The organism is Phytoamicus setariae, from assembly GCF_016722925.1.
In the GTDB taxonomy this organism is placed as follows: Bacteria; Pseudomonadota; Alphaproteobacteria; order Rhizobiales; family Rhizobiaceae; genus Rhizobium_E; species Rhizobium_E setariae.
Map to the genome: position 1 here is coordinate 451776 of NZ_JAEQNC010000003.1, position 57129 is coordinate 508904.

Here is a 57129-nt window from a genome sequence, read left to right on the forward strand (position 1 = left end):
TACATAGACCGTCGCGCCTGCCGCACCGAGTTCGGCCGCTATGCCGCGCCCGGCACCGCGCGTGGCACCCGCGATGAGTGCGATTTTTCCCGACAGCGTCATTTACGGTCCTCCCGCAATTCTGTAGTCTGCCATGATTATTTATAAACAATCGTTCGGTTATATTGGATTGTCAAGATGCCACGAAAAAAGATGCTCGCAGATGACGCCGTGCTCGAAGCAGCTTATCAGCTAATCCGCATTGCCGGACCCGATCAGTTGACCTTCGCACGGATGTCGGAGATGACCGGTTTGTCGGCGTCGACGCTGGTACAACGGTTCCGAACCAAGGCCGGGTTGCTGCAAAGCGCCCTGCTCCGCGCCTGGGACCAGCTCGATGAGAGGACGGCGTTGTTGAAAGCAGCCGTACCTCAAAGTCCAGAAGGGGCGATCGCGATGCTGGTCGGACTCTCGGAGGATTACGGCGCCATCGAGCACTATGCCGACGGGCTGATGATTTTGCGGGAAGACCTGCGCGATCCCGTGCTCAGGGCGCGGGGAACTGCCTGGAAGACAGAACTTTGTGCGGCACTGGACAGGTGCTTTGCCGATGCCCCGGGCGCCGGGAAAGGAATGGGACTGATGATGGCGGCACAATGGCAGGGGTCGCTCGTCTGGTGGGGCTTTGATCCTGTGGGTCGCGTGGAAGACCATGTAAACGAGAGCCTGCAGCGCTTCATCGCCGCACTTTCGAGCCGTTGAGCATTAGCATGTTGCGTCGCAACAAAAGTCGCGATAGAGCAGCGCCAGCTCATATACGGATCCCCTCATGCCCAAAATCGGACTTTGGAACACCGCGCCCACGAAACATTCGCTGTTCGAGGATGCGCAAGGCTTGTTCACGGGCACGGTGCTGGCAGCACTTGGCATCATGCTGCTTTCCAAGGCGGGGCTGCTGACCGGCGGCGTTGCCGGCATGGCTTTCCTGCTGCACTACGCCTTCGGCTGGAGCTTCGGGCTTGGCTTCTTCGTGATCAACATCCCGTTTTACTATCTCGCCTACAAGCGGCTTGGTGTGGCGTTCACCGTCAAGACCTTCCTGTCGGTTGGCCTGCTGTCGCTGTTGACGCAATACCAGCCGCAGTTCATCGAGATCGGTTATGTCAATCCGGTCTGGGCGGCGATCCTCGGCGGATTGCTGATCGGCATGGGCATGCTGGCACTCTTTCGCCACCGCGCCAGCCTCGGCGGCGTCGGCATTCTCGCGCTTTACCTGCAGGACCGCTTCAAGTGGAAGGCCGGGCTGGTGCAGCTTGCCATCGATCTATCCATCCTCTGCATGGCCTTTTTCGTCACCAGTCCGCTGATCGCGCTGGCCTCGGTTGTCAGCGCGGTGGCGCTGAACTTCTTCATCGTCATCAACCACCGCACCGACCGCTATATCGCGATGTAGCAATCAGGCTGCCTTGGTCGCCTGATCCACCGGATGTTGTGAGCGAAAGCCGACGGCAAGCCGATTCCAGACGTTGATCGTGCCGATAGCCACAGTGAGCTTGGTCATCTCGTCTTCGGAGAAATGCGCCTTCAGCGTCTCATATGCATCGTCCGGCGCGCCGGTCTGTGCAATGTTGGTGACGGCGTCGGTCCATCCGAGCACGGCGCGTTCGCGCGCATCGTAGACCGGAGATTCCTTCCAGGCCGAGACGAGATTGATCCATTGCTCGGACAGGCCGCTATGGCGAGCTTCCTTGACATGCATGTCGACGCAATAGGCACAGCCGTTGATGATGGAGGCGCGCAGCTTGATCAGATGGATCAGGCGCTTTTCGATGCCACAGGTCTGCACGAATTCCTCGAGCGCAGCGACGGCCTTGTAGGCTTCGGGGGAGGCTTTGTAGAAATTGAAACGGGCTTGCATTCGGTTTTCCTTTCCGTGTGGGGTTCAAGCAGATTTGCGTTCATGGAGTTCGAGAAAGGCGCATCCGCGTGCGGTGATGGCGCCATCCTTGTCGGTCTCTGCCAGACCGCGGCGGATCTCGGCGATCGTGACCCGGCCCAATTCCGCGCGCCAGGCACGTTCGGCGTTCAGCATCGCGGTGGCAATGCCGCAGGGCTCCGTCGGTTTGCCAGGCAGCGGATTGGGGCCGCGCTGACGGATCTCGTTGCAGCGAAAGGCGGGAGCCTGGCCTTCGACGGCCAGCACGATATCGAGCAACGAGATGTCGCCGGCGGCCCGGGCCAAGCGATACCCACCCTTGGGACCGGGTACGGTTTCGACAACCCCGGCCCCGGACAGGGCCTGCAGATGCTTCAGGAGATAACTGGCCGAGACTCCATGAAATTCGGCAAGCGCGGCTGCCGACAGCACGCCGCCCGGCGACAATGTCGCCAGCATCGTGACACAATGGATCGCCTGTTCCACGCCATCGCCAAGTTTCATTCCGATCGCTCCATTATCATGGATATTTTTTATCCGTGATTCCTGAGCGCGTCAAGAGACTGCGTATTCGTTCTTGCCTCGCAACATGAAAGGACTATTTTCCTCTCAGCAGAACGAAGCAGGGACGGCAGCATGGATGCGAAGACCACGAACGGGGAGAGTGCCGCGCTGCCGGCGCCATTCTCCGGCTGGTTTGCTGCCAAGGGCTGGACACCACGGCCGCACCAGCTCGCGCTGATCGAGAAGACCGGCGCGGACCAATCGGCCCTGTTGATCGCCCCCACCGGCGCCGGCAAGACACTCGCCGGCTTCCTTCCCTCGCTGATCGAGCTCCATCGCCGCGGCCGGCACAAGCCAGGCACCGGATTTCACGGCATTCACACGCTCTATATCTCCCCCCTCAAGGCGCTCGCGGTCGATATCGAGCGCAACCTCGAGCGGCCGGTGAGCGAAATGGGGCTTGCCGTAAGCATCGAGACCCGCACCGGCGACACACCCCAGCACAAGCGCACCCGCCAGCGACTGAACCCACCCGATATCCTGCTGACGACCCCCGAACAGCTGGCGCTGCTGATTTCTTCGAAGGAGGCGGAGCGTTTTTTCAAGAGTTTGCGGCTCGTCATTTTCGACGAATTGCACTCGCTGGTGACCTCCAAGCGCGGCCATCTGCTGTCGCTAGGGCTTGCGCGACTGAGAAAGCTCGCACCTGATCTCCGCACCATCGGCCTTTCGGCAACGGTCGCCGAGCCGGATGACCTGCGGCGCTGGCTGGTAGCGCAACGGACGGACCAGGAGAACCTCTCCTCGCTTGTGACAATTACCGGCGGCGCCAAGCCGATCATCACCATTCTGCGCACCGAGGAACACATTCCATGGCAGGGCCATTCGGCGCGCTATGCGATGGGCGAGGTCTACGAGGCGATCAAGGAGCACCGCACGACGATCCTGTTCGTCAACACACGCTCGCAGGCCGAATTGCTGTTTCAGGAACTCTGGCGGATCAACGACGACAGCCTGCCGATCGCATTGCATCATGGCTCACTGGATGCGGGCCAACGCCGCAAGGTGGAAGCGGCGATGAGCGACAACCGGCTGCGTGCCGTTGTCGCCACATCCACCCTCGATCTCGGGCTGGACTGGGGCGATGTCGATCTCGTCATCCATGTCGGCGCACCGAAGGGCGCTTCACGACTGGCCCAGCGCATCGGCCGCTCCAACCACCGGATGGACGAGCCGAGCCGCGCCATCCTGGTGCCGGCCAACCGTTTCGAGGTGATGGAGTGCCAGGCGGCGCTGGACGCCAACTATCTCGGTGCGCAGGACACGCCGCCGGTGGGGGCCGGCGCGCTCGACGTGCTTTGCCAGCATATTATGGGCCTTGCCTGCGCCGACCCATTCGACGCGCTTGCAATCTACAAGGAAATCACTTCGGCCTCGCCCTATGCGCATCTCGCGTGGGAGACATTCGAGCGCGCGCTCGATTTTGTCGCCACCGGCGGCTATGCGCTGAAAAGCTACGAACGCTACGCCAAGATCCGCAAGAACAGTGACGGGCTCTGGCGCGTGTCGAACCCACAGTTCGTCCAGCAGTACCGCATGAACATCGGCACGATCATCGAAGAGCCGATGCTGAACATTCGCCTCGTCAAGCAGGGAAGAGGTGCGGCAGGCCGCGGCGGCCCGGTGCTCGGCCAGGTCGAGGAATATTTCGTCGAAAGCCTGGCGCCGGGCGACACGTTCCTGTTTTCCGGCAAGGTGCTGCGTTTCGAAGGCATCCGCGAAAACGAGTGCCTTACATCGGAAGCCCGCGCCGCCGATCCGCGCATCCCCGCCTATGCCGGGGGCAAGTTTCCGCTGTCGACCTATCTTGCCGAGGGCGTCCGGGCGATGCTGGCCGACAAGGGCGCCCGTCGGGAACTGCCCGACCAGGTGTGCGACTGGCTGGCGCTACAGGAGGAAAAATCCGTGCTGCCACGGCGTGACGAGCTGCTGATCGAGACGTTTCCGCGCGGCAGCCGCTATTTCATGGTCGCCTATCCGTTCGAAGGGAGACTGGCGCACCAGACGCTCGGCATGCTGCTCACCCGCCGGCTCGAACGCGCAGGCGCCAAGCCGCTCGGTTTTGTCGCGACGGACTATTCGCTGGCAATCTGGGCACTGGAAGATATCGGCGCGTTCTTTTCGCGGAAGAAAACTTCGGTTTCTGAACTCTTCAGCGAGGACATGCTGGGCGACGATCTCGAAGCCTGGCTCAACGAAACTTTCCTCCTCAAGCGCACCTTCCGCAATTGCGCCGTGATCGCCGGACTGATCGAGCGGCGGCATCCGGGCAAGGAAAAGTCCGGCCGGCAGGTGACGGTTTCATCCGACCTGATCTACGACGTTCTGCGCGCCCACGAACCGGACCATATCCTGCTGGAAGCCACCCGGCATGATGCGGCACAGGGGCTTTTGGATATTCAACGTCTTGGCGATATGCTGATGCGAATCAAGGGGCATATCAAGCTGATGCGCCTCGACCAGATCTCGCCGCTTGCGGTGCCGATCATGCTCGAAATCGGCAAGGTTTCGGTGGCCGGCTCTGCCGACGAGGCCCTGCTTTCGGAAGCGGCAGACGACCTGATCGCGGATGCGCTCGGCCCGACCGGGCAATAGGAATGGATTTGCATGTACCGGCTGGCAACGGCAACAACCGACAACGCGATGATACCGGCTCCATCCTGCGTGACAGAGATCAACGGCGTGCGGATCGTGCTGGATCCGGCGGGTGCAATGCTCTTGCCGCAGCACAGCCTGCTCTGCGTCTCCGACCTGCATCTGGAGAAGGGCGCGGCTTTTGCCCGCCGGGGGCAGCTGCTGCCGCCATGGGACACGCTTGCGACGCTGCGCATCCTTGCGGCGGTCATCGCCCGGCACGATCCCCGAATCGTCGTTTCCCTGGGCGACAATTTCCACGACCGGCTGGGTTCGGTGCACATGCCGGCCGAGTTCCGGGCGATGATCAACGAGATGGCGCATGGTCGGGAATGGATCTGGATCAACGGCAACCACGACCCCGATGGCGTGACGGATCTCGCCGGCACCGCTGCCGACACGCTGGATTATGCCGGCCTGCATTTCCGCCACGAACCGTTGAAGCAACCGCAACCGGGAGAAATCGCCGGGCATCTGCATCCGGCCGCCACGCTCTTGCGCCGGGAAAGGGCGGTGCGCCGCCCCTGTTTCGCCACCGACGGGCGGCGGATGATCATGCCGTCCTTCGGGGTCATGACCGGCGGCCTCGATATCAACAACCGCGCCTTTGCCGGCCTGTTCGACAAGGACCGACTGACCGCCCACATGTTGAGCCAGGGCCGCATCCACAGCTTTGCCCATTCCGCATTGCGGGGCTGATCAGTCGGCGTTCCGAGGCTTGTAACGGAGGATGACCGAGCCGTTCGAAAGCGGACGGGCTTCCAGCAGGTCGAAATCGAGCGGCGCGCCACCCTTGAAGAAGCGGTTGCCCTTGCCCAGCGTCACGGGCACCACGCAGAGCATGACTTCGTCGACGAGACCGGCACCCATGAGCGAATGGGAGAGCTCCGCGCTTCCGAAGACGTAGACATCCTTGCCGGGCGCCTTGCGCCTGCGGGCAATCTCCGCGTCGATATCGGCCGTCATCACTGTATTGTTCCATTCCGACATGGACTGGGTCCGCGACGCGACCAGCTTGGGAAGGGCGTTCATGTAGGTCGTGATGGTCGAAGGTTCCGCGGCAGTCCAGTAGTCGCGCATGCCCTCATAGGTCACCCTGCCGAACACCAATAGGCCCGCCTTGTCGCCGAACTCATTGGCCATTGCCTCAAGCTCCCCGCCCCAGGCACGATTGTGGAATTCGAGATCCCATTTTTTCTCGCCCTCGTAGAAACCGTCGAGCGTTACGAGATTCCAGACGATTACCTTTGCCATGCCACGTCCTCCCGGCTTTACCAGTTGCAATCTGCAATCGGTTGATACATACGGAATCTGATTGTATTACGCAAGCAGTTTTCGGAGTACATCATGAACGAAGCCCATAGATCCGGCTGCCCCATCAATCTCACGCTGGAGATCCTAGGCGATCGCTGGAGCCTGATCGTGCTGCGCGACATGATGTTCGGCAATCGCAGGCATTTTCGCGAGCTGCTTTTGAAATCGGAGGAAGGCATTGCCTCCAACATTTTGGCCGACCGGCTGAAACGGCTGGTCGACAAAGGCCTGCTAACCAGAACGGCCGACCCAAGCCACAAGCAGAAGGCGCTCTACAGCCTGAGTGAAATGGGAATTGCTCTGGTTCCGGTATTCGCCGTCATGGGAGCCTGGGGACGGAAATTCCTGCCCGTTACCGAGGAACTCAGCATACGCGCCGAACTGCTCGAAAATGGCGGACCGAGGATGTGGGAGGATTTCATGCAGGAACTGCGCAACATCCATCTGGGCGCCCCACCGCCCGCGCAATCGGTTCTGGCCGGATTGCAGAAGGCCTATGAGGATCTGGTGGCGGCAAAATCGGCCGTCGCCTGATGTCCCTCAGTCCTTGCGGAACATGATACTGGCGCCCCAGCCGGTGATCACGGCCAGAAGCACTGAAAACAGACCATAGTAAAGCGGGGTCTCCTCGGCGGCACGGGTGATTGTCTGTTCGAGCCCCGTCTTGACCACATGCAGCTTGAGTTCCTTTTCCGCGACGTAGACGCCATTCTTGAAGGCCACCGCGCGGATGGTGTGCGTTCCATTCGGAATATCGGCCGGAATGTGGATCGTTGCCTGGAAAAGGGACGAGGACGAAACGAAGGAAACGCCACCAGGATTGCTTTGGTAGAGCTTGGACTTGTGCTTTAGATTGAGGAAAGCGTCACGATACTCGATCACCTCCTCGGCCCGCCCGGAATAGGTCGAGGGCACGATCTTGGCTCGGGGCAAACCGATATTGTAGGTGTAGAGCTCCATCGGCGTCCCGATCTGGTCTATGACCCTCGTCGAGGCCATCGAGAAGGACTCCGGCATCCACTCGAACGTTACGGAATGCCTGTTGACCCAGACGCCGAACACGCGTTCTTTTTTGCGCACCGTGATGAAATCGCGCGGCCCTTCGAGCGCGACGACGACGTCATACGAACCGATGGCCAGAAGATATGGATCGATATTGTCGAGCGCCCCGAACACCGTGACATCAGTACCGGAAAAGTCCGGCGCGATCGCGATTTCACGGGAACTGACGCCGATATTGATGGCCTCCGGCAATCGCGCCGAAGCGAGCGGCAGCTTCTCGGCCGCCGCCATCTCGGCAGCCGACGCCATCAGCACCAGCGGCAATACCATGGAGAGGAGGCGTCTCATTGGAAGGCCCCCGTGCGTGCGATCGAGTAAAGATCGGCGGGCGCAAGGAAAAGGTCGATGGCGAGGCGCGCGCCGACAGCAAGGATCATCAACGCCAGCAGCGCCCGGAGTTGCTCGGCGCGAAGCCGCTGGCCGACCCTCACCCCGTACTGCGCGGCGACCACGCCGGACAGCATGAGGATGAAAGCCAGCACGATGTCGACGGAATGATTGGTGACCGCCTGAATCACGGTCGAATAGGTCGAGACGAAGATGATCTGGAAGAGCGACGTGCCAACGACGACACTGGCAGGGATGCGTAGCAGGTAGATCATCGCCGGAACCATGATGAAGCCGCCGCCGACCCCCATGATCGACGTCAGCACCCCGACGCCAAAACCGAGCGCGGCGACTGGAACGATCGACAGATAGATCTTCGACTTTTTGAACCGCATCTTGAATGGCAGCCGGTGCACCCAATTGTGCTGCCCGGTGCGCTTGAGGGTTACCGTTTCATTGCGCCGTGCGCGGCGCAGGGCATTGACGCTTTCCCACAGCATCAAGGTGCCCACCGTGCTGAGCAGCACGACATAGAGCAGCGAAATCACCAGATCCAGCTGGCCGAGCGCACGCAGCGCTGCGAAGATCCAGATGCCCAGCGTTGCCCCGAAAAGGCCGCCGACCAGCAGAACAGTTCCCAGCTTGAGATCGATGGTGCCGCGTCGGAAATGGGTAATGGCGCCAGAAATAGAGGACGCGACGACTTGATTGGCCCCCGTTGCCACAGCAATGGCAGGCGGCACGTTGTAGAAGATCAACAGCGGCGTGATCAGAAAGCCACCCCCGACGCCGAACATGCCGGACAAGAACCCCACGGCCGCGCCCATGCCCAGAATGATGAAGATGTTCACCGAGAGTTCGGCTATGGGCAGGTAGATGGTCACGCGGGGGTCCCTCGCCGACAATAGATCAGTGACAGGCCCGAAAAATTCTGGCCTGTTCCAGAGTGTTACATATTGATTTTAAAATAGTCTTGCGCCCGTCTCAGTTGGCTGTCAACCAACGCGGCGGCGCTTTGCTCGGCAAAACTGATAATCAATACAAGCGTTTCTCGAAGGCAACATCCGCGTATACTCTACAGAGTAGATCGACATCGCTACCAATCCGGCGACATGACCTTCCGGCCGACGCCGGACTATGCCTTCTTCTTGTTGCGCGACAGCAATTCGCGGACCAGCGCATCGTCCACCCTGCCCGTTGGCTCCTGGCCCACGGACTTCTGGAACGCCTTGATCGCCGTGACGGTTTTCTTGCCCAACTCGCCATCCGGCGTGCCGGCGTCGAAACCGCTGTTGTTGAGGATCGCCTGAATGTTGCGGATCGCCCGCTTCATGTCGATCGTCGCCGTGGTATTGGCCTTGGCGACCCATTCGTCGGGCGCGACGGCACTGTTGGCCGTATCGTCGAGCGGGCGCGGCTTCCAGAGCTCGAACTTCGCCTTGGCGCTCTTCAGTTGCTCTGGCTTCAAGGCGTTGGCAATCTCGTCGCGCTTCTGCGCCGCATCCTGATCGCCCTGCTTGGCTGCTACGGCGAACCACTTGTAGGACTCCTCGAGATCCTGGGGGACCCCATTGCCGCGCGCATAAAGGATCGCCAGATTGAACTGGCTGTCGCGGACATTCAGTTCGGCCGCCTCACGGAACCAGCGGACCGCCTCGTCGAAGTTGGCGGTGCCCGCTGCGCCCGTGGCATTGAGCACAGCAAGGTTGTGCATGGCACTGGCATTGCCCTTTTGCGACGCCGACAAATAGAGCGCCTTGGCCTTCTGCAAGTCGCGGCTCAGTCCGGTACCCTTCTCGTAGAAATTCGCGAGCCGGTACTCGGCGGGCGCAAGTCCCTTGTCCGCGGCAAGCTGATACCACTTGGCCGCTTCGGCCAGATCGATCTTCGTGCCGCGTCCATCGGTAAAGCGCGAGCCGATTTCGAAATAGGCGAGCGCATCGCCTTTTTTCGCCGCCTCGACCAGCGAGGCAGGCTGCAATCCGGCAGGCAGCACTGGTGGCGCCATCGGCTCAGCGGATGAGAGATCAGCCGTATCCGCAGCAACCGCCGCCTGGGCGCCATCCGCCGCATCAGCGCCTTCGCTCTCCGCCAGCTTGGGTGAGGCGATCGTTTCCGGTTCGCTATCCTCTGACTTTTCGACAACGGGCTTTTCGGCAACGGGCTTTTCGAGCACGGCAGCCTGATCGGCGTTTTCAGCCGGAGTCATCAGCTTTTCCGTGCCGGTTTCCATTGGTGTTACTGCAGGCGAAGAATCAACCACCGCCTCGTCGACGGAATTGTCGGCGCCCGCTGTTGCAGCCACGACGGGATCGGCCACGCCTTCGGCGGTCGAGTTCTCGTTGGTCGGCAGGCTGATCGCTGGCTGGACAGCATTCTGAGCCTCGGCCTGCCGGCCCTTGATCAGATTGGAGACCAGCGGGTAGGACATAACGACCAGCAGGACGGCGGCGGCGGCAAGCACTATCGGCCGGCGGGCTTCACCGGCTCCGCTGAACAGCGACTTCGACTCCTTAGCAGGCCTGGTGGCCGACATTGCGGCCGGCTGGACGAATTTCTGGGCGCCGGCTTCCTGAGCGGCGGCCTGGGCGGCACGGCGAGCAGCAGCGATGACATCGGCCTGTGCGGGCCTAGCGCCTGTTCCAGCCTGATTCTGGCCGGCACGAACCTTTTCCATGATTTTCTTGACGTCCGGTACACCCGAGCCGGGCTCAAGCAGCAAGCTGCTTTCTTCGGAAATCAGCATGTCGCCCGGATCGAGTGCAGGCGCGGGGTCGACGGACACGCGCGCGGTCTCGACGGCTTTCTCCCTCTTGGCGGGCTTAAGCCGTGCGGCAAGACCCGCGATCAGGCTCTTGGACGCCGGCTTCTGCTTTTCGAGGGGAGCGGAAATGGCATCAATTGCGTCTTCGGTGATATCGGCCTCTGCCGCCGCGTCGAGCAGATCTGGCTCATGCAGCACTTCCACCTTCGGATTTTCGGGCGCACGACGAACGGATTGGGGCTCAAGTACAGCTGTTGCTGCCGAAAAATCGGGTTGGGCCGCTCTTGGCATCGGCGACGGCTGGTAATCCGGCGCCCGATGCGACTGTACTTCCATGTGCGATCCGCCGAAATCGTCGAGGCGGCCGGCAATCTGAACCAGAGTCTCGTGCAGCGCAGAAAAAGTCTCCGCCGTGCGTTCTTCGCTCGAACGGGTATGGGCCTCCAGCGCCCGAAGGTCCTCGGCCAAACCGGCTAGCGCCGAGATTTCCGCATGATCAATTTGACCAACACCGATGCCGGTGCGCGAATAGGCTTCGACGACCGCTTCGGCGGCCTGACGGGCTGCCTCGACGATAAACTCGTCCGAGGATGCAATGTAATCCTCGATGGCCGTGCGACCCATGAAACCGTCGGGAAGCGCATTCTCGCCGGTCGGCTTGTTCATCAGGCCGGAAAGGTTGGCTATTTGTCGTTCAAGGTTTTGCAGGGCGTTGGTGTCGGCTGCGGGTGCGCCGACAGTTTCATCCAGGCGAGAGGCAATTTCAGAAAGCCGGCTTTCGAGCCTCGACATTGCTGTCAGGTCGGCCATGGCAAGCGGTGGTGTTTCGCTCGGCAATTCGAATTCGCCGATCTGCCGCGACAACGCCTCCAGGCGTGCCATCAGGGCATCGGTCTGGTTGCCGCCGAGACCGTCGATCTTGCGGGAAATGTCGGCGAGGTGGTTCGAAACGTCTGGCGCCTGCGTTTCGCGAAAGTTGCGTTCGATGAGCGTGGAAAGGTGGCCGATCCGTTCTTCGAGTTTCTGGGCAGCGTCTTCCGCCGCCAATTCCTCGATGCGCTGGGTCAGCGCCTCGATGCGTTCCGCGATGTGGCTCTCCGGCGCAGGCTGCGGCAGCGCGTTGATGTGCTCGGCAAGTTCGCCGATGCGGCCTTCAAGCCGGCGCAATGCGCTGCTGTCGACAGCAGACGCGCTCTGGCTGGCACTTGCAGCGATGGCCCGGCTGATTTCATCGAGCCGTCCATCGAGACCGGCAAACTGGTGGCTGAGATCCGACTTGTCATGGACGTCGCGGCCAATGGTCTCGATAGCGCCCGCAAGCGCCATCAACTTGTCTTCCAGTGAGCGGACGGCGGGCGCGGCGTTCAACTCGCCCAGACCGGACTTGATGCCATCTATCCGCCAGGCGAGCTGGATCAACTCCTCGCGCAGCTGCTCCGGATCGAACGCGGCCACAAGAGTAGCCTCCGTGCGGTCCCAGCGATGCTCCAGATGGCGGACGCTTTCCTCACGTGCGAGGCCAGCTGTCATCATCCTGAGTTCTTCGAGATCGGCGCGCAATTCCGGCAGGCCCTGCATGCGTGTATCGCCGAGCCGCTCGACACTGTCGCCGAGCCTGGCAATGTCGTCACGCAACGATTCCACGCCGCCGGATGCCGCGCTGCTGCGAAGGCTGCGCATGTCACTGCGAATTTCGCTGAGATCGTGGGCCAGCGCGTCGCTGGCGTCGTGGCGGATTTCGCCCCGCAACGCCTGAAGTGTCGCGGCAATATCGGCGAGCGCGCCTGAATGGTCTACGCGGGATGGTTCGTTGACGGGTGTCTGATGACGCATTTCCGGTTCGTGGCGCGGCGAACGATCCATCGCTGCCGCAACCCGTTCGCGCGCGCCGCCCAATGCCCGTTGGCGCTCCATGATTTCGCCGAGTGGATCGGCCTTGACTGGCGAGGGTCGCAGTTGCGCTTGCTTGCGCTCGCTGACCAACCCCTGGATGCGCGCTTCCAACCCTTCGATGGTCCTGTTGAGTTGGTCCAGTGAAGTCTTGCCGCCGTAGTTCGGGGTATTCGATCGTGATCCGTTCATGTCACCAGCCCGCTCGATCTGCTCTGCCGAACTGTGTTTCCGGCATGTTTACTCCGGATGGCTGTCTTCTGGCCGCACTCCGGACGTGCTGCGTCGCTTCCCATTAACAGCTCAGACTTTCGTCAGGCTGTTGTATCGATGCCACTTCCGGAGGCGCGCAAAACCTTAACCGCACCCGCTTTTCATTAACGAGTTTTTACAAATCGTGGTAAACAAGCCGTTAACCCAGCCGAAGAATCTTTTAATTTCTTCAGTTTGCGACACCATTTTTCACGCTAGAACCGACATTATGCGGCGCCCACCGGTTGCCGGGCGGCGAACCAAAGAATTCAAGTGTTTTTGACGTTTACGCAAACGTCAATATTTTGTATTATTGACCGGAACGATTTCGGCTTGGGTAAGGAGAGTCTGCATGCCCGTTTACAAGGCACCGGTTGAAGATACGCTGTTTGTTCTTAACGATGTCCTCGGCATCGAGAAATTCAACAACCTTCCCGGTTTTGCCGAAGTTATGCCCGACCTGCTTGAAGCAATTGTGGGCGAAGCAGCCAAAATCTCCGAGGAGGTGTTCTTTCCACTCAACCTTTCCGGCGATCAGCAGGGCTGCGTCCGCCGTGACGACGGCTCTGTCGACGTGCCCAACGGCTTCAAGCAAGCCTATGACCAATATTGCGCTGGCGGCTGGAGCGGGCTTTCGGTGCCGGAAGCGTTCGGCGGCCAGGGCCTGCCCTATACGCTGCACACTGCCGTGGGCGAATATATGTCCGCAGCCAACATGGCGCTGATGATGTATCCGGGCCTCACCAACGGTGCGATTGCGGCGATCCTGGTGCACGGTTCCGAGGAGCAGAAGCAAACCTACCTCCCGAACATGGTTTCGGGCCTCTGGTCGGGCACCATGAACCTCACCGAACCCCATTGCGGCACCGACCTCGGCATGCTGCGCACCAGGGCCGTGCCGCAGTCGGACGGCAGCTACAAGATCACCGGCCAGAAGATCTTCATCTCGGCTGGCGAACACGGAATGACCGAAAACATCATCCATCTGGTGCTGGCGCGCATCGAAGGCGCGCCGGAAGGCACCAAGGGCATTTCGCTGTTCATCGTACCGAAATTCCTGCTCAACGCCGATGGCACGACTGGCAAGCGCAATGGCGTCACCTGCGGCGCGATCGAGCACAAGATGGGCATTCATGGCAACGCGACCTGCGTGCTCAACCATGACGAAGCTGTCGGCTATCTCATCGGCCAGGAGAACAAGGGCCTTGCAGCCATGTTCGTGATGATGAACGAAGCGCGCCTTGGCGTCGGCCTGCAGGGGCTGGCTGTGTCGGAAGCGGCCTACCAGAACGCCGCCAACTATGCCCGCGAGCGCATCCAGGGCCGTTCGCTGACCGGCCCCAAGCAACCTGACAAACCAGCCGATCCGATCATCGTGCATGCCGACGTCCGTCGCACGCTGATGCAGATCCGCTCGATCAACGAGGCCGGCCGGGCCTTCATGCTGTATACGGCGCTGCAATCCGACATCGCCCACCGCTCGCCGGATGCGAGCGAACGCCAGAAGGCAGAGGATATCCTGTCGATCATGACGCCGATCCTCAAGGGCGTGATGACCGATCGCGGCTTCGAAAATGCAGTGCAGGCCCAACAGATGTTTGGCGGCCACGGCTATATCGAAGAAAACGGCATGAGCCAGTATGTGCGCGATGCGCGCATCGCCATGCTTTACGAAGGTGCCAACGGCGTCCAGGCAATGGATCTCGTCGGCCGCAAGCTCGCCGCCAATGGCGGCCGCGCCGCGATGGCCGTGTTCAAGGAAATCGGCGATTTTTGCGAGGAAAACCGCAATAACGAACGTCTTGCCCCCTTCACCAAGGCCATCAAGAAGGGCTTGAACGACCTGCAAGCCGCCACCATGTGGTTCATGAGCAATGCCATGGCCAAGCCCGACAATGCCGGCGCCGGCGCAACCGACTACATGCACCTGTTCGGTCTGGTCATCCTCGGCTTCATGTGGGGCAAGACCGCCAAGGCCGCTCTGGAGAAGCAGGATGCCGGCGACGCCCGCACGGAATTCCTTGTCAACAAGCTGTTGACCGCCAGGTTCTACATGGAGCGGATGATGCCGGAAACCGCCTTCCGCAAGGCCCGTATCGAAGCGGGCGCAGATAGCGTCATGGCGCTTGCGGCGGATGCGTTTTGAGATAAAGCTAATGGCAAAGAGCCTCCTCATCCGGCCCCTCGGGCCACCTTCTCCCCGTTGGGGAGAAGAGATAACCCGTTGAACCTGCCCAGCAAACCGTGCTGAGCCGAACAAGACGATGCCGGTTGGCGGCGCACGCGAAGCAACCTCCCTCTTCTCCCCAGCGGGGAGAAGTCGGCCCGAAGGGTCGGATGAGGAGGCACTCCGTGACGAGTAATTTGAATTGGGCACCCCAGTGCCAAAGGGAGAAGAAGCATGACCGAGGCCTATATCTACGACCACGTCCGCACGCCGCGCGGCCGTGGCAAGAAGGATGGATCGCTACACGAGGTGCCGCCCGTGCGCCTGGCCGCCCATACGCTCGAATGGATCCGTGATCGCAACGGTCTCGACACCAGCACTGTCGACGACATCATCTTCGGCTGCGTCGATCCGGTCATGGAAGCGGGCTCGGTGATACCGCGTGCTGCCGCCTTCGAAGCCGGCTATTCCAACCGTGCACCGGGCATGCAGATCTCCCGCTTCTGCGCCTCTGGTCTAGACGCCGTCAACCTGGCAGCCGCCAAGGTGGCGCAAGGCGCCGACGACATCATCATTGCCGGCGGCGTCGAATCCATGAGCCGTGTCGGCATGGGCATGTCGGGCGGTGCCTGGCCGGTCGATCCATCGGTCGCGGTGCCGGCCTATTTCATGCCGCAGGGCGTATCCGCCGACCTGATCGCCACTAAATACGGCTTCACCCGCGACGATGTCGATGCCTATGCCGTCGAGAGCCAGAAGCGCGCCGCCAATTCCTGGGCGAACGGCTATTTCAACAAATCGGTGGTGCCCGTGAAGGACATCAACGGCATGACCATCCTCGACCGTGACGAGCACATGCGGCCGACGACCGATATGCAGGCGCTCGCGGCGCTGCAGCCCTCCTTCACGATGATGGGCGAGATGGGCGGATTCGACGCGGTGGCGATCCAAGCGCATCCCGACGTCGAGCGGATCAACTATGTCCATCATGCCGGCAATTCCTCCGGCATCGTCGATGGCGCGGCAGCCGTGCTGATCGGCTCCAAGGCCGGCGGCGAGAGCATGGGGATCAAGCCGCGCGCCCGCATCCGGGCGATCGCCAATATCGGTTCAGAGCCGGCGCTGATGCTGACCGGCCCGGTGGACGTGACCGAAAAGCTGCTCAAGCGTGCGGGCATGCAGATGTCCGACATCGATCTGTTCGAGCTCAATGAAGCGTTCGCGGCGGTCGTACTGCGATACATGCAGGCTTTCGACATCCCGCACGACAAGATCAACGTCAATGGCGGCGCCATCGCCATGGGCCATCCGCTCGGCGCCACCGGCGCCATGATTCTCGGCACCGTGCTCGACGAGCTGGAACGTCGCGGCCTGTCCACCGCCCTGGTGACGCTGTGCATCGGCGCCGGCATGGGCACCGCCACCATCATCGAACGCGTTTGAGTTTTCTGGAGAGAGATATGACCTACACGAATTTCACTCTGGAAACGGACGCCGACGGTTTCGCCCTCCTCACCTGGGACATGCCCGGCAAATCGATGAATGTCTTCACCATGGAGGTGATGGACGAGATCGATGCGATCGTCGACCAGGTCGTCGCCGACGCCGCTGTCAAGGGCGTGGTCTTTGCGTCGGGCAAGGCTGCGTTTTCGGGCGGCGCCGACCTCACCATGCTGAAGGCAATGTTCTCGATGATCGAGAGCGAGCGCGCGAGCGATCCCGAAGGCGCGACCAAGAGGCTGTTCGATGCCGCTGGCCGCATGAGTTGGCTGTGGCGCAAGATCGAAACCTGCGGCAAGCCGTGGGTTGCCGCGATCAACGGCACCTGCATGGGTGGCGCGACCGAACTCGCCATGGCCTGCCATGCGCGCGTCGCGTCCAACGCCAAGTCGGTCAAGATCGCATTGCCTGAGGTCAAGGTCGGCATCTTCCCGGGCGCGGGCGGTACCCAGCGTATGCCCCGCCTCATCAACACGCAGGATGCGCTGCAGATCATGACCACCGGCCAGGATCTCACCCCGTCGCGCGCCAAGGCTCTCGGTCTCATCAATGAGGTCGTGGAGCCCGACCAACTGATCCCGGCTGCCAAAGCGCTGCTCAAGGCTGGCGTCGATCCGGTCGCGCCTTGGGACAAAAAAGGGTTCAAGGCACCGGGCGGGACGATCTGGTCGCCGCAGGGCGTGCAACTGTTCTCGGCGGCCAATGCCATTCTGCGCCGCGAGACCAACATGAATTACCCCGGTGCGCACACCATCCTCAAATGCGTCTATGAGGGTCTGCAGGTGCCATTCGACACGGCGCTCAGGATCGAGCAGCGCTATTTCACCGCGATCCTGCAGACCACCGAAGCCTATTCGATGATCCGCTCGCTGTTCGTGTCGATGCAGGAACTCGGCAAGGGCGCACGCCGTCCGGCCAATATTGCGCCGACCAAGTTCACCAAGGTCGGCATCATTGGCGCAGGCTTCATGGGCGCCGGCATCGCCTACGTCACTGCCAAGGCCGGCATCCCGGTGGTGCTGATCGACCGTGACCAGGCCGCCGCCGACAAGGGCAAGGCCCATTCCGAGGAACTGGTCAAGGCGGCGATTGCCAAGGGCAGATCGACCCAGGAACAGGGCGCTCAGCTGCTGTCACTGATCACAGCAACGCCGGATTACGGCCAGCTTTCCGATGCCGACCTCGTTATCGAGGCCGTGTTCGAGGATCGAGGCATCAAGAAGGTGGTGACCGAAGCCGTCGAGGCGGTGTTGCCCGCTGGCTCGATCTACGCCTCCAACACCTCTACGCTGCCGATCTCCGGCCTGGCCGAGAATTCCAAGCGGCCGGATCAGTTCGTCGGCGTACATTTCTTCTCGCCGGTCGACAGGATGGGGCTGGTTGAAGTCATTCTCGGTGAAAAAACCGGGGAGAAGGCGATTGCCGTCGCGCTCGATTATGCCGCGGCGATCAAGAAAACGCCGATCGTCGTCAACGACACGCGCGGGTTCTATGTCAACCGCTGCGTCTTCCGCTACATCGACGAAGCCTATGACATGCTCGCCGAAGGCATCCCGGCGATCATGATCGAGAATGCGGCGAAATTCGCCGGCATGCCGGTCGGCCCTCTGTCGCTCAACGACGAGGTGGCCATCGACCTGTCCTACAAGATCATGAAGGCCTCGATCAACGATCTCGGGGAAGCCTCAGTCAAAAAGCATCACATGGCGCTGATCGACAAGATGGTCAACGAGCTCGGTCGCCTGGGCCGCAAGAACCAGAAGGGCTTTTACGACTATCCGCCCAAGCCGGCGAAGAAGTCGCTGTGGCCCGGCCTGAAGGATCTCTATCCGCAGAAGAAACCGGAAGACGTGGATTTCGCCGAACTCAAGCAGCGCCTGCTGGTGACCATCGCGCTGGAGGCTGCCCGCACGGTCGAGGAAGGCATCGTCACCGATCCGCGCGAGGCCGACGTCGGCTCGATCCTCGGCTTCGGCTTTGCACCCTATACCGGCGGCACATTGAGCTACATCGACGGCATGGGCGTGAAGACTTTTGTCGCGCTCTGCGAGACGCTTGCCGGCAAATACGGCGAGCATTTCGCCCCGACGCCGCTGCTCAAGGACATGGCCGCCAAGGGCGACACGTTCTACAAGCGCTTCGACCCCTATGCGGCGAAGAAGGCCGCCTGAGCGATCGGGCGGTTCACAAATGGATCAATGATGCAATGCGGGTGCCGTTGGCGCTCCGCATTGCCGGCCTGGGTCAGGTCTTTGATGCCATCCAGTGGCGGCGTGCTTCCTGCTGTTCGGCAAGCTCGGCTTCGTCCCAATAGCCAATGAGAACGCCCGGCTCGATCAGGGGATCGAAATGGGCAAACTTCTCGTCGGAGGTCGTCACCCAATCGTCCGACACCGTAATCCGGTTGGCTGGCGTCGCCATCCAGTGCTCGAGCGCCGCCCGCAGGCGGTTGACGACATAAGCCATTGCCGGGTCGCGGCCACGATCGACCAGTTCGTCGGGATCACCAGCGAGATCGAACAGCATCGGCGGCACTTCGGGCCCGGTTACCAGTTTGAACCGGCCATCGGTGATCATGAACAACCGGCATTCCGACACCGGCAGATCCAGCGCCAGGCGTGCACGTTCACCGGCATAATCGTATTCGCTGACAGCGAAGCTGCGCCAATTTTGCGGGTTTTCGCCACGCACGAGCGGCAGCACCGAACGACCCTCCAGCACATGCGGCTTGGCTTTGCCGCCGAGATGTTCGAGGAAAGTCGGCGCCATGTCGATCATCTCGACCAGGCTATCGTTGACGGTCCCGCGCGTCGCATCCGCCTTCGGCGACGGATCGTAGACGATCATCGGCACTTTCACTGAAACATCGTGAAACATGTATTTCTCGCCAAGCCAATGGTCGCCGAGGTAATCGCCGTGGTCTGACGTGAAGACGATCAGCGTGTCTTCGAACAGGCTCCGTTCCTCGAGAAACTTGAACAGCACTCCCATCTGGTCATCGATCTGCTTGATCAGCCCCATATAGGCCGGAATGACCTTCTCACGTACCTCGTCACGGGAGAAATTCACCGAGAACCGCTCGGCCTGAAATGCCTTGAGCACCGGATGGGGATGGATGCGCTCTGCCTCGGATCGCACCGGCGGCTTGACGTCGGCGCTCGAATACATGGCGTGGTAAGGCGCGGGCACGATGTAGGGCCAGTGCGGCTTGATGTAGGAGATATGTGCGCACCAGTTTTGCCCCTTGGCTTCGGCTTCCTCGATAAACCGCATGGCGCGCCGGGTCATGTAGGGCGTTTCCGAGTGCTCTTCGGGGATCCGGGCGGCCTTGTCGGCATGGGTCAGCAGCCAGCCGTTGAAGTTTTCGCCGTCGTCGCCTTCACCGGAATTGGCCCAATACTCCCACGGATTGTCGGCATCGAAACCATGTTCGCGGAGGTAGGCGTCATAGGCGGGATCGGCATCGTAGTCGGAAGACGGGTGCAGCCCGTCGTCGCGCTCGTAGGGCTCGAAGCCGCATTGCGCCACATGCACCCCGATGATCGAATCCGGATCGATACCCAGCCGCTCCATACCCTCCTGATCGGCAACCATGTGGGTCTTGCCGATCAACGCACAGCGCACGTCGATTTCGCGCAGATGATCGCCCAGCGTCGGTTCGCCAACCCTCAGTGGAATGCCGTTCTGCGTCGAGCCATGCGAGCGCATGTAGCGACCGGTATAGGCGCTCATGCGGGACGGGCCACAGACGGTGGATTGCACATAGCAATTGGTGAACCGCACGCCGCGCGCCGCCAGGCTGTCGATATTCGGCGTCGAAAGCGTCGGGTGTCCAGCGCACGACAGGTAGTCGTAACGAAGCTGGTCGCACATGATGAAGAGAACGTTCTTGCGTTTGCCCAAGGGGTCAACCTTTGCTGCTGAGGTCTTGCGAGCGATAGTGCCAGAACAACCAGCGCTTCTCGAACTGGAAGACGAGGCTGTTGATGATCAGGCCCGCAAGCGAAATGAAGGCGATGCCGGCAAGCCCGCCGGCGATCTGGAAATTTTCCTGCTGCCGCTGGATGAACACGCCGATGCCGTTGGTGGCGAGCAGCATCTCCGAGGTCACACTGACGAGCAGCGCCGACGACACCGCCAGCCGGGCGCCGGTGGCGATCATCGGCAGCGAGGATGGCAGGTCAATATGCACCATCGCCTCGAAGCGCGTGAGGTGCAGCGCCCGCGCAACGAGGTTCGCCGATGGATGCACGGTCTTGGACGCTTCATACGTATTCATCAGCAGCGGCACGGCGGCTGCATAGGCGATAATGACGATCTTGGCACCATCGCCGGTTCCGGCAAACAGCATGACCAGCGGCACCACGGCCGGCGGCGGCAGGGTCGCCAGCATATCGATCGCCGGCTCAAGGATCTGGCCCAGAAGCTTCAGCCGGCCAAGCAGGATGCCGCACGGGATTGCCAAGGCCGCGGCGATGAGGAAACCGATGCCCGCACGGGCCAACGTATGGCCAAGCTGTCCGACAATGGCCGGATAAAGCTTGGCAATGGACATCATGACCTGCCATGGACCGGGAAACAGCGGCGTATGCGCCCGGATGGCCAGGCCCTGCCAGACCAGCAGGATGACAAGCGGCAAAACCAACGCGTTCCAGGCTATTTTCTTGTGAAGCGACGTCATACCGTGCGCTCCGTCATGCGGATGTGCCAGCCGGTGACCCGCCAGCGGGCGAAGTTGATGACGCTGTTCATGATCACACCATTCAGCGCGCAGACGAACATCAGCGCGAAGACTTCGGGAATACGGGTGGCGAAAGCCTTGCGGATCAGCATGAAGCCGAGGCCGTCGCGACCGGCGAGCATTTCCGCCACCACCACCGCAATCAGGCTGATGGTCGATGCATAGCGAATGCCGGCAAAGATCTCCGGCCAGGCGGCGGGCAACTTGATCTGGAACAGGATCTCACGGTCGGAAAGCCCGAGCATCTTGCCGGTCTTGACCTGTACATCGCTGACGGCGGAAAGGGCCGCTGCGCCATTCAGATATGGCGGCCAGATCGTCACCAGAATGATGATAAAGGCATAGAGCTTGAAGCCGAGCCCGAGCATGAACACCGCCATCGGCACCAGTGCGGCCGGCGGAATGGGCTGGACCAGCGCCGCGATCGGCCGGAAGCCGGCGCGAAAGGTGGGAGAGATCTCGGCGAGCAGCGCCAGCGCCACCCCGATCAGCGAGGCGCCAATGATTCCGATAATCGCGCGCGTCAATGTCAGCGCATCCCCCGCGAGCAACTCGCCGGAAACCAGCATCGACCAGAAGCCTTCAGCGATTTCCGGGATCGACGGGAAATATTTGTGCGGCACGATCTCCAGCATCGCCACCACCTGCCAGATCGCCATGATCAACAGCAGCGAGATGAGGGCGCGCGACCGCAAGAGCCATTTTTCAAACCACATCGCCTCAGGCCTTTTCCGCGATCGGCGCCTGGGCGCGGAACCGCCGGATCGCCGCCATCACATCGTGGCGGATCTCGAGGAAACGCGCGTCCTCGCGGGTGGTGATCTGGTCACGCTTCTTGCCGAGATCGACGACAATATCGTGATCGACACGCGTCGGTCTCCGGGTCAGCACGACGACGCGATCGGCCATGTAGACGGCCTCGTCGACATCGTGGGTGACGAGGATGCAGGTCTGCTGGAAACGTTCGGCAAGCTCGAGCAACAGATCCTGCATGTCGGCGCGCGTCTGCGCATCGACCGCGGCCAGCGGCTCGTCGAGCAGCAGCAACTCGCTTTGCGATGCCAGGCCCCGGGCAATGGCCACACGCTGCTGCATGCCGCCGGAAAGTTGCCAGGGGTAATGATCGGCAAAACCTTCGAGGCCGACGGCGGCGAGCAATTCGCGGCCACGCGCCTGCTTCTCTGCCTTGGCCTGAACCTTGTCGCGCACCATGCCGAAGACGACGTTGTCGAGATTGCTCTTCCAGGCAAACAGCGAGCGCGAGTAATCCTGGAACACGACTGAAATTCCGGGCGTAGGCCCGCTCAGCTTCCGGCCTTTGAAGCTGACATCGCCGCCGTCCAGTTTTAGCAGGCCAGCCAGCGCCATCAACAACGTGGTCTTGCCGCAACCGGAGGGGCCGACAATCGAGACGAATTCACCGCGCTTGACTGAAAAGCTGATCCCGTCGAGGATTTTCAACGCGCCGGGGCCTGAACCGTAGGCCTTGGCGAGTTCTCGCGCATCCAGCATCACATCCATCCGTTGTCTCCATAGAAAAAGGGCCGGCATGGAGGTGCCGGCCAAGTGCTCGATCACTCAATCGGCAAGATTGTCGACCATCTCGTCCGCTGTCACCGGCGCGGGGAGCATTCCGGTTTTGTGCATGGCATCGAGCAATTTCTGAACGTCGGCGGTCGAGATGGACATATCCGCCTTGACGATCGGCAGCTGGAACGTCTTGGCGGTATCCGCCGTCAGGCCGAGGAATTCGACGGCAGCCGCCTCTTCCTTGGCGCGATCGGCCTGCATCTCCTTGCGGGCCGCATCTGTCACCTCGGCAAACTTCTTCAGGACGTCACGATTGGCGACGAGATATTCGTCGGTGGCAAAGACCACGTCATTGATGACAGGCTCCTTCTCATCGGCCAGCATGCCCTCGGCAATCACCGTTGCATCGATTGCCTTGTTGGCCGAGATCGAGGAATAGAACGGATTGACCGTGCAGGCCGCATCGATGCTTGCCTGCTCGAGCGCGGCCTCCTGTTGCGGGAACGGCAACACCACGGGCTCGATATCGTCGAAGGTGACGCCGGCCTTCATAAGATGGTCGCGCCATGCCAGTTCGCAAAGACTGCCATTGGCGTTGAAGGAAATCTTCTTGCCCTTGATGTCGGCGATTTTTGCGACGCCCGATGCCTTGGAAGCAACCAGCCAGATGAATTTCTTGTCCGGATCCACTTCGTGACCGAGCGCCAGAACCATCTTGACGTTGACACCGTTGAGGCGCGCATTGATTGGCGGCACCGGCGCGGCATAGCCGATATCGGCATCGCCCGACGCGATGGCAGCGACAACGGCCGGACCTCCCTGAACCTCCGTCAGTTCGAGATCGATACCCGCCTTCTCGTAGGCGCCGGCCTTTTTTGCGGCCATGATCGGCAACATGCTGTCAGCCAGGAGATAGGCAAACCGAAGCTTGACGTTCTCTGCCTGGGCCACGGCAGTCGCGGCGGAGAGAACGAGCAAGGTGGCTGAAAGTGTGGCGGCTGTCTTCCTGAGCAAATTCATGACTGGCATTTCAGATCCCCTTTTGGTCGTGGCTTGCGATGCGGCTGCGTTCATGCGACCTAGCCATTAGGTGAAATCTGTGAGAATTGCTTGACAATGTCAAACAAAAAATTGCCGACCGTTCCCGTCGAGGTCATGGACCCCATCCCATCGCCTTGGGCAAAGCCCCGGGATATCCGCGACCTGTTTTCCTACAGGCTCGCCTATATGGTGCGGCTGAACGATCGCCACGCGCAGACCGTGCTGATCGACCAGTTCGGCCTGACACTCGGAGAATGGCGGACGCTGGCGACGATCAACTATCTCGGTCGACCCTCATTGCGACATCTGGCGCGGACAACCCAGCAGGACGAAGGGCAATTGAGCCGTTATGTCAGCGGATTGATCAAGCGCGACCTGCTTGCGAAGAAGCCGAGCGAGACGGACCAGCGCATGGTCGAATTGACGCTGACAGAGAAAGGCGAAGCCTTGCATCAGGATGTCATGACCTTCGCCTGGCGCCTCAATCAGGATATTTTCGTCGACCTCGACGAAAACGAGCAAACGCAGCTTATTTCCTTGTTGGACAAGCTCTTCCAATCGATTAGCCGGCTTTAGATATTGCTACGCCTCGGGGGGGGGGGGGGAGAGCATGACCATCACGTCGCGCTCGGCGCCACAGCGATGGCGGCACGCTCTCAAGGGGACGCGGTAACGATCCGCCTCAACCCGACAGGAAACGAACCGGCCCAATTGGCAATGTGTTCGCCAGGCGGACAAACCATTGGCCGCCCATTTGCTATCATTTCTCGAAGTCGTAGACCTTCTTCCAATCATTCTTCATATCGACCAACACCCAGCCCCGCTCTGGCGCCTCGGTCATGGCCTTGTCGAGCCGGCCGACTTTGGTGTCGCGATCATAAGCATACTCGCGCGCGCTGTCGGTGTGATGAACAATGATGCCAAGGCTTGGCCCACCGCGCGCGGTCACCCAACGCAGCATTTCATAGTCGCCATCGGAGTTGCCGGCGACGAAAATCGGGCGCCGACCGATGTGATTGTTGATTCCGACTGGCTTGCCAGGACCGTCATCGATGAAATTCACCTTGGGCTCACGCATCAAATAGGGGATGTCATCCTTCAGAACATATTTGGTGACGATACTGCTGCCGATCACCTGTTCCGGCGGGATGCCGTACATCTGATCGGTCTGTGGCCGCATGAACTCTATGCCGCCGCCCGAGACGATGTAGGTCTTGAATCCATTGGCTCGCAGAAAGTCGAGCAGCTCCCGCATCGGGACGAAAGTCAGGTCGTTGTAGGGGCGCTTGAATTTAGGATGCCGAGCTGTTGCAAACCAATCTGACACGATCTTTTGGAACGCATCCGTCGACATGCCGGCATGGGTCTCCATGCCGATTTCCATGATGCCCTTTTCGCCGCTTGCCTCCACTCCCTTCATGTCACCGGCGAGAATGGACTTGAACGGCTCGTTTTCCTTCCATTCCGGGTGCTCGGGTGCCAGGGCTTTCACCCGGTCGAGCATGAAGGCGAACTGGAAATAGATCGGATGCTCCGTCCAGAGCGTCCCATCGTTGTCGAAAACCGCTATGCGATCCTCGACAGGCACAAATTTCGGGTCACCTTGTGTCGTCACGTCCTTGACGAAATCGATGATGGCTTTGCGGGTCGGACCGTCATTCCACGTGGCCAGGTCCTCGGCCTGTGCAGCCAGAGGCATCAGCAGCGATGTACAAAATACAATCACAGTCGCAAGGATGCGAACCGGGTTGAGATGTCTCAAGATGACGTCCTCCTTTGAATTTATGCTCTGTCTACGGGCGCTTGACGCAACGAAAACCAACATGGCTGGTGGATGTGTCGTCAGGCTCGGCGTGGCGAGCCGCTGGCCGGTAGCGGCGGCAATAGTTGGGGGCACAGAGATGCGAGCCGCCCTTCAATACGCGGCGTGTAATGCGGATTTCCGGCTGCCGCGGATCGTAGCTTGCATCGGCAGGCCCGCCGCGCGGATTGCTCGGGATACAGCAGGATTTTGCGGCCGGCTCGGAATGGCGGGTAGACCAATAGTCGCTCGTCCACTCCCAGACATTGCCGATCATATCGTAGAGGCCGTAGCTGTTGGGGGGAAAGCTGCGCACGGCGGAGGTTCGTTCCGTCCCTTTCGGCTTCAAGCTCTGATGCGGGAAAATTCCGTGCCACGTGTTGGCAAGCCGCTTACCACCCGGCGTCAACTCATCGCCCCATGCATATTCCGCTTCGTCGAGGCCGGCACGCGCCGCAAGCTCCCATTCGGCCTCGGTGGCCAGATCGAGACCAGCCCAGTCCGCATAGGCCTTGGCATCCGAATAGGCGACATGCACGACTGGATGGTCGAACTTTCCGCGGATGTCGCTACGCGGCCCCAGCGGATGGCGCCAGTCGGCCCCGAATTTGAAGGTCCACCATTGGCTGAAGTCATTGGTCGAGACCGGATGCTTGGGTTGCGTGAAAACCAGAGAGCCGGCGCGCATCATTTCCGGCAGCGCACCGGGATAATCGTCCGGGTTTGGGGCTTTCTCCGCCATGGTGATGTATCCAGTCGCCTTGACGAATTCGGCGAATTGACGATTGGTCACAGGCGTTGTGTCGATCCAGAAGCCATCCACTGAAACCGGATGGACGGGCGCTTCCTCCGGGTAGTGATTGTTTGAGCCCATCAGGAAGGTCCTGCCGGGAATCCATGCCATTTCCCGCCCATCGAGAAATAGCTTATCCGAAGCGTTCGTCACAATGTTCGATTGGTTTTCTGCGAGCAAAGCCATTCTCCTTCTATGAAGGCGGTCTTAGGACGGCAACCCGTGAACCTTTTGCCATTCGCACGAGGCCGCATGAAGTACGTTACGGTAACATTTGACGTAACAGGCGTCGCCAAAAACCGGATGAATCGCTGCAGCAGGGCCAAGCATTTCGCACATATCTCCGGTGGTCCTGTTCACCTGCGCACTGCGAATTGAAAATCTGTGCCTGTAACGTTCCGTCGAACGACCGTTGCGTTACGGTAACATAGGAACCTTTTCCGATGGTTGGCTATCTGGCAGCCCTCGACCTAGCCAGGAAAGCAAGGCCCCCTTCGTGGGTTAGCCCCACGATTTACAGCGTTATGTAACCGTAACGTACTCGCTTCCTCCGTGGCATTGCGTCATATTTACGACAGGGTGCCCGTCACCAAATTTCAAAAATACTCTGCGGTGGCTGATGCTCCGAAAATCCTCGAAACACAGTTTCGTGAACGATGATGTCCAGAGAAGGCTTGTCAAAGGGACTCCTGAAACTCATGGTCCGGCTCCCCGCCCTGCGGAGCGAGCTGCAGCGCCGGCATGCCCACGAGCAGGCGCTGCGAGATCTTTGCGATGCCTATGACGAGGCAACCCACGTGCTTGCCCTGATGCGAAACAACCCCCATCCCGACCGCGAGATTATTGCCGATTACGAGAGCGTCTGCGGTGGCATCGAGGGTGAAGTCATCGAGTTGTGCTCTGCGCGGCGGTCGAGTGTCTGATAAAAAGACTACGATTCGCAACAACTTAAGGTAACATTCACCTTCTCCTCCAGATTGTGCTCGCCAATAAGCGAAGCGCACGCTATGCTTAATTAAGGAATTTCTATTGCACCAAGACAACAACCGTGGGGGTGTGTCATGGACGAAAATAGATATCCGGACATGTCACGGACCGAAGAAAAAGCTCCTGTTGAGGAGCGCGCCGCCAGAGATGAATTGGAGCGGCTATTTTCGGATCCGCGACTCCGGCTGACCGAGCGGAACTATGCGTTTCTCGGCTATATCGCTGAGAAAGCTTTCGCCGGAAATACTAAGGGCGCCAAGGCCTATTCGATTGCCGTCGACGTTTTCGGCCGGCCGCCGAGCTTCGACCCGGCTATCGACCCAATCGTACGTATTGAGGCCGCCCGGCTTCGTGCGGCGCTCGACCAATATTATGACGCCTATGGGGCGCCGAACGGGATCCGCGTAGGCTTGCCGAGGGGCCACTACATTGCCGACTTCACTCATATTCCGCATGAGGCTGCGCAGGGTCCAGCGGCGGCGGCTGTTTCCCAGCAGGCACCGTTGATCATCGAGCGGGGTGATTTGCATGATGCCGCAGATAACCAGCAGCCGAAAAGCCCACGCCGCGTTCCAAAACCACTATTGTTCTTGGTAACCACGCTCGTTGCGGCTCTCACCCTGGTTTCGGCCGCAGCTTTTTTCGTTACACCGGAAACCCATGTAACTGGCCGAGCCGTGGACAAGCCGCTGGTCTCGCTGGTCGTTCAGACGAGGGATCCGGCCTACAGCGTGCGGGCCGATAATCTCAAAGATGACCTGATGGTCGCACTCGCACGTTTCGGTACCTTGCGGCTGGCCAAATCGCAGAGCTTTGCCCGTCACCGGTCTGGTACGGCAATGGCCGGAGTCGATCGCGACACCTTTGTCAGCCCAAGCGATTATCAGATTGCGCTGACATACAGGGTCGATAGCGATGCGCACCGCGTCACGTGGTCGGTGATTGAACCGGGCAGCGGTGAAACGCTTTTTTCTGGTCAAGACGCTGTTGCCAATCCCGCAGGCCACGCAGACCAGGCCGATGCAAAGCTCGTATCTTTACTGGGCGCCCGTTTCGGATCAGCCATGGGCCAGTTGAACGGTCTTGAGCTTCATCGCAAGGCGGATTCCGTTGAGGAAGGCAATGTTTGCGTTCTGGGCAGCGAGTACGCGATCAGCGCCGGCACGATTGCCGGACTGGCGCAGTCACGCGCATGCCTCGAGGCGACGCTCAAAGCCAACAAACGCGATGCCGACGCCAATGCGACTTTGGCGAGGGTCCTTGTTGCGTTAGACGAGGTGGCGGGCGCGTCCTCCAATTCGACGGCCGCACTCGGTTTGGCAAATGAGGCGCTTACGCTGGCGCCCAACTCGGACCGGGCGCTTGCCGCCCGCATGGTCGCCCTCTATGCCAAGGGGCGGCTGGATGCTGCGTTTGAGGCCGGCAATGATGCGCTTGCTGCCAATCCGCTCAATGCCGAGGTGGCCAGCGCTTTCGCGCTACGCCTCTATGTCAGTGGCTCCTGGGCAAAAGGCGCGGCATTGGCACGATCGACGCTTGCAAGCTCGGAAATCGATCCGCCGGATGCCGCCCTGGTGCTCGCGCTCGAAGCCTATCGCAACGGCGCGTTCACCACCACACTACGCCAGTTGGATTCAATCATCGGCGAAGACAGCACCGGCTCGGCCCTGCGCATCGCCACGCTCGTACGAATGGGCAGGCGGGCCGATGCATTTACCGCACTCGGTGAGGCCAACCATATTCATCCGCACTTCCTGAAGTTGTTCTCCAACATCATGACTTCGCGCCATGCCGATCCCTCTCTTCTTGCCACGCTAAAGCGTGACATTGCGGAGGCCGGCACCAAAGCTTCCGCCGAATTGCGGCCAGCCATGGACAGCAACCCACAGAATCTTCGATAACGTTTCAATCGGCACGGCATCCAATTTTGCCCCCCCATATGCTGTAGATCAGCGCTTGGCCTGCCAGGCGCTGGCCGTGGTAGTACAGGGTAGGCCAAGTGCGAGTGATTGGGGCCTTCGGCTTTAGCATTGAGAACGGTTTTTGAAGCGCAGGACTCGTTTCCGGTCTCAACGATCTCGCAATGGTGCGTCAAGCGGTCGAGGAGTGCTGTCGTCATCTTGGCATTGTCGAATACTGTGCCGGTTGCCAGCTCCCAACCAGGGCCTCCGCTACCTCGCGCCTGTCGCCAAGTGCTTCCAGCAACGCGCCGATATCGCCTTGCAGCTCACCTCCGTCATCATAATGGCGCAGGAAACCAACCGGAAGTGCCGCTGTCTCATCCCGCACCGCGAGGGCTTCGATTTCGCGGTGGAGCCGCGCAAACTCTGTTGTCCGGGCGCCAGGCCATTCGTGGTAACGGCTGGCAAGCATATCGTCGATCTCTGAATGGAAAGTTTCGACACTTCACCCTCTCTTCTTAAAGCTTGCCGGGAGGCGAACCTGATTGAGATAACCGCGCGGTTTTCAAAATCCCATAACGAGGTTTTCCTTCATGTGATCGCCTCGGTAGGGGACCAGGTTATTTCAGCGCGATATATGTCTGCGGATCGAGGGCGGTCGCGCGGACGGCGACATACTGGCCGGAAGCCTCGGTGACCATCTCGCGCAGTTTTCGGCACACGTCCCTCACGGTTTCTTGTGTCCGGTCGGGTTTGGGCAGGATCATCAACTCGACGTTCACGTGAGGCTGATCATCCAAACCCGCAACCTGCAGGATCGCGAACTGGCACGCGCTCGTATCAACCTTCAGTTCGACGCACAGCATCTCCCGTATAGGTAGCAGAGCTGATTTCAGCGACGTTACGGAAGCTTCGGGCAACGTCTCGTCCACATAGATTTTAATGTTAGGCATGGGTTACCTCGACACGGGGCAGAGCACGAAATCGAACGGCGAGCGCCAGAGCGTCTCCGCTTCATTCAGGCGCTCGTAAGGGGCAACGAGTGTAGTCTTGACGCCAAACACGGTGTCGGACTGCAGATAGGGATCATCACCAACGAAGGTGTGCGTGACGAGCTTCTGATATCCATCCGCCGTAACCATGTAATGCATATGCGCAGGACGATAGGGATGGCGCCCCAGATTCCCCAGCATCTGGCCGACCGGTCCGTCATCGGGGATGGGGTAGGATACCGGCTTGATCCCGACAAAACTGTAGCAGCCGTCCGGGCCTGTAACGAAGATGCCGCGATTGTTCCACTTCGGCTGGATATCGGGTTGCTGGACATCGTAGAAGCCATCGGCATTGTCCGACCAGACGTCGACGCGAGCGCCTTCGATCGGCCGCCCTTCGAGATCGAGAACCTTTCCCTCGAAGAGACAGCTTTCCCCCTTGCCGTCGAGCGATATGCAGTCGCCCATCGCCAATACCGGCGCACCGACGACATGGAACGGTCCGAAGACGGTGTTTTCAGTCGAGCCCGCAGGCCTGCGGTTGTTGATGGCGTCAACGAGCATGGAGAAGCCGAGCGTATCGGACAGCAGGATGAATTCCTGACGTTCACCGCTACAGATCCGGCCGGTTTTCGTCAGGAAATCGATGCCAACTTCCCACTCCTTCTGGGTCAGTTGAATTTCCTTCGCAAAAGCATGCAGGTGCTTGACGAGACATGACATGACTTCTGCCAGGCGAGGGTCCGTGCCCTCCCCCATTCTGGCGTTTACCGCCTCGACCGAACCTTCCTCGTTAAAATATCTGGTCATCTGAACTTACTCCTGAATAGATGAAGGGATGCCGCCTCATTCAAGCTGCCGGTTGCCCGACGGGCAGCGGCGGCGCCTCACCCGCGGCATTCCTGGCAGGTGCCAGGTGGCGAAGAGGCAGCAGATCGAGGCCGGTGCGATCGACGAACGTGCCCCAAAGACCGCGTCGCGCGAACAACATGATCCCAATGCCAAGCAGGCCGAGAATGATGAGGTAGACCGTTCCATAATCGGCCATGACCCGCTGCAGGCAGTAGAACACCGCAACGCCGACAATTGGCCCCGGCAACGTGCCGATTCCGCCGATGACCACGACGAAGATGACGAACGCCGTCCAGTCGATGACCGAGAATGCGGCATCCGGCGTGACGCGCGTGATCTGCAGGAACATCAGCGCTCCGCACAAACCCGTCCCCAAGGCCGAAAGGATGAAGATAGCAGCCTTGATGCGAACCGGATCGACGCCCACGGAACGGGCGGCATTGGCATTGTCGCGAGTGGCCTGAAGCCCCAGCCCCAACCGGGAGCGCAAAAACAGGTAAGATGCCACGAACAGAACAAGAGCAAGCACCAAGGCAAACCAATAGGTCAGGGCATCGGTGGCGGCGGCGGTGCTGACGTCAAGCAGATGCTTGATCGCGTCCACCCCGAACATGTCCTTGGTCGTGCCCTTCGGCAGCGACGTTCCAGTTCCTCCGCCGAGAGCCTTCCACTGGCCTGCGGCAAGCCGGGCGATGTCAGCGACAACCCAGGTACCGATGGCAAAATAGGCGCCGTTCAATCGGAAGGTGAAAAACGCCATCGGAACAGCAAACAACGCTGCGACGAGACCGCCGATCAGAATGCCGATCAGTGGATCAAATCCCCAGAGGATCACCGCAGCAAACATCGCGTAGGCGCCGATGCCGACGAATGCCTGCTGCCCGACGGAAACGAGCCCCGCGAATCCGGCAAGCATGTTCCAGTTCATGGCAAGAACCAGCAAGGTCAAAACACCGAAGAGATCCTGAACGACGGCGCGCGGTGCAAAGAATGGCAGGGCGAACAGCGTTGCGACGATCACCGCCGACAGGATGACAACCGAAGCACGGCCAGTTGTAAAAGATGAAATGTTCATAGCTTCAGACCTCAATCGTTGGCGCGCGGAAAGAGGCCGCGGGGACTGACGAGAAGAACAAGGACGAAGGCGATATGTCCCGCCAGAATCTGCCATTCCGGATTGACCGCAGCACCCACCGTCTGGGCGAGCCCGATGACGATGCCGCCAGCAAGCGTGCCCCATAGGCTGCCGAGACCGCCGATGATGACGGCTTCGAAGGCGTAGAGCAGACGCGCCGGACCGATCGACGGATCGAAGTTCGCGCGCATGCCAAGATAAACGGCGGCAATGCTCGCAACGACGAACGCGAGCCCGGTTGCAATCGCAAAGATTCGGTTTGGCCGGATGCCCATCAACCGGGCAGTGACGGCATCATCCGATGTCGCTCGAAACGCACGGCCAAGAGCCGTGGTATAGAAGAGCCTATTCAGAGCAAAAATGACGAGAACGGCGGTCGCAAGAGTCAGAAGCGGCATGACACCGACCGTCAGAGACCCTATCTGCAATGATTGTGTCTCGATAGCGCCGGCAGAAAGCTTCTGGCTGTTTGCGGAGAAACCCTCCAGCAACGCATTCTGGATGACGACGGACAGGCCGAACGTCACCAGTAGCGGCGGCAGCAAGTCATCACCGAGCACCCTGTTCAGCACATGGGTCTGCAGCAGCCAGCCGACGGCGAACATCCCGGGAGCAGCCAACAGGACGGCCCAAAAAGGATGCAATCCCAGAGCGCTGGCAATGACGAGGATAAGATAGGCCGCCAACACGATCAGATCACCATGGGCCAGATTGACCAGACGCATGATCCCAAAGACAAGGCTGAGGCCGGCGGCGAAAAGGGCGTAGAGCCCACCAAGCAGGATGCCCTGCATGATCGTGTCCAGGGTTATCATGCATGCACTCCGAAATAGGCATCGTGGATGGCATCCCGAGAGAGTTCGTCGGGACGGCCCTCAAGCGTGATCCGGCCTTCCGCCATGCAATAGACGCGATCTGCGACCTTCAGGGCCTGGCCGATATCCTGCTCGACGACGACGATCGAGGTTCCCACCGCCTTGATCCGGGGGACGGCGGCGTAAATGTCCTTGATGACGACAGGTGCGAGGCCAAGCGAGATCTCGTCGCAAAGCAGGACGCGCGGGTTGCTCATCAGTGCGCGACCAATGGCCACCATCTGCTGCTGCCCACCCGAAAGCGCGGTGCCGGGGCTGCGCCGGCGTTCGGCGAGGATCGGGAAAAGCTCGTAGAGGCTTTTCAGGTTCCAGGGCCCCTCGCCCTTGCGGGCATGGGCGCCGATCAGCAGGTTTTCCTCCACGGTCAATGAAGGGAACAGACGGCGCCCTTCCGGTACGGTGGCGATTCCCTTGAGGAGAATGTCCGGCGCATCCAGATGATCGATGCGCTCTCCCTCGAGCGTCATATTACCGGACCCGATTTTGACAATCCCGGTCAGTGCACGCATCAACGTGCTCTTTCCAGCGCCGTTTGCCCCGATCATGGCAACCGTTTCACCGGCATCGAGATACATGTCGATGCCGAACAACGCCTGGAAGTCACCGTAATAGGCTGTCAGGCCGTTGATTTCGAGAAAATGCCCGCTCATGCCTCGATCCCCAGATAGATTTCGCGAACCTCGCGCGACGCCATGACCTCTTCCGGCGGGCCGGCCATGAGGACACGGCCGAAATTCAGCACCACCAGTCGTTCTACGACGCTGTTCAGTGCATGCAGAACGTGCTCGATCCATATGATCGCCGTGCCTCCGGCGTGGATCTCCCTTATGGTCGCAACCAGCTCCCGACACTCCGCCTCCGTCAGTCCACCGGCGATCTCATCCAGCAGAAGGATCCTTGGCTTGGTTGCCATCGCTCGCGCCAGTTCAAGCCGTTTGCGCTGAAGCAGCGGCAGCCCGCCGGCTTCCCTGTTGGCCTGCGGTGCCAAACGGGTGCGCTCGAGAATGTCCATGCAGAAACCGGGCGCGTCAGCGGCGGAAACGGTTCCGCCGAAGCGGGCGGCAACAAGGAGGTTTTCATAGACGGAAAGTCGACCGAACGGCTGCGGGATCTGAAACGACCGGCCGATGCCGCTCTCGCAGCGCTTCATCGCGCTGTCACGGGTAACATCCCGTCCGTCGAGAAAAATCTGGCCGCTGTCAGCCGCGACATTTCCCGTGATGAGGTTGAAGAGGGTCGACTTCCCTGCGCCGTTCGGACCGATGATGCCGAGCGCTTCGCCATTGTTCAGGTCGAAACTGACATCGTCTGTCACCTTCAATGCACCGAACGATTTCGATACCGCTTTGAGAGATAGGATGGGCATGCGCGCTCCGATGGATCGTCAGACTCGTGGAGTGGCCAGCCGGCTCCGTTCGTGCCGGCTGGCGGGTTCCTTAGCCAAGCAGTTCCAGCTTGCCGCCGAGCGGAATCTCCGGCGCATTGGCGTTTTCAACGATGACCAGATCGAAGGTTCCATCGCTCTTTCGGCGCCACTGCCCGCCGACCAGCGGCGTCTTCGCCACGTTCTTGCGTGCAAAGGGAGGCACGTTGTCCTTGCCCCATTTGATGTTGCCCACCACGGTATCGAGGTTGGTGGCGGAAATGGCTTCAACGATGGCCTCACCATCTGTGGGGTCGGATGCGCGCTTCAAGACATCGGCTGCGAGCTCGAACAGCGCGTGGGTGAAGCCAACCGGCTGGGTCCATTGCCGTTTTGCCGCTTTTGAAAAGCCGTCAGCCAGTTCCGCCGAGCTTTCGCCGGTCAGGGACGACTTGTAGGGGAAAGCCGGCGACCAGTAGATTTCCGCTGTCAGGTTATGACCAAGATCGCCCAAGGCGACCACGCTTTCCGGGAACAGAAGCGCCTTTGCGATCGACACGATCTTGGGCTTGAAACCCTGCTGGGCGGCCTGTGTCCAGAAGGTCGTGAAGTCCGGCGGGATCGGAATACCGGTGAAGATATCGCAGCCGGCCTGCTTGAATGCGTTGATCTGGGCGCTGAAGTCGTCCGTCAGGTTCTGGTAACGGCCGGGATCGGTCAGTTGATAACCGGCCGCCTTTGCCGCCGGAGGCATTCCGACGTCCGAGCCCCAGGCATTGCCATCCCCGTCATTCGGCCACAGTGCGCCGACCTTCTTGTTGGTGTCGAGGCTATTCCACATATTGAGGAAGACCGAGACGTTGTCTTCCAGCCCCCAGAAGAAGTGATAGACATAATCGAACTCCTGCCAGCTTCCGGGATCAGCGGGGTTTCCCTGCTGCCCGATGAACCAGGGCTGCCATGGAGCGACGGAGGAAATGACTGGCACTTCCTCGCTTTCGGCAATGGCACAGACCGGGTTCGTGGTCTCCGGCGTGGAGGCGACGAGGATCAGGTTCACTTCGTCGCGGCTGATGAGTTCCTTCGCGACTTCCGCTGCCCGGTTCGGATTGGACTGGCTGTCCTTCACGATCACCTCAACATCCAGACCGAGAGACTTGGCGCTTTCGAGGAATTTCGAGACCATGTAGCTATCCGCCTGGGCGAAGGCCGAAAGCGGGCCGGACTGAGGCGTCACATAGCCGATCTTGATCTTGGCACCGCTGGCAAGAGCGGGCATGGCGAAGCTCGTGGCATAGGCGGCGGCAGTCGTCTTCAACAGTTGTCTTCTGGTAATCATCGCTTTCTCCTCCCGTTTCGTGCGATTTACTCTGGTCTTGAACCGCTCCATGCGCGTTGCAGAAGATCGCGGATCGCCTGCTTCTCGATGGGGCGTGGATTCCAGTATGGATTGGTAGTGGCAAGCTCCGCGGCGCGATCGAGATCGGCCGAAGCGAGGCCAAGGACCTTCAGGCTTGTTGGAGCACCGAGCGCAGCAGAGAAGGCGTATAATCCTGCGGCTGCGGTGGGCGCCCCAAAAATCTCGGCAACCGGCGACAGCAGTTCGGGAACCGCTTTCTCCGCATAGGCCACCGTATGCGGCAGCATGACTGCGTGCGTTTCTGCGTGCGGCAAGTCGTACGTGCCGCCGAGCGTGTGACAGATCTTGTGATGCAGCGCCATTCCGACCATGCCGAGCACGCTGCCACAGAGCCAGGAGCCGTAGAGCGCATTCGAGCGCGCCACGGCATCGCCCGGATTGGTGACGATGCCCGGCAAAGCCACCTTCAGGGCGCGCACGCCTTCGACAGCCATCATCGATGCGATCGGATTGCGGTCCTGCGCACAAAGACCCTCGACCGCATGCGCGATCGCATTCAGGCCCGAGGTGACGCTTATCGCAACAGGAAGACCGCGTGTGAGATCCGGATCGTAGATGACTGTTTCGGGAAGGATCGAGGAGCCGCGTACGGTCGTTTTCACGCCTCTCTCGGTCTGGCCAAGGATGGGCGTGACTTCCGACCCGGCATAGGTGGTCGCAATGACGATCTGCGGCGCATCGTTTCGATAGGCTATGGCCTTGCCGAGCCCGATCGTCGAGCCGCCACCGAAAGCGACCACGCAGTCCGCACCCGTGTCTGAGTAGACGGCCATTGCCCTTTCCGTCACCTCGACCGGCGTGTGCATCGTGGCCTCCGCGAAAACGCCGGCGGCAAGATTGCCAAGCGTCTGGGCGATCGCTTCAACATCAGGCTTCTGAAATGGGGTCGAGAGCAGCAAGGCGCGGCGGCGGCCCAATCGACGAATTTCTTCGCCAAGCTCCGCCGCCCTGCCTGACCCAAAAAGAATGCGTGCCGGATTTCCCGTATAGATAAATGACTGGTCCACGACCCCATCCCTTCAGCATTGTTTTCAAGAGCCTTAACGACAGTTCCGTCAGGCTCTCGGGTTCATCAGGCGACGGCCCGTTCCACCACATCGTTCAGGCAGAGGCGCTCAAGCACCCTGTCAAATCGATGACAAAGCTCCTCGGGGGTCGAAGCGGTTGCAGCAACATAGAAGTCAGGACGGAGAACGACGTAACTTGCGCCGATGCCCTTCAGCCAATTGGCATAGGTACCCTCGCTATCGACGGCGTCACATTGTTCGCCGGAGCCGCCAATGCGAACGGTGTGGCCGCCGAGCTTGCGCAGGTTTCGCAACTGATCAGGATGGAGTGCGTTTGCGGGGTCGGCATCGAGCCCCAACACCATCCAGCCGAAGCCGACGGCCTGATCGAAACGGTCCTTTTTGCCATTGGCTTCGACCACGCCCTGCACCGACAGTTCGCCCGCGTGATGGGATTCCGGCAACCAGATGCCCGGCCCAAGCTGGCAGATATCGGTCGGGAGAGGCGTAAAGTTTCTTGCTTCAAGCTCGGCCCTCATCTGGCGGTCACGCTCGGCCGCTTCCTCGGGATCGGAGATGCAGATGATCTTGCCGAGTTGCTGGCTGAAATCGATATAGTGCTTGGCGTGCTCCAGGCGCTCCGTCGTGTAGCTGTCGAGGACCTTGTCGGACAGAGTGCCATCCAAAATCCCGTTCAGACGCCAGGCCAGTGCAAAAGCATCACGCAACCCGGCGCACATGCCCTCGCCGGCAAAGGGCGGCATCAGGTGCGCTGCATCACCCGCTATCGCACAACGGCCCTTGTTCCACTGCTTTGCCCAACGCGCCTGGAAGCGGTAAACGGCGCTGCGCTCCAGCGTGGCGTTGTCTCGCGTAAGGCCCCACGGCTCCAGCAGCTTCCAAGCGTTGTCCTCCAGTGCGAGTTCGGCGGGATTTTCGCCGGGAAGAACCATGTATTCCCAACGCCGGCGCCCCGGACCGCCGGGAACGATTGTCGTCGGCCGGCGTGGATCGCAGAGCTGCCACTGGGCGGGCTGCATGACATAATCGCCATGCGGGATCATATCGAGGATCAGCCAGTCGAAGAAATAACCCTTGTCTTCGTTCTCGATACCGAGGGCCTGCCGGACGAAGCTGTTCGCACCATCAGCACCCACGACATACTCGGCCTGTACCGTCAGCTTCTCCGTGCTATCCGCATCCTCGGCGGGATTGCGCAGCAGGTTCAACGTGACGCCATGCTCATCCTGGACGAGACCGCAGGCCTCGAAACCCTTAATATGCTTAATACTCGAATATTGTGTCGAAATCCTCGTGAGGCGCTTCTCCAGGTCCGGCTGGTTGAACCAGTAACGCACGCGCCAACCCGACGCCGACGTGCTCTGCCAATCGACGATCTGGATGTTTTCGCCATTGGCGTCTTTCCAGTAATAGAGTTCGTCGTGATAGTTGATCGCCGAGTCATTCTCGCTGTCGATGCCGAGGACGGCGAGAATTCGGGCGATCTCATGGTCGTAGGTGACCGCACGCGGGCGACCATAGGTCTCCGTCCATCGCTCGATCAAGGCGACTTTCTTTCCGGCCTTGCCCAGAAGTATCGCAAGAAGGGTTCCGACGGGACCGCCGCCCACAATTGCAACATCAGCGTGAAACAGCTCGCCATCCGGCGAAATTCGACTCGACTTGTTGCTCAATCTTTCCTCCGTCTTCAAACACACGCCATCCAGACGCACAGCAGCGCCATCGCCGGACTGATAAATTCGGTACGATTTCAGCTTCTATTGGGTCTTTTCCGTCGTCAGAGCGGACCTTTCAGGCCCAGCCCATCGCTACGCCTTGGGAACGCTTTTCCGTATTGTGCTCAATGAGCCGAGCGCACGCTGGGAATACCTCACCGAAAATTCCTCCAGATCCTCCGTTGGAATTGACGTTAGATCAAAAATGAATGACATTCAATATAGAATATTATTCGGTATCGAAATCTGTGATTGAGGTGCTTCCTTAAAAAATCTCGTCGCCGGCCGTTGAACGAGCTACCATCATGAGACATTGACGATTTGGCCGCTTCACTCCCATTTTCGCGGCTGAGAAATGGTCGACACCCGGTATTCGAACGCGATTCGGATATGAGGCTTGAAGTAAGGACGAGAGAGTTATGGATACGAAGCGGGCAGAGGGCAGAGTAGCCCGACGGCAAAAGCGCAACCGCACGGCTTTGCTGGAAGCCGGCGAGGAAGTCATGTCGGAAAAGGGGATTGATGCCGCAACGATGCAGGAGATTGCAGAACGGGCGGACGTTGGCGCCGGTACAGTCTACAACTACTTCAAGTCCAAGGACGATCTGGCAGTCGCTGTTCTGGAGAACATCATGGAACGTTTGGCGGAGCGCATCGAGGACGTGACGGACACGTTTTCGGACCCTGCCCAGGTTTATGCATTCGGTATTCGGCAGGTGCTCGAAACGGCCACGGGGGATGTACGATGGAAGCAACTGCTCCATCGCTCCGAAGTCATCGCTGACGCGCTTTATCGGCGAATGGGGCCCTACCCCATGCGGGATATGCGCCTGGCCACTGAGGCTGGACGCTTCAATGTCACGGATCCAGCCCTCATCTGGCGTTTGACCTCGCATGCGATCGTTGGCTTTGCTCTCGGCATCACCAAGGATGGCCTGCCACCCAGCTCGATCAACGAGGCAGTTATCCGGCTTTTGTGCATGACCGGTCTCGCGATTGATGACGCGGCCGAACTCGCCGCGAGGCCATGCCCACCACTGCCTCCGCAACCGGCTCCGCGCAAAAACCGCATCAGCGATTACATGTGAAGAATGCCAAGCCGGCGTCACGCGACATCGCAACGGCTGTGGGATAGACTGAAGGAGATTCCATATTCGAAACGAAACTGCAGAAAGAAAGACTCCTCGCACGCAAAGCACTTGAGCGTGCCGGACGCCTGGCCTTCAAGCCCAGCGGGCTCGAGATCTCTGACCACCGTTGGCCGGTTGATCCATATGGGTTCCGCCGAAGATGATGGTTGCGCATTCTACAGCGAAACCCACGTCGGAATGAAAATTCCTGTTCGCGGCTTTCTGTTCAACTGGCTGGTCCTGCCGTTTGTCTATTCGCGCAAGAAGGGTGAGCATTGGATCAAGCACAATATCGAGGAAAGCGGCCGGACCGAGGATGCGCTTCCGTTTTTGTATGCTCATGCCGACAGCGGTCTTGGACCAAGCCCTACTTCACGCGTTTTGACACAATGAAGTTGATGCGCAAGCTCCTGTCGTGTCCCTGTCCGGCGTCGAATGATCGTCCGATGGATGCATCAATCTGTTTTCGCAGTCAGGCGACCGGCGGATCGCCTGACCAGGCGGCCTGCAGCAGTCGCCGGATCGCGTCCCGCTCGACCAAGCGTGGGTTCCAATAGGGGTTTTTCGCGGCTAGATCGGCAGCATGGTCGAGGTCACCTGCCTTCAACCCCAGATCTTCAAGTGACATCGGCGCGTTCACCGTACCGGCGAAACGGTGAAGCGCCATTCCCGGCTCGTCGTCGCCGAAGAGCTCGGCAAGGGGTCGCAGTTCATCACGCGCCGCTCTAGCGTTGTAGGCAATGGCATGCGGTAGAATAACGGCGTGGGTTTCGGCATGCGGCAGGTCAAAACTGCCCCCCAGTGTGTGGCAAAGCTTGTGATGCAGTGCCATGCCGACCTGCCCCAGCACCGTGCCGCACAGCCATGCGCCATAAAGAGTTTCGGCGCGCGCGCTCAGGTCGTCGGGATTGGCCAGCACGCGCGGCAGGGCATCGCGGAAGGCCCGCATTCCCTCAACTGCCATAAGCGAGGTGAGTGGCGTGCGGTTCTGAGCGTAAAGCCCTTCGGCAGCATGCGCTATGGCATTGAGCGCGCTCGCCACCGTCATTGCTATCGGCAGGGTACGCACCAGTTCGGCATCATAGAGGATGACCTCCGGCTGCACTCTGGCGTCGGTCAAAGTGGTCTTCACGCCATCTTCGGTCTGGCCGAGAATGGCAGTCGCCTCGCTGCCCGCATAGGTTGTCGGTACGACGATCTGCGGCAGATCGGTGCGTAATGCAATCGCTTTGCCGAGCCCGGTGGTTGAACCGCCACCGACGGCCACGAGGCAGTCGGCCCCGATCTCACGCGCATAGGACGCCGCTTCCTCGGAAATCGCCACCGGCGTATGCATCCGCGCACGGCTGAAGGTCCCGGCAACGTGATCGCCACACAGCACCGCGAATTCCTCTGCCACGGAAACTTGCTCCGGCGTCGTCAGGATAAGGGCGCGCCGGCAATCCAGCCGCTTGATCTCCGCAACAAGGTCGTGACGCACACCGGCGCCGAAACGCACGCGAATTGCCGGCCATTGCACGGCAAACTCTTCACGGAAAAATGACATGGGGCTCCTCCATACGGCGTCCGCATTCCTTTGGACGTACTGCGTTCGTCGAACATCGTTTTATCGACAGGTTTGTCACCTCTCTCCTTGCGCTCATTCAGGTGTCATCATGAAGTCGAAGGGAGAGCGCCAGAGCGTCGGCGCCCCTTCTAGCCGCTCATAGGGGGCGATCAGCGACTCCTTCACCCCGAAGACCGCGTCGGAAGACAAGTATCCATCGCCACCGACGAAAGTATGCGTCACCAGTTTGCGAAAACCCGGCGCGCTGATCATATAGTGCATGTGGGCTGGCCGCCACGGATGACGTCCGAGATAACCAAGAAGCCGTCCGACAGGGCCGTCGTCGGGGATCGGATAGCTCACCGGGCGGATGCCGACAAAACTGTAGCGGCCGTCGGCTCGAGTGATGAAACGACCGCGATTGTTCCATTTAGGCTGGATATCTGGCTGCTGAACATCGTAGAAACCGTCGGCATTGTCTGACCAGACATCGACACAGGCCCCCTCGACCGGCTGGCCTGAAAGGTCCAGAACGCAACCTTCGAACAGGCAGCTTTCACCCTTGCCATCCAGGCTGATGACCGAGCCATGTTCGCGCACCGGTGCATTCTCTACATGGAAAGGACCAAGGACCGTGCTTTCGGTCGCCCCCTTCGGGCGTCGGTTGGTTATGGCGTCCACCAGCATCGAACAACCCAGCACATCCGAGAGCAGGATGAATTCCTGCCGTTCCTGCGTGCAGATTTGCCCCGTTCTGGTCAGAAAATCGATCGCCACGCCCCATTCGTCGGCAGTCAGCTTCACTTCCTTGACGAAGGCATGCAGATGCTTGACAATGCCCGCCATGATTTCAGCCAGTCGCGGGTCCGTATTGTCGTCCATACGGGCATTCACGATGGCGGCCGAATCCTCTTCCGCGAAGTATTTCACGATATCCTCCATTGTCCTTTTGTATTGCCAGCGTCTTCACGCGGCATTGCTTTTGCTCCACCAGAAGCTGGGCACTACCTTGCGCGAGTGGGGCTCTTGGCCACGCGCAACGTGGCCAGGAAGTTAAGCGAGGGCGACCGAGCGCGCATACTTCCCATCCTCATAGAGCAGAGGGGAAATATTCTCGCTGATCAACACACGATGAACGCCACCAATGAAGACCCTGTGAGTCCCAAACTCGATTGACTTTTCCAGCGAGCAGAACAGGTTAGCCTGCGCGTCGAAGAGAAAAGGAAGACCTTCCTCGGACTGCCGCCAGTCACCAGCCGAAAAGCGCTGTTCGCCCTTCAGCTTGCCTGCGAACGCTGTAGAAATCTCATGTTGATCCACTTGCAGCATGTTCACGCAGAACCTTTCGCTTGCCAGAAGAGGAACATGCAGGGATGACGCTGTGTTGATGCAAACCAACAGAGCAGCAGGCTCAGCGCAGACCGACGTAACGGCGGTCGCCGTCATGCCATATCTGGTGCCGTTGTGTTCGCTTGTGATGACACTGACTGTTGTCGTTAGTCGGCGCATCGCGCCGCGGAAGTCGTCGGTAATCTCCGTGATCATCGCGCATCTCCGGAAAACCTCTCGCATCGGAGTTGCGCAGCGACTTCGTAGGTCAAAATAGTGACTCCGGCCGCCGCGTAGTTTGGGACATCAGCAGCCGCCGCGGCACCCTCCGGCGAATCCAAAGCCGCCTGCATCGCGTCCCGGGTATCGAATTCACATTCGACCAGGGCGTAATAAGGCGAATTGTCGCCACCTGCGATATCGAAAGCATGCCTCATGGCCCTTAGATTTTGGAATTTTGAAACCAGTGGAAGATGCACCTGCTCAAGGTGCTGGCGGAACTGGATGATGTCCGCAGGGTGGTTGTACAGGGCAATCAACTTGTGCATTCAGGTTCTCCTCATATCCTCAGCTTGAACTGCGGCTGCTGGCAGGTTTCGCATGCCAGCAGCCGCAGTGTGTCAAAACGGTTGAACGATTTCTTCGACACCGAAGAGAACGCGGCCGTAGATCAGGTTCGCCATTTCCGGGAGAACGAAAGCGTGTCTGCTGGCCACTTCGCTATCGCGCCAAATGCGCTGCAAACTGTTGGACAACGCAAAGCTCGATGCACCGTTGACACTCAAAAGTTTATTGATGGCTTCACGTGCTAGCTTACCCGCTTGGCCTGTATCCATGCGGATGCGCGCTCGGGTCAGGGGATCAAGCTTCTCCTTGCGCAGAGCAGCGCTATCAATATCCGCGCACGCACGGGCCACGAGCAAATAGGCCTGATCAGCCAATGAGACTGCTTCCGCGAGTTCGATTTGGTGAACCGGCGAATGGCGAGCTTGAGTGAATGTTGTGTACGCAACTGATTTTGTTGGAGCCTTGGAAAGGGTCAGATCAATCGCACCACGAGCGAGGCCAAGTTGGGCTGCAACGAGAACGATCTCAGCCACGGGAACGAACGATGCGTAGTCGTTCGGCTCATCGGAGTCGGATCTCGCGTATGCTTCGTTCGCCATATCACCGAAATTCTGAATGCGGTGACTGGGGATGAAAACGTTGTCGGCGACCAGCGTGTTGCTGCCGGACGCGCGCATACCTGCGACGAACCAGGTGTCGCGGTAGGTAAGATCACTGAACGGCACCAGGGCAAGCCCGAGGATTGTAGAGCCGTCCGGATTCGTGCCGAGGCTGACGCCCAGGGTTGCCCACTGAGCATGCCGCGAGCCGGAAGCATACCACCATTCGCCGGTCACCCGAATGCCCCCTTCGACAATCTCGGTTTTCGCCGGCGCGGTGAAAATACCGCAGATGCGAGCGCCCGGGGTGGTGCCAAAGGACTCTTCCTGAGCCTGATCCGAGTAGAGTGAGGCAAACCAGGTGCAGACGTTCAGAAGAGCCATCGCCCATGCCGTCCCGCCATCCGCCTTCGCGACCTCAGCTACCGCGTCGATGAAGGTCCGGAAATTCGCGCCGCTCCCTCCAAGCCGTTTCGGTACAGAAATGTGAAACAGGCCGCGCTCATGTAGTGCGTTTACGACCTCTTCGGAAACACAGCGATTGTCCTCACCTTCCTGCGCGTGTTTGCGGACAATCTCCAACACTTCACGTGCTCTGGAAACGATTTCCAGATCTGGTCCTGGCGCATCAAAGAATGCATCGAGGGGACGTGAAATCGGGTTTGGTGTTTCACTGGTGGAACCCAGTTTGTTCAGCATATTCTCCTCCTTATTCAGCCGGGGCCAATCGCCTCAACGGCATGCTTGAATTTGCATAAGTCGTGCCAACCGGTCCGTCGCTTGCCGATCAATCGTTATTCCATTGATAAATAATCGTTATTTCTTGAATAGCGTCGATGTCGCCGAGATTGCCATCCCCGCCAATTATGGCTACTGTTCGCCACATCACCGCAAATTTGGCTTCTGGTGACCAATCGCACATTGGGAGGTGTTCGATGTCCAAACTGTCAGGATTGGTGCTGAGCGTAGGACCGGATGCCTCCGGCAGCATCAATACGGGCGAGTCGATATTGCCCGACCTATCGGATTTGAGTGAACGCATTAAATTCGTGCCAAGAGAGGGGCAAATTTGGCTGGACGACCAACGGGCGGTCATTCTGAACCTGGAAGTTCTAATCACGCTACGCAGGGAGCTGATGGAAGGTCTAGGTCCGCAAAAAGCCAATGAAGTGCTTTTTCGTGCTGGACATGCGGCGGGGGCACGTGAAGGCATGCTGGCCATCAAGGTCAGGGCCAACAAACCGCATCTCGATGCCTTCCTTGTCGGTCCTCAACTCCACGCGCTGAGAGGGGAGGTATATGTCGAGCCAGTAATTTTAGAAGGGGACGTCGAGACGGGGAGATACTACAGTGAATTGCTATGGCGGAACTCTGCTGAAGCAGAAACGCATGTGGCTTCCTTCGGTGGCAGTAACGAGCCTGTTTGCTGGATGCAGATCGGCTATGCCTCGGGTTACACGAGCACCGTCATGGGGCGACCGATAATATTTAGGGAAGTCGAATGCGTGGCATGTGGCTCGTCGCACTGTCGCATCGTTGGAAAACCCGCTGAGGAATGGCCGACGGAGCCGGAGCATGCCTTTCTGTCAAAGGTCGGATCTTACTCGTCGAGCAAAGATGAGAAACGCAGCATTATCGGACGATCCTCCCGGTTTTTGGGTGCGTGGCATCTTCTTACAAAGGTTGCACCGTTGCGTACAACGACACTGCTTCTGGGTGAAACCGGTGTCGGCAAGGAAATATTCGCAAAAGCAATCCATGACGCCAGTCCACGACGTAAAATGAGCATGCTGAGCGTAAATTGCGCGGCAATTCCTGAAAGCTTGATCGATGCGGAACTGTTTGGCGTTGAGAAGGGCGCTTTTACAGGTGCCGGACATGCTCGGGCAGGCTGGTTTGAGGCTGCGGACAAAAACACCCTGTTCCTCGACGAGATCGGAACCCTGAACCTGAACGCTCAGGCAAAGCTCCTAAGAGTCCTTCAAGAGGGTCAGTTTAGCAGGCTTGGCGGGACGATCATGCGCAACGTCGACGCGAGGATCATCTGCGCAACGAACGTCGACCTCGAGCGGGAAGTCAAAGAGGGCCGCTTCCGTGCGGACCTTTTGCATCGCCTCAACGCTTTTCCGATCGCCATACCGCCGCTAAGGGAGAGGCGCGATGATATCCCCCTGCTTATCGACTACTTCCTCTCACGGTTCAACGAAAGGAACGGCCGGCATATTAGCGGCTTCACGATGAAAGCGGTGGACGCTTTGATGGCCTATGAGTTTCCGGGAAATGTTCGTGAGCTGGAAAACATGATCGAGCGCGCCGCAATCCTTACCCCAGAAGACGAACCCATAGACACTCTACACCTATTCAACAATCAAAGCGGGCTTCACCGCACCTATCTTACGCCCGAAGTGGGGGGCAGCCTCGTGCGGAGGGCATTCCCGTATCTTGACGAAATGCCACATGAGGCCATCTCCACCACAGCGGGTATGTCACTAATGCAAGTCGAGCAACTCGCGATCACTGAAGCAATGCGGGTCGCGGGCGGTAACGTCTCCGAGGCGGCACGTAAATTGGGGCTAACAAGAGCAAAATTGCGGCATCGGCTCAAGCTCTTGACTTAGGTATGAGAGTTGCTGACAGCGTGTATAAAAACCAGCTATTCCTGCACCCCCTGCCCGCATGCGCTCGGCAAGCGTCCCTTGGGGATTGAACTCCAGTTCGAGTTCACCCGACAGATATTGGCGCATGAAACTCCGTGTTTTCGCCGACATAGGACGAGACCATCTTCCTGACCTGCCTGGTCGCCAGATGTGGCCCAGCCCGAAGCAATCGACCCCCGCATTGTTGGACGCGATTGTCAGATCGCGTGTCCCGGCATCGCGGAAAGCCGCGATCAACAACTCGGGGATTCCACAAAGGCCGAACCCACCCGCGGCAATCAACATGCCATCGAACAGTAGCCCGTCGAGCGCTGCACCAGCATGGGCATATAATTTTTGCATCTAATGCAGGAAGCCGCCAAGGCTTGCCGCGACAGAGATCGCCTTTTCGCCTTCTGTCGCAACGCCTTGCGCGCCTAGTGCCGTAAACGCTAGCTCTGGGCTTCGTGGTTGGTTACGAAGTCCGCCGGGATTTCAGGTCCCCAGAGATAGATGGAATCCTGCGGCGGATAATCGCCGGCATCCCAATGATGATCGACGGGGATATAGTCGATGTCGGCCGAATATTCACTGTAGCTGCCCCAAGGGTCACGCACGTAGTGGAAGTAGTTGGATCCGAGCACGTGGCGCCCCAGGCCCCAGCCCTTGACAAACCCTTTGTCGGCCATCTGCATCGCACCGCGGCCAATCTCGTCGATCGAACCCACGTCCCAGGAGCAGTGATGAAGCCCGGGAGCGGACGACTTGGCGAATGCAACCAGATGGTGGTCGCTTCCATGAATGCCATGCATGAAGCAGATGCCGTCGCCAGAGCGATCGGAAAGCCGCAGGCCCAGATAGCGGCTGTAGAAATCGATCGCACCTTGCACGTCCGCCGTGAAGATCAGTACATGCGCCAATCGGCGGGGCCGCACCACTGCGACTTTCGATCTTTGCGGCGCAGCCGCTGTGCCGGAAGGCTCTGATTTCATCAAGAAATGCGTCTTCTCATCCGGAGAAGATTTCTGCGCGATCTTCAGCTCGATCAGCACGCCATTGTGGTCGTAAAACCAAACACCGTTCGTGTCGAAGCCCCTCGGGGCATCCATCAATCGGATTCCACCCTCTTCGAGTCGCCGCCGCATCGGCTCGAAATCTTCCTCGAACGCTGCGAATGACAGAAAATTGAGCTTCTTTCGAGCGCCTTCGCCGATACTCGCCCAGCGCTGATTCGAACCAAAGGTGTAGAGCCCGAGCGTGTTGCCCTCCTCCCGCACATCGAGCCCGAAGGACTTATAGAAGTCCTCGGCAACGCGAAGATCAGGCACGACGACGTTGAAGGCATCCATAGAATGGATGCCGAGTTCTCCGGGTCGCTTCGATATGGCGACCTTGCCTGTAATTGCCGTCATGTATCCCTCCTCAGAGACATGTGGGGCGCGTTACCCAATCAGGCGGCCGCGCGCTTTACCGACCGATCCTTGATCGGGTTGGACAGAATGCCGATCCTTTCGATCTCGACTTCGCAGACGTCGCCGTCCTTCATGAATAGCTGCGGCTTGCGGGCCAGGCCGACACCAGACGGCGTGCCGGTCACGATCACGTCGCCGGGAACCAGCGTCATGAAGCCGGAGAGAATAGAGATCAGCTTCGCGACGGAAAATACCATGTCGCTAATCGATGCGTCCTGCACTACCTGGCCGTTCAGGCGCGTCTGCAGCCGAAGACCTTCGCAGCCGGGCGGGAGTTCGTCGGCGGTGACAAACCAGGGACCGAAGGCGCCAGTGTCGTCGAAATTCTTGCCTGGCGTCCATTGCGGCGCCTTGAACTGGTAGTCGCGGATCGAGCCGTCGTTGAAAATCGAATACCCCGCCACGTAATCGAGCGCGTCCGACTCGGATACGTCCCGCGCCGGCTTGCCGATGATGGCGACCAGTTCGCCTTCATAATCAAGCTGAACGGAAACCTCCGGGCGCAAAATCGGCGCACCGTGGGCAATCAAGCTCGAATTGAAGCGCCCGAAGATCGTTGGAAAATCCGGCTGCTTAAAGCCGCTTTCGGCAGAATGGTCGGTATAGTTGAGACCAACGCAGACGATTTTTTCCGGATTGGAGATTGGCGGCAGGAGCGTTACCCTATCGAGATTGACAGCTGGCGCATTTTTGAGAGCTTCAGCGGCTTGTGCCAAGGCTTGGTCGCCGGATCGGACCAGTGAAAGCAGGTCGCTGGGATAGCCGGCGTCACCGTCCTTCAGACCGCGCCAAGTTCTATCTACCTCGAGCGCAAGCCCGACAACTTCATTATCCTTAAACGAAACGAACCGCATGGAATGTGCCTCCTATTTTGTGAGAGCAAGGTACTGGGTAAAAATTTATCGGTCAACACATAATATATTATTTATAGTTTCATACTTTTATAAGTCGGTATTAACCCTGCCCTTGCCCCTATATCGCTAGCGCTCTAAAGAGAATATGATAATATATTATTCTGCGAATAATCGACGTTCGCGACTATCGATCGATCGGAGAAAAAATGGCAAGTCCCAAGGCTGGAAGCCTCACTGCGGAAGCGCACGCCCGCCTTCGGGGCGACATTCTTGCCTGCCGACTAATCCCTGGACACAAGCTCGTCATTCAGGATCTATGCGATTCCTTAGGCTTCAGTCTGGGCGCCGTCCGGGAAGCGCTTTCTCGCCTGACCTCGGAAGGCCTTGTAGAGGCCGAGCCGCGCAAGGGCTTTCGGGTTGCCCCTATCACCGAAGAAGAACTGCAGGACATAACCAACGTTCGCGCCACCATCGAAAGCCTGTGCCTGGAAAATGCTATCCGTAACGGCGACCTCAAATGGGAGACGGGCATCGTGTCGACGCTGTTCGAGTTGTCGCGATTGAAACTGCAGGACGCCGATGACAGCGCACGCGTAAGCGAGGTGTGGGCGGAAACACATCGCCGCTTCCACGAAGCGCTCGTAGCAGCCTGCGACAGCCCCTGGCTGCTACGGTTGCGAGAGACGCTGTTCACCCAGTCAGAGCGCTATCGGCGCGTATCCGTTCCGCTTGACCGCATGGGGCGTGATCTGCACGGTGAACACAAGGCGATTGCAGACGCCGCCATTGCTCGCGATGTCGTGAGGGCCACCGCTGAAATGCGCGCTCACTTGGCAAAAACAACACGCATTCTCATCAAGGCTGGCGTCGTCAACCAGCACCTCACATAACTTGACCCGGCAGCGGTAGCGCTGAGAAACTCGATCCGATCGATTTACCCCATCACCACTTACCGATGGCTCGCAACCAGCCCCTTGGCGACCGCGCGCCCTCCGGTTTGATCGATTTTTTCACCGGCATCGTTCGGGGCGAGCAGGCCTGATCCGGCCTGCCGCTGTTTTGAAAGCATACCGCGCAAAAGCTACCGGATATCCGCGACAAGCTTCAGAGCGCGCGGAACGGCGCCTGGACTGCGATTTCCGGTGCGGACCGGTTCTCGCAGATGGCAATATCGAATTTGCCGTCGTCCTTGCGCAACCATTGACCGCCGACCAGCGGCGTCTGGCAGGCGTTCTTCACAGGGCCATGTTCCCAACTCACGGGCCCGACGATGGATTTGTAGTTGGTCGTCCTGATTGCCTCCAAGATCTCGGTCTTGTCCTTTGGATTTACGGAACGCTTCAAGACATCGATCGCGACTTCGAGCAGAGCGTGCTTGTATCCGGTCGGCTGGATCCACGGCTGGCCACTTGCCTTGCTGTAGCCTTCAGCAAGTTGACGGGAGGTCTCGCCGGTCAAGCCAGACGAATAGGGATGGTTTGGCGACCACCACACTTCGCTCGACACGCCATCGCCGTTGGTTCCGAGCGCCTCGACCGAGCTTGGAAAAAGCAGCGCTTTGGCGACGGTGACAGCCTTCGGGCGAAACCCTTGCTGGGCCGCCTGCATCCAGAAGGTGGTGAAGTCAGGAGGAAGGAAGACGCCTGAGACGATATCGACCTTCGCATCCTTCAATTTTGCGATCTGGGCGGAGAAATCGTCCGAAAGCGGCTGATGGAAACCGGCGTCGACGACCTCGTATCCCCGCTTTGCAAACAGCGGCGGCAGGCCGGTCGTGGCATTCGAGAGCGGAACGCCGTCGCTGTCGTTGGACCAGAGCACGCCGACCTTCCTGTTGGTGTCGAGCTGGTCCCAGAGCGATGTGTAGCTGTCAACCACCTGGGACGAGCCCCAGAAGAAGTGATAGGTCCATTCGAAACCTTCGGCCGGATCGCCGCCCCGGCCGAAGAAATGGCCGTCCCAGGGCGTATCCGTCGAAATGCACGGTACCTCGTTCAGCTCGCACTGATCGGCAACCGGATTGGTGGTGTCGGCGGTCGAGGATGCGAGCATCAGGTCGACCTCCTCCTCCAGCATCAACTGGCTGGCTACCTCCGCCGCGCGGTTGGGATTGGACTGGCTGTCACGGGTGATGATTTCGACGGGATATAGTGTGCCGTCGATCGTTATGCCGTCGCCGATCGCCTTGCGCACCCCGGCGAGCACATATTCATCCGAGGCGCCGAAGGCCGCGACCGGCCCGGTCGTCGGGCTGACGAAGCCGATCTTGATCGTTTCGCCGCCCGCGAACGCCCTCCGCGTGAGGATGGCGGGGGTGGCCAACGTCATGCCGGCGGCCGCTCCTGTCTTGAGTATTGTCCGCCGTGTGAGCGGGCGATGTCCGATAAAAGTCATTCTCTCCTCCTCCCTATTGTTCTCGTTCAGGCGGAAATGGCCATCGCCCGGGTGGGGTGAAAACCATGGGCCTGCGCCTGCCGGTCAAATTCCATCAGCATTGCGTTCACGCGCGATGCCCCTGCCGCGCCGCCGAACAGATAGAAGTCCGGACGGACGAGCATAGCGTCCAGCCCGCGCTCCTTCATGAAGGTGAGGATCTGGCCTTGCGTGTCGCCGATCTGGTCGTCGCCGGCCAACCGGCGATCCGCCACCGTGACGATCTCGATTCCCTGTGCCTCGCAGAGGCTGCGCGCCGCAGGCGTCAGTTCGCTCGGCTTGATGGCCCCCGACAAGAACAGGTTGAAGCCCGGCAAAACGACGCGATCGAGGCGGCTGGTCTTTCCGTGATAGCGGACGGCCCCATGCGGCGCGAGCTGGCCCGCGGGCGAAACGACGTTGCCGTCACGGTCCTTTTCCAGCAGACCCTTGGTCAGGATGGGGAATGGCGGCGGCGGCGGAGCCGAACTGCTGAGAAAAGCAGCATCGCGTTCGGCGGCCTTCTGCGCATCCGGCATGCAGATGATGGAGCCGAGGAAAATGGAAGCCTTGATGACGTCGGTGGCATGCGGCGCGCGCTCGGGCTCGTAGGTTTCGAGTAGCGAGGCGTCGGCATCGCCTTTCATCACGCGGTCGAGCTTCCAGGCGAGGTTCCAGACATCGCGCAGGCCAGCGCACATGCCCTGCCCCATAAAGGGCGGCATGACATGCGCCGCATCGCCGGCGAGGAAGATGCGCCCATCCTGCCATTTGTCGGCCACCAGAGAACGGAACGTATAGAGGGCATGGCGGACGAGTTCGCCCTGATCGGGCTTGATCCAGGCGCTGAGCAGATCCCAGACCTTCTTCTCTTCCAGCATCTCCTCGCGGGTCTCATGTGGCAACCGCATGAATTCCCAACGGCGGCAGATCCGGCCGTTGTCGATACCGCCTGGAACGATCGTTGTCGGCCGCTCGGGATTGCAATATTGCCCGCATTCGGGAATGCCGAGATCGCGCGCTGTCAGCCCGTCCTTCAAAGTGAAATCGATTACCAACCAGTCTGCTTCGAAGCCGAGGTCAGTCCGCCCAATGCCAAGCTGTTCGCGCACGAGGCTGTTGGCGCCGTCGATACCCAGAAGATAGCGGGCCGTCACCTTCCGCGTCGCGCCTGATTTCGTATCCCGCACCGTCACGGTAACGCGATCAGCCGTCTGGCTGATCGCGACCGCTTCGCAATTGAAGTTCAGATCGACGCCCGGCCGGGACTTGATCTCCGCATCCATGGCCCATTCGAAGCTGGGCTGGTGCACGAAATTGACCTCGGAGCCGCCAGATATGGACCCGGCGGCCCAGTCGATCGCCAGCAATTGCTTCCATTCCGCATTGAACCAGCGATAGACGGGCGCATCGTTCGTCACGCTGTCGGCGATATGACCGAGACCCGCCGCGTGCAGCACCCGGAAAATCTCATGATCGATACAGACAGCGCGCGGCAGGGAATAGACCTCCTGCCAGCGTTCGAAGACGCCGACCTTCCAGCCCATCCGGCTGAGAAACAGCGCCGATGCCTTGCTGACCGGACCGTAGCCGATCTGAATGACGTCATAATCGACGTCCGCGGCCATAACTTCCATTGCTTTTCCTCCGCAACTCCTGCCTCCCCTCCATCACTGACACAACACAATAGATGAATCAATAAAAAATATATTATATTGCAAATACTGCATTATGTGATTAGCGTCACGGATGAGGAAGCCGGCGCTTGCAGTCCGGGGGGAGATCCTTGATGGGAGTAAATTTCGTGCTGAAGGCGACGGGGCTGTGCAAAGCCTACGGTGCCCTTCGCGTCACCACCGACGTTTCATTATGCCTGTCACCCGGCGAGGCCCTTGGCATCATAGGGCCGAACGGCGCGGGCAAGACGACCCTGCTCAACCTTTTGACGGGCACCGTGCGCGCCGACCGGGGCCGCGTGTTCTTCAAGGGCACCGATATCACGTCCGTCAACCCCCGCAAGCGGTGCAGGATGGGCATCACCCGCTCCTTTCAGGTGCCGCAGCCCTTTGCCGGCATGACCGTGTTTGAAAATACGCTGGTGGCGGCAACCTACGGCCAGGGGCTGACAGAAGCGAAAGCCCGCGAGCATGCCGCAGACGCTTTGCAGCGAACCGGGCTCTGGAAGAAGGCGACGGTCCGCGCCGGCGAGATCGGGCTGCTCGACCGCAAGCGTCTCGAACTTGCCCGCTCGATCGCCACTGCTCCGAAACTTCTCCTGCTCGACGAAATCGCCGGCGGCTTGACGGAAGCGGAATGCCGCGAGCTGATCGAACTGATCCTGGCGATCAAATCCGAGGACGTCTCGATCGTCTGGATCGAGCATGTGCTGCACGCCCTGCTGTCCGTCGTCGATCGCGTCATGCTGCTCGATCTCGGCCGCAAGGTCGCCGAGGGCGATCCCCACGCGATCTTGCGCAGTCCCGAAGTCGCCGCCGTCTATCTCGGCCTGGAACTGGATGCCGCCCATGGCTGAACCTTTGCTGTCGATCGACCGGCTGTCGTCCGGCTATGGTGATTTCCAGGCGCTGTTCGATATCGGCTTCGATCTGGAAGAGGGTGCAGTCCTCGGCCTGGTCGGCGCCAACGGTGCGGGCAAGACGACGCTGTTCAAGGCGATCATGGGCCTTTTGCCCCGCAGCGAAGCCATGGTCCGCTTCCGCGGCCGCCCGGTCGGCGCCGCCAGCCCGCATGAGCTTGCCGCCCTCGGCATCGCGATGGTGCCCGAGGGGCGGCGTCTCTTCCGGTCCTTGAGTGTCGAGGAGAACCTGCGCATTGCAGCCGACCACGGCCGGCGCGGGCCGTGGAACATCCGCGAAATCTACAGGCTGTTTCCGGTGCTGGAGGAAAAGCGCCGGATGCCGGCTTTGTCGCTCTCTGGCGGCCAGCAGCAGATGGTGGCGATCGGCCGGGCGCTGGTCGCCAATCCCGCGCTCGTTCTCTTCGACGAGCTGTCGCTCGGCCTTGCGCCGATCGTCGTCAACGACGTCTACGCCACGATGCCGACCATCCTCGCAAGCGGGATCAGCGCCGTCATCGTCGAACAGGATCTGGAACGCTCGCGCAGCGTCTCGGACCGTCTCGTCTGCCTGCGCGAGGGACGCGTCGTGCTGCAGGGCGACGCCGCCGACCTGACCAAGCACGACCTCACGGCCGCCTATTTCGGAGAATGAAATGGCATTGATCGACACTCTTCTCCAGGGCGTGCTCCTGGGCGGGCTCTATACCCTCTTTGCGGTCGGGCTTTCGCTGATCTTCGGCGTGATGCGCCTCGTCAACATCGCCCATGGCGACTTCGCGATCCTCGCCGCGTATATCGGCCACATGGTGCTCACGACGCTCGGGCTGCATCCACTGCTGGCGCTCGCCATCGTCATCCCGGTCATGGCGGGCCTCGGCTATCTGCTGCAGAGCGCACTGCTCAACCGGGTCATGGGAGAGGACATCCTGCCTCCCCTGCTCGTCACATTCGGCCTTGCGATCATTGTTCAGAATGCGCTTCTGGCGACCTTCTCTTCCAACGCGGTGCGGTTGCCGGCCGGCGCTCTGGAAACGGCAAGCATCGAGATCGCTGGCGTTCATCTCGGCATCCTACCCATCCTGACCTTCTGCGTTGCAGTCCTTCTGATCGCGGCGCTGGAGTTCCTGTTCTCCTCGACGCGCGCCGGGCGGGCCTTTCGGGCAACCTCGGACGATCCCGAGATCGCGAAGGCGATCGGCGTCAAGACATATCACGTCCTTTCGATGGCGATGGCCCTGTGTTTCTCTACCATCGCGCTTGCGGGGGTCCTCCTGGCGATGCGGTCGAATTTCGATCCCTTTTCCGGCCCGGCCCGCCTGATCTTCGGTTTCGAGGCGGTGATCATCGGTGGGCTCGGCAGCTTCTGGGGCACGCTTGCCGGCGGCATCGTGCTGGGCGTGGCGCAATCGCTGGGCGCCCAGATATCGCCGGGCATGCAGATCCTCGCCGGACATCTCGTGTTCTTCGCCGTTCTCGCGCTCAGGCCCCGCGGCCTCTTCCCGAAAGGATAAACGGATATGCCACGTTTTGCTCTTGCGCCGGAACTGCGGCGCTTCGCCGTCCTGTCGGCCATCGGTCTCGCGGTCGTAGCCTCGGCACCGCTGTGGGCGGGAAGCGCCAGTTTGCGGCTGCTCGGAGAATTCTTCGTCATCCTGTCGCTTGCCGTCCTCTGGAACCTGCTTGCGGGTTACGCCGGTCTGCTTTCGGTCGGGCAGCAGGCCTTCGTCGGCGTTGGTGGCTATGCGCTGTTTCTGGCGACGGGATGGGGCTTGTCCCCCTATGCCGCGATCCTCGTTGCGATCCTGGCGGCGACCCTGCTGGCGGCCATTTTCGCGCCCCTGCTTTTTCGTCTAGAGGGAGCGTATTTCGCCATCGGCACCTGGGTCGCGGCAGAGACCGTTCTTCTCGTGTTCAGCCAGATACCGTCGCTGGGCGGGGGTGCAGGCATGTCGCTGCCGGCTCAGGTGGTCAAGGGCATCGCAAGCCAGAAGGCGACGCGCGAATTCGCCATCTACTGGCTCACCTCCGGCATCGGCGCCGCAACGCTGTTTGGCACGTTCGCGCTGTTGCGCTCGCGGGCCGGGCTGGCGCTCACCGCAATCCGCGACAATCCGTTGGCGGCGGCCTCGCTCGGCATCGACATCTGGCGAACCAAATTCCTGACCTACGTCATCGTCGCGGCCGCGACCGGGGCGATCGGGGCCGTTATCTCGCTGCAGAAGCTGCGCCTTTCCCCGTCAAGCGCCTTCAGCCTCAACGACTGGACCGTCACGATCATCTTCATCGTCGTCATCGGCGGCCTCGGCCGGCTTGAAGGCGCCGTTTTGGGAACGCTGATCTATTTCCTGCTGCGTGAACTCCTGTCCGGCTTTGGCGCGGGCTACATGATCGTCCTGGGCCTGGTCGCCATTATCGTCATGCTGTTTTCGAGGAAAGGCTTGTGGCACCTTCTCGAAACCCGCTTCGGCTGGGTTCTGTTTCCCACAATCAGAAACCCGCCAACCGAACCATAGCCACTCGAAACCAGAACCGCTTCGGAGGAATTTTTTCCCTCCGAGCGGGAAAACAGAAAGGGCGGCTAAAAGCCGCTAAAGCCGCCCTGTTCGTATTGACCTGCCACTGCGAATTTCCTCCAGAATTGATTAGAGCCCGGCCCATTGAGGACGGACGAATGAAGAAGCAGAAACAATCGCATCTACCGACTGTATCGAGAGGAAGGCCTTTCCGTGCGCAAGCGGAAAGCCAGGCGGCGTGCTGTCGGCACGCGTGCGCCGATCCTCGTCGAAGCAAAGGCAAATGCCCGGTGGTCGCTGGATTTCGTCCACGATCAGTTCGCCTGCGGCAGGCGCTTCCGCGAATGGCCTACGATTACAACCATTTCCGGCCGCACTCATCACTCGGATACCAGACCCGGCAGACTATGCCGGGATCATCGCCGCAACCGGCTCCAACGCTGCGCAATATGGAAGATTCGCGTTTCCTCCGGTTGCGCCTACCGCGCCTATTGGCGTATCAAAAACCGCCGAGGCTCTAATCGCTGCTGGATGAAAGTTCAGTGGCAGATCAATGGCGTAACAGCGGCCGATATTTGCAAATGTACCAAAAGAACAATCAGTAATTAATCTCTATCAGCTAATATTCACCAGTTTACCTGAGCTGGAGATACACCAATGCTTGAATTTCTCAAATGGCATGTCGGTCGATTTCTTCGCGACCAAGGCGGCAACTTCGCAATCCTGAGTGCGGTTGCCATGTTTCCCGTCCTGGTGGCGATCTCAGTTGCGATCGACTACACTAATGCCAGTTTTACCGCCGAGAAGATGCAGGTGGCGCTAGACAGCGCGACGCTTGTGGCGGTGCGCCTTTATGGCGAGGGCCACAGCGAGGCGGAAGCCACCTCGTTGGCGAACGATATGTTCTACGCCAATTTTACCGACGCTGCC

General features: G+C 59.9%; 54 protein-coding genes and 2 pseudogenes (2 of these 56 running past the window's edge). 22 read left to right on the forward strand and 34 right to left on the reverse strand.

What is annotated here, in order from left to right; translation table 11 throughout:
* Positions 1–102: the beginning of an SDR family oxidoreductase gene (locus tag JJB09_RS07415; RefSeq protein ID WP_201655406.1), read on the reverse strand. Its footprint begins 807 nt before the window's first position; 102 of the gene's 909 nt are visible here — the first part of the coding sequence; its start codon is at positions 100–102; its stop codon lies beyond the left edge, outside the window.
* Positions 103–177: 75 nt separating this feature from the next.
* Here JJB09_RS07415 and JJB09_RS07420 point away from each other — a divergent pair, with 75 nt between their 5' ends.
* Together JJB09_RS07420 and JJB09_RS07425 are read left to right on the forward strand one after the other, a co-directional pair.
* Positions 178–741 carry a TetR/AcrR family transcriptional regulator gene (locus tag JJB09_RS07420; RefSeq protein WP_201655409.1) on the forward strand — a complete coding sequence of 188 codons (564 nt, stop codon included), beginning with the start codon at positions 178–180 and terminating at the stop codon, positions 739–741.
* A 67-nt stretch (positions 742–808) separates the two neighbouring features.
* The gene (locus JJB09_RS07425) at positions 809–1432 is read left to right on the forward strand and encodes a YitT family protein (protein WP_201655412.1); all 624 of its coding nucleotides are present in this window, start codon (positions 809–811) and stop codon (positions 1430–1432) included.
* A 3-nt stretch (positions 1433–1435) separates the two neighbouring features.
* Here JJB09_RS07425 and JJB09_RS07430 read toward each other — a convergent pair whose 3' ends face one another.
* A complete protein-coding gene (locus JJB09_RS07430) occupies positions 1436–1897 on the reverse strand; it encodes a carboxymuconolactone decarboxylase family protein (RefSeq protein WP_201655414.1) in 462 nt (153 codons plus the stop codon).
* 24 nt (positions 1898–1921) lie between these two features.
* Positions 1922–2419, reverse strand: coding sequence for an Rrf2 family transcriptional regulator (locus JJB09_RS07435; RefSeq protein ID WP_201655417.1), 498 nt, complete (start codon positions 2417–2419; stop codon positions 1922–1924).
* A 132-nt stretch (positions 2420–2551) separates the two neighbouring features.
* Between JJB09_RS07435 and JJB09_RS07440 the strand changes: the two genes are divergently transcribed.
* Together JJB09_RS07440 and pdeM are read left to right on the forward strand one after the other, a co-directional pair.
* Positions 2552–5074, forward strand: coding sequence for a ligase-associated DNA damage response DEXH box helicase (locus JJB09_RS07440; protein WP_201655420.1), 2523 nt, complete (start codon positions 2552–2554; stop codon positions 5072–5074).
* A gap of 12 nt (positions 5075–5086) precedes the next feature.
* Positions 5087–5812: a ligase-associated DNA damage response endonuclease PdeM gene (gene pdeM, locus JJB09_RS07445; protein ID WP_201655422.1), complete on the forward strand. Its 726-nt coding sequence runs from the start codon at positions 5087–5089 to the stop codon at positions 5810–5812.
* Here pdeM and JJB09_RS07450 read toward each other — a convergent pair whose 3' ends face one another.
* Complete coding sequence (locus JJB09_RS07450; protein ID WP_201655425.1) at positions 5813–6367, reverse strand: dihydrofolate reductase family protein; 555 nt, start codon at positions 6365–6367, stop codon at positions 5813–5815. It abuts the gene before it with no gap.
* A gap of 93 nt (positions 6368–6460) precedes the next feature.
* Between JJB09_RS07450 and JJB09_RS07455 the strand changes: the two genes are divergently transcribed.
* Complete coding sequence (locus JJB09_RS07455) at positions 6461–6961, forward strand: winged helix-turn-helix transcriptional regulator (protein ID WP_201655428.1); 501 nt, start codon at positions 6461–6463, stop codon at positions 6959–6961.
* Positions 6962–6967: 6 nt separating this feature from the next.
* On the opposite strand, the gene JJB09_RS07460 is transcribed toward JJB09_RS07455, so the two are convergent.
* The 3 genes from JJB09_RS07460 to JJB09_RS07470 all read right to left on the reverse strand — a co-directional run bounded on the left by JJB09_RS07460 (position 6968) and on the right by JJB09_RS07470 (position 12662).
* Positions 6968–7777: a TIGR02186 family protein gene (locus JJB09_RS07460; RefSeq protein ID WP_201655431.1), complete on the reverse strand. Its 810-nt coding sequence runs from the start codon at positions 7775–7777 to the stop codon at positions 6968–6970.
* On the reverse strand, positions 7774–8700 hold the full coding sequence (locus JJB09_RS07465; protein ID WP_201655434.1) for a TSUP family transporter: 927 nt from the start codon (positions 8698–8700) through the stop codon (positions 7774–7776). The genes JJB09_RS07460 and JJB09_RS07465 overlap by 4 nt, the downstream gene beginning before the upstream one ends.
* A gap of 251 nt (positions 8701–8951) precedes the next feature.
* The gene (locus JJB09_RS07470) at positions 8952–12662 is read right to left on the reverse strand and encodes a peptidoglycan-binding protein (RefSeq protein ID WP_201655437.1); all 3711 of its coding nucleotides are present in this window, start codon (positions 12660–12662) and stop codon (positions 8952–8954) included.
* A 412-nt stretch (positions 12663–13074) separates the two neighbouring features.
* On the opposite strand from JJB09_RS07470, the gene JJB09_RS07475 reads away from it, so the two are divergent.
* The 3 genes from JJB09_RS07475 to JJB09_RS07485 all read left to right on the forward strand — a co-directional run bounded on the left by JJB09_RS07475 (position 13075) and on the right by JJB09_RS07485 (position 18560).
* Entirely contained in the window at positions 13075–14868 is a 1794-nt protein-coding gene (locus tag JJB09_RS07475; protein WP_201655440.1) for an acyl-CoA dehydrogenase C-terminal domain-containing protein, read from the forward strand.
* Between the two features lie 255 nt (positions 14869–15123).
* Entirely contained in the window at positions 15124–16332 is a 1209-nt protein-coding gene (locus JJB09_RS07480) for an acetyl-CoA C-acetyltransferase (protein WP_201655443.1), read from the forward strand.
* A gap of 17 nt (positions 16333–16349) precedes the next feature.
* Complete coding sequence (locus JJB09_RS07485) at positions 16350–18560, forward strand: FAD-dependent oxidoreductase (RefSeq protein WP_201655446.1); 2211 nt, start codon at positions 16350–16352, stop codon at positions 18558–18560.
* 73 nt (positions 18561–18633) lie between these two features.
* Here the strand turns inward: JJB09_RS07485 and JJB09_RS07490 are convergent, their stop codons facing one another.
* Genes JJB09_RS07490 through JJB09_RS07510 form a run of 5 tightly spaced genes read right to left on the reverse strand, consistent with a single transcriptional unit; the run spans position 18634 to position 23689 of the window.
* Positions 18634–20292, reverse strand: a complete 1659-nt coding sequence (locus JJB09_RS07490) for an alkaline phosphatase family protein (protein WP_201655448.1) — start codon at positions 20290–20292, stop codon at positions 18634–18636.
* A gap of 4 nt (positions 20293–20296) precedes the next feature.
* Entirely contained in the window at positions 20297–21070 is a 774-nt protein-coding gene (locus JJB09_RS07495; RefSeq protein ID WP_201655451.1) for an ABC transporter permease, read from the reverse strand.
* A complete protein-coding gene (locus JJB09_RS07500; RefSeq protein ID WP_201655454.1) occupies positions 21067–21846 on the reverse strand; it encodes an ABC transporter permease in 780 nt (259 codons plus the stop codon). The genes JJB09_RS07495 and JJB09_RS07500 overlap by 4 nt, the downstream gene beginning before the upstream one ends.
* Before the next feature lie 4 nt (positions 21847–21850).
* Positions 21851–22651, reverse strand: a complete 801-nt coding sequence (locus JJB09_RS07505; RefSeq protein WP_201655457.1) for an ABC transporter ATP-binding protein — start codon at positions 22649–22651, stop codon at positions 21851–21853.
* 57 nt (positions 22652–22708) lie between these two features.
* Entirely contained in the window at positions 22709–23689 is a 981-nt protein-coding gene (locus tag JJB09_RS07510) for an ABC transporter substrate-binding protein (RefSeq protein WP_201655460.1), read from the reverse strand.
* A gap of 87 nt (positions 23690–23776) precedes the next feature.
* Here JJB09_RS07510 and JJB09_RS07515 point away from each other — a divergent pair, with 87 nt between their 5' ends.
* Positions 23777–24277: a MarR family winged helix-turn-helix transcriptional regulator gene (locus tag JJB09_RS07515; RefSeq protein ID WP_201655463.1), complete on the forward strand. Its 501-nt coding sequence runs from the start codon at positions 23777–23779 to the stop codon at positions 24275–24277.
* A 184-nt stretch (positions 24278–24461) separates the two neighbouring features.
* Here the strand turns inward: JJB09_RS07515 and JJB09_RS07520 are convergent, their stop codons facing one another.
* Positions 24462–25400 carry an HAD family hydrolase gene (locus tag JJB09_RS07520; protein WP_201655627.1) on the reverse strand — a complete coding sequence of 313 codons (939 nt, stop codon included), beginning with the start codon at positions 25398–25400 and terminating at the stop codon, positions 24462–24464.
* Between the two features lie 94 nt (positions 25401–25494).
* Entirely contained in the window at positions 25495–26406 is a 912-nt protein-coding gene (locus JJB09_RS07525; RefSeq protein ID WP_201655630.1) for a formylglycine-generating enzyme family protein, read from the reverse strand.
* 563 nt (positions 26407–26969) lie between these two features.
* Here JJB09_RS07525 and JJB09_RS07530 point away from each other — a divergent pair.
* Complete coding sequence (locus JJB09_RS07530; RefSeq protein ID WP_201655466.1) at positions 26970–27218, forward strand: hypothetical protein; 249 nt, start codon at positions 26970–26972, stop codon at positions 27216–27218.
* 138 nt (positions 27219–27356) lie between these two features.
* Entirely contained in the window at positions 27357–29183 is a 1827-nt protein-coding gene (locus JJB09_RS07535) for a tetratricopeptide repeat protein (protein WP_201655469.1), read from the forward strand.
* 123 nt (positions 29184–29306) lie between these two features.
* Here JJB09_RS07535 and JJB09_RS07540 read toward each other — a convergent pair.
* Positions 29307–29422: pseudogene (locus JJB09_RS07540) on the reverse strand (ATP-binding protein); the annotation flags it as partial.
* 5 nt (positions 29423–29427) lie between these two features.
* Between JJB09_RS07540 and JJB09_RS07545 the strand changes: the two are divergent.
* Positions 29428–29670 carry a hypothetical protein gene (locus JJB09_RS07545; RefSeq protein ID WP_201655472.1) on the forward strand — a complete coding sequence of 81 codons (243 nt, stop codon included), beginning with the start codon at positions 29428–29430 and terminating at the stop codon, positions 29668–29670.
* Between the two features lie 133 nt (positions 29671–29803).
* On the opposite strand, the gene JJB09_RS07550 is transcribed toward JJB09_RS07545, so the two are convergent.
* The 9 genes from JJB09_RS07550 to mhpA (JJB09_RS07590) all read right to left on the reverse strand — a co-directional run bounded on the left by JJB09_RS07550 (position 29804) and on the right by mhpA (JJB09_RS07590) (position 38521).
* Positions 29804–30136, reverse strand: coding sequence for a hypothetical protein (locus JJB09_RS07550; RefSeq protein ID WP_201655475.1), 333 nt, complete (start codon positions 30134–30136; stop codon positions 29804–29806).
* 3 nt (positions 30137–30139) lie between these two features.
* Complete coding sequence (locus JJB09_RS07555; protein ID WP_201655478.1) at positions 30140–30985, reverse strand: dioxygenase family protein; 846 nt, start codon at positions 30983–30985, stop codon at positions 30140–30142.
* Positions 30986–31025: 40 nt separating this feature from the next.
* Positions 31026–32102, reverse strand: coding sequence for a branched-chain amino acid ABC transporter permease (locus tag JJB09_RS07560; RefSeq protein WP_201655481.1), 1077 nt, complete (start codon positions 32100–32102; stop codon positions 31026–31028).
* Between the two features lie 11 nt (positions 32103–32113).
* Entirely contained in the window at positions 32114–32977 is an 864-nt protein-coding gene (locus JJB09_RS07565; protein WP_201655484.1) for a branched-chain amino acid ABC transporter permease, read from the reverse strand.
* A complete protein-coding gene (locus JJB09_RS07570) occupies positions 32974–33687 on the reverse strand; it encodes an ABC transporter ATP-binding protein (protein ID WP_201655487.1) in 714 nt (237 codons plus the stop codon). The genes JJB09_RS07565 and JJB09_RS07570 overlap by 4 nt, the downstream gene beginning before the upstream one ends.
* On the reverse strand, positions 33684–34403 hold the full coding sequence (locus JJB09_RS07575) for an ABC transporter ATP-binding protein (protein WP_201655491.1): 720 nt from the start codon (positions 34401–34403) through the stop codon (positions 33684–33686). The genes JJB09_RS07570 and JJB09_RS07575 overlap by 4 nt, the downstream gene beginning before the upstream one ends.
* Before the next feature lie 70 nt (positions 34404–34473).
* Positions 34474–35739, reverse strand: coding sequence for an ABC transporter substrate-binding protein (locus JJB09_RS07580; protein WP_201655493.1), 1266 nt, complete (start codon positions 35737–35739; stop codon positions 34474–34476).
* Positions 35740–35765: 26 nt separating this feature from the next.
* The gene (locus tag JJB09_RS07585) at positions 35766–36827 is read right to left on the reverse strand and encodes an iron-containing alcohol dehydrogenase (RefSeq protein ID WP_201655496.1); all 1062 of its coding nucleotides are present in this window, start codon (positions 36825–36827) and stop codon (positions 35766–35768) included.
* A 65-nt stretch (positions 36828–36892) separates the two neighbouring features.
* A complete protein-coding gene (gene mhpA, locus JJB09_RS07590) occupies positions 36893–38521 on the reverse strand; it encodes a bifunctional 3-(3-hydroxy-phenyl)propionate/3-hydroxycinnamic acid hydroxylase MhpA (protein ID WP_201655499.1) in 1629 nt (542 codons plus the stop codon).
* Positions 38522–38982: 461 nt separating this feature from the next.
* Here mhpA (JJB09_RS07590) and JJB09_RS07595 point away from each other — a divergent pair, with 461 nt between their 5' ends.
* Positions 38983–39651 carry a TetR/AcrR family transcriptional regulator gene (locus JJB09_RS07595; RefSeq protein WP_201655502.1) on the forward strand — a complete coding sequence of 223 codons (669 nt, stop codon included), beginning with the start codon at positions 38983–38985 and terminating at the stop codon, positions 39649–39651.
* A gap of 186 nt (positions 39652–39837) precedes the next feature.
* On the forward strand, positions 39838–40086 hold the full coding sequence (locus JJB09_RS07600) for a hypothetical protein (protein WP_201655505.1): 249 nt from the start codon (positions 39838–39840) through the stop codon (positions 40084–40086).
* Between the two features lie 79 nt (positions 40087–40165).
* Here JJB09_RS07600 and JJB09_RS07605 read toward each other — a convergent pair whose 3' ends face one another.
* From JJB09_RS07605 to JJB09_RS07625, 5 genes are all read right to left on the reverse strand, one after another.
* Entirely contained in the window at positions 40166–41239 is a 1074-nt protein-coding gene (locus JJB09_RS07605; RefSeq protein ID WP_201655508.1) for a maleylacetate reductase, read from the reverse strand.
* A 93-nt stretch (positions 41240–41332) separates the two neighbouring features.
* Complete coding sequence (locus JJB09_RS07610) at positions 41333–42172, reverse strand: dioxygenase family protein (protein ID WP_201655633.1); 840 nt, start codon at positions 42170–42172, stop codon at positions 41333–41335.
* A 120-nt stretch (positions 42173–42292) separates the two neighbouring features.
* On the reverse strand, positions 42293–42784 hold the full coding sequence (locus JJB09_RS07615; RefSeq protein WP_246748605.1) for a flavin reductase family protein: 492 nt from the start codon (positions 42782–42784) through the stop codon (positions 42293–42295).
* Complete coding sequence (locus JJB09_RS07620; RefSeq protein ID WP_201655511.1) at positions 42781–43116, reverse strand: EthD family reductase; 336 nt, start codon at positions 43114–43116, stop codon at positions 42781–42783. Before JJB09_RS07620 ends, JJB09_RS07615 begins: the two co-directional genes overlap by 4 nt.
* 72 nt (positions 43117–43188) lie before the next feature.
* Entirely contained in the window at positions 43189–44433 is a 1245-nt protein-coding gene (locus JJB09_RS07625; protein ID WP_201655514.1) for an acyl-CoA dehydrogenase family protein, read from the reverse strand.
* A 236-nt stretch (positions 44434–44669) separates the two neighbouring features.
* Here JJB09_RS07625 and JJB09_RS07630 point away from each other — a divergent pair, with 236 nt between their 5' ends.
* Positions 44670–46352: a sigma-54-dependent Fis family transcriptional regulator gene (locus JJB09_RS07630; RefSeq protein WP_201655517.1), complete on the forward strand. Its 1683-nt coding sequence runs from the start codon at positions 44670–44672 to the stop codon at positions 46350–46352.
* Here the strand turns inward: JJB09_RS07630 and JJB09_RS07635 are convergent.
* From JJB09_RS07635 to JJB09_RS07645, 3 genes are all read right to left on the reverse strand, one after another.
* Positions 46308–46733 carry a CoA transferase subunit A gene (locus tag JJB09_RS07635; protein ID WP_201655520.1) on the reverse strand — a complete coding sequence of 142 codons (426 nt, stop codon included), beginning with the start codon at positions 46731–46733 and terminating at the stop codon, positions 46308–46310. The two genes, JJB09_RS07630 and JJB09_RS07635, sit on opposite strands and share 45 nt — an antisense overlap.
* A gap of 89 nt (positions 46734–46822) precedes the next feature.
* Positions 46823–47782, reverse strand: coding sequence for a VOC family protein (locus tag JJB09_RS07640; protein ID WP_201655523.1), 960 nt, complete (start codon positions 47780–47782; stop codon positions 46823–46825).
* Positions 47783–47820: 38 nt separating this feature from the next.
* Positions 47821–48696 carry a fumarylacetoacetate hydrolase family protein gene (locus tag JJB09_RS07645; RefSeq protein WP_201655525.1) on the reverse strand — a complete coding sequence of 292 codons (876 nt, stop codon included), beginning with the start codon at positions 48694–48696 and terminating at the stop codon, positions 47821–47823.
* Between the two features lie 206 nt (positions 48697–48902).
* Between JJB09_RS07645 and JJB09_RS07650 the strand changes: the two genes are divergently transcribed.
* On the forward strand, positions 48903–49586 hold the full coding sequence (locus tag JJB09_RS07650; protein WP_201655528.1) for a GntR family transcriptional regulator: 684 nt from the start codon (positions 48903–48905) through the stop codon (positions 49584–49586).
* Between the two features lie 214 nt (positions 49587–49800).
* Here the strand turns inward: JJB09_RS07650 and JJB09_RS07655 are convergent, their stop codons facing one another.
* Entirely contained in the window at positions 49801–51090 is a 1290-nt protein-coding gene (locus tag JJB09_RS07655) for an ABC transporter substrate-binding protein (RefSeq protein ID WP_201655531.1), read from the reverse strand.
* A gap of 26 nt (positions 51091–51116) precedes the next feature.
* Entirely contained in the window at positions 51117–52745 is a 1629-nt protein-coding gene (gene mhpA / locus JJB09_RS07660; RefSeq protein ID WP_201655533.1) for a bifunctional 3-(3-hydroxy-phenyl)propionate/3-hydroxycinnamic acid hydroxylase MhpA, read from the reverse strand.
* A gap of 152 nt (positions 52746–52897) precedes the next feature.
* Between mhpA (JJB09_RS07660) and JJB09_RS07665 the strand changes: the two genes are divergently transcribed.
* From JJB09_RS07665 to JJB09_RS07690, 6 genes and pseudogenes are all read left to right on the forward strand, one after another.
* Entirely contained in the window at positions 52898–53641 is a 744-nt protein-coding gene (locus tag JJB09_RS07665) for an ABC transporter ATP-binding protein (protein ID WP_201655535.1), read from the forward strand.
* Positions 53634–54338 (forward strand): ABC transporter ATP-binding protein, encoded by a 705-nt coding sequence (locus JJB09_RS07670; protein ID WP_201655538.1) that lies wholly within the window; start codon positions 53634–53636, stop codon positions 54336–54338. The genes JJB09_RS07665 and JJB09_RS07670 overlap by 8 nt, the downstream gene beginning before the upstream one ends.
* A 1-nt stretch (position 54339) precedes the next feature.
* Positions 54340–55197 carry a branched-chain amino acid ABC transporter permease gene (locus tag JJB09_RS07675; protein WP_201655541.1) on the forward strand — a complete coding sequence of 286 codons (858 nt, stop codon included), beginning with the start codon at positions 54340–54342 and terminating at the stop codon, positions 55195–55197.
* Between the two features lie 6 nt (positions 55198–55203).
* Positions 55204–56199 carry a branched-chain amino acid ABC transporter permease gene (locus tag JJB09_RS07680; protein ID WP_201655544.1) on the forward strand — a complete coding sequence of 332 codons (996 nt, stop codon included), beginning with the start codon at positions 55204–55206 and terminating at the stop codon, positions 56197–56199.
* A 174-nt stretch (positions 56200–56373) separates the two neighbouring features.
* Positions 56374–56734: pseudogene (locus JJB09_RS07685) on the forward strand (IS3 family transposase); the annotation flags it as partial.
* A 122-nt stretch (positions 56735–56856) separates the two neighbouring features.
* A protein-coding gene (locus tag JJB09_RS07690; protein WP_201655547.1) for a TadE/TadG family type IV pilus assembly protein crosses the window boundary here: on the forward strand, positions 56857–57129 show its 5' portion. 939 nt of this gene lie beyond the right edge of the window; only the first 273 of its 1212 coding nucleotides appear in the window; it begins with the start codon at positions 56857–56859; its stop codon lies beyond the right edge, outside the window.

Coding starts and splice junctions, on each gene's coding strand:
- JJB09_RS07500 (WP_201655454.1), bottom strand. CDS start 21,846: ATGTGGTTTGAAAAATGGCTCTTGCGGTCGCGCGCCCTCATCTCGCTG.
- JJB09_RS07435 (WP_201655417.1), bottom strand. CDS start 2,419: ATGAAACTTGGCGATGGCGTGGAACAGGCGATCCATTGTGTCACGATG.
- JJB09_RS07630 (WP_201655517.1), top strand. CDS start 44,670: ATGTCCAAACTGTCAGGATTGGTGCTGAGCGTAGGACCGGATGCCTCC.
- JJB09_RS07555 (WP_201655478.1), bottom strand. CDS start 30,985: ATGACCAGATATTTTAACGAGGAAGGTTCGGTCGAGGCGGTAAACGCC.
- JJB09_RS07580 (WP_201655493.1), bottom strand. CDS start 35,739: ATGATTACCAGAAGACAACTGTTGAAGACGACTGCCGCCGCCTATGCC.
- JJB09_RS07640 (WP_201655523.1), bottom strand. CDS start 47,782: ATGACGGCAATTACAGGCAAGGTCGCCATATCGAAGCGACCCGGAGAA.
- JJB09_RS07675 (WP_201655541.1), top strand. CDS start 54,340: ATGGCATTGATCGACACTCTTCTCCAGGGCGTGCTCCTGGGCGGGCTC.
- JJB09_RS07510 (WP_201655460.1), bottom strand. CDS start 23,689: ATGCCAGTCATGAATTTGCTCAGGAAGACAGCCGCCACACTTTCAGCC.
- JJB09_RS07620 (WP_201655511.1), bottom strand. CDS start 43,116: ATGCACAAGTTGATTGCCCTGTACAACCACCCTGCGGACATCATCCAG.
- JJB09_RS07575 (WP_201655491.1), bottom strand. CDS start 34,403: ATGCCCATCCTATCTCTCAAAGCGGTATCGAAATCGTTCGGTGCATTG.
- JJB09_RS07680 (WP_201655544.1), top strand. CDS start 55,204: ATGCCACGTTTTGCTCTTGCGCCGGAACTGCGGCGCTTCGCCGTCCTG.
- JJB09_RS07550 (WP_201655475.1), bottom strand. CDS start 30,136: ATGCCTAACATTAAAATCTATGTGGACGAGACGTTGCCCGAAGCTTCC.
- JJB09_RS07505 (WP_201655457.1), bottom strand. CDS start 22,651: ATGGATGTGATGCTGGATGCGCGAGAACTCGCCAAGGCCTACGGTTCA.
- JJB09_RS07495 (WP_201655451.1), bottom strand. CDS start 21,070: ATGACGTCGCTTCACAAGAAAATAGCCTGGAACGCGTTGGTTTTGCCG.
- JJB09_RS07635 (WP_201655520.1), bottom strand. CDS start 46,733: ATGCAAAAATTATATGCCCATGCTGGTGCAGCGCTCGACGGGCTACTG.
- pdeM (WP_201655422.1), top strand. CDS start 5,087: ATGTACCGGCTGGCAACGGCAACAACCGACAACGCGATGATACCGGCT.
- JJB09_RS07655 (WP_201655531.1), bottom strand. CDS start 51,090: ATGACTTTTATCGGACATCGCCCGCTCACACGGCGGACAATACTCAAG.
- JJB09_RS07595 (WP_201655502.1), top strand. CDS start 38,983: ATGGATACGAAGCGGGCAGAGGGCAGAGTAGCCCGACGGCAAAAGCGC.
- JJB09_RS07515 (WP_201655463.1), top strand. CDS start 23,777: ATGTCAAACAAAAAATTGCCGACCGTTCCCGTCGAGGTCATGGACCCC.
- mhpA (WP_201655533.1), bottom strand. CDS start 52,745: ATGGAAGTTATGGCCGCGGACGTCGATTATGACGTCATTCAGATCGGC.
- JJB09_RS07605 (WP_201655508.1), bottom strand. CDS start 41,239: ATGTCATTTTTCCGTGAAGAGTTTGCCGTGCAATGGCCGGCAATTCGC.
- JJB09_RS07625 (WP_201655514.1), bottom strand. CDS start 44,433: ATGCTGAACAAACTGGGTTCCACCAGTGAAACACCAAACCCGATTTCA.
- JJB09_RS07535 (WP_201655469.1), top strand. CDS start 27,357: ATGGACGAAAATAGATATCCGGACATGTCACGGACCGAAGAAAAAGCT.
- JJB09_RS07420 (WP_201655409.1), top strand. CDS start 178: ATGCCACGAAAAAAGATGCTCGCAGATGACGCCGTGCTCGAAGCAGCT.
- JJB09_RS07645 (WP_201655525.1), bottom strand. CDS start 48,696: ATGCGGTTCGTTTCGTTTAAGGATAATGAAGTTGTCGGGCTTGCGCTC.
- JJB09_RS07670 (WP_201655538.1), top strand. CDS start 53,634: ATGGCTGAACCTTTGCTGTCGATCGACCGGCTGTCGTCCGGCTATGGT.
- JJB09_RS07485 (WP_201655446.1), top strand. CDS start 16,350: ATGACCTACACGAATTTCACTCTGGAAACGGACGCCGACGGTTTCGCC.
- JJB09_RS07560 (WP_201655481.1), bottom strand. CDS start 32,102: ATGAACATTTCATCTTTTACAACTGGCCGTGCTTCGGTTGTCATCCTG.
- JJB09_RS07475 (WP_201655440.1), top strand. CDS start 13,075: ATGCCCGTTTACAAGGCACCGGTTGAAGATACGCTGTTTGTTCTTAAC.
- JJB09_RS07520 (WP_201655627.1), bottom strand. CDS start 25,400: ATGCCTCTGGCTGCACAGGCCGAGGACCTGGCCACGTGGAATGACGGT.
- JJB09_RS07650 (WP_201655528.1), top strand. CDS start 48,903: ATGGCAAGTCCCAAGGCTGGAAGCCTCACTGCGGAAGCGCACGCCCGC.
- JJB09_RS07525 (WP_201655630.1), bottom strand. CDS start 26,406: ATGGCATGGATTCCCGGCAGGACCTTCCTGATGGGCTCAAACAATCAC.
- JJB09_RS07570 (WP_201655487.1), bottom strand. CDS start 33,687: ATGAGCGGGCATTTTCTCGAAATCAACGGCCTGACAGCCTATTACGGT.
- JJB09_RS07460 (WP_201655431.1), bottom strand. CDS start 7,777: ATGAGACGCCTCCTCTCCATGGTATTGCCGCTGGTGCTGATGGCGTCG.
- JJB09_RS07430 (WP_201655414.1), bottom strand. CDS start 1,897: ATGCAAGCCCGTTTCAATTTCTACAAAGCCTCCCCCGAAGCCTACAAG.
- JJB09_RS07425 (WP_201655412.1), top strand. CDS start 809: ATGCCCAAAATCGGACTTTGGAACACCGCGCCCACGAAACATTCGCTG.
- JJB09_RS07455 (WP_201655428.1), top strand. CDS start 6,461: ATGAACGAAGCCCATAGATCCGGCTGCCCCATCAATCTCACGCTGGAG.
- JJB09_RS07665 (WP_201655535.1), top strand. CDS start 52,898: ATGGGAGTAAATTTCGTGCTGAAGGCGACGGGGCTGTGCAAAGCCTAC.
- JJB09_RS07450 (WP_201655425.1), bottom strand. CDS start 6,367: ATGGCAAAGGTAATCGTCTGGAATCTCGTAACGCTCGACGGTTTCTAC.
- JJB09_RS07600 (WP_201655505.1), top strand. CDS start 39,838: ATGGGTTCCGCCGAAGATGATGGTTGCGCATTCTACAGCGAAACCCAC.
- JJB09_RS07440 (WP_201655420.1), top strand. CDS start 2,552: ATGGATGCGAAGACCACGAACGGGGAGAGTGCCGCGCTGCCGGCGCCA.
- JJB09_RS07565 (WP_201655484.1), bottom strand. CDS start 32,977: ATGATAACCCTGGACACGATCATGCAGGGCATCCTGCTTGGTGGGCTC.
- JJB09_RS07470 (WP_201655437.1), bottom strand. CDS start 12,662: ATGAACGGATCACGATCGAATACCCCGAACTACGGCGGCAAGACTTCA.
- JJB09_RS07615 (WP_246748605.1), bottom strand. CDS start 42,784: ATGATCACGGAGATTACCGACGACTTCCGCGGCGCGATGCGCCGACTA.
- JJB09_RS07480 (WP_201655443.1), top strand. CDS start 15,124: ATGACCGAGGCCTATATCTACGACCACGTCCGCACGCCGCGCGGCCGT.